Below are 57671 nucleotides of genomic sequence, written 5' to 3'. Positions count from 1 at the left end.
GGTGGCCGGCCATCTCCTCGAGTTCGGCGTGACCGACCCGGCGCTGGTCGAGGACGCGGTCAAGTTGTTCCTGGCGGTGGGGATGTCGAAGGCGGCGCAGTCGCTGCAAGGCCGGGTCGAGTCGCCGGAGGCGCAAGCTCGGCTGGTGGCGACGGCGGCCGACCAGGCGGTCCTCCATCCCGAGCGGAACGCCGGGGCGCTCCCCGAGATCAAGGACGGTGCGGCGACGATCCGGGCCGCACTCGAGGCGCTCGAGGCGGGGGACGAGGCGAAGGCCCTGGAGAGGCTCCGGGAGATCTCGCGCAACTCGCCCTTCGCCGATTGGCGTCTCTTCACGCGAGGCCTGGCCGCCTTCTACCGCGAGGATCTCGAAGACGCCCGCGCCAACTGGGGCCGCCTCGACCCCGACCGGGCGGCCGCCCGGATCGCGCGCTGGCTCCAGGGGCCGGCCGCGGCCGAGGCGAAGGACTCGGGGCCCGCCGCCCCGGTCGTGGACGTCGTCGCGGTGGAGCGCCAGGTCTTCGGCGAGCCTGTCCTGAAGCCGCTCCAGACCGTCCGTGACCTGATCGCGGAGGAGCGCTGGCCCGAGGCCGTTCGCGAGCTCGGGCCGATCCGCCACGCCCTCCGCCGCGTCCAGCCCGAGCTCGCCTTGCGCCTCACGCGGATCCTGATCTCCCCGTTGGTGCACCACGTGTCGTCGCTCGACTTACGCACGGCCACGAAACTCATCGAGAGTTTCGTCAGGAACGCCGAGCCTTTGCCGATCGACCCTCGCTGGAACCGATTCCTGGCCCTGGTCTGGGAAGGGCCGCAGGGGGGCACCGAGGAGGCGGAACAGTACTGGTTGGCGTACCTCGAGGATCTGAAGACCCTGCCGACCTTTTCCGTCGAGGAGCGGGGGCTCGCCCAAGGGCTGGTCTGGTATCACATCGCCGAGGTCTATCGGGACGATGCGCTCTACCTCGAAGGCGAGAAGGGATATGAAGATTTCGACCCCGACGACTTCGACTTCTGCAAGGAACGGGCGATGGAGGGCCTCGAGCAGAGCATCACGCTCGCCCCGAAGTTTTTGGCCGCCCATTTAGCCCTCTACCATGCAAAGAAGGCCTGGGGGTCGCAGAAGCAGGCCGAGGCGGTCGCCCGTCGGCTCCTGGAGGCCTTTCCCGACCACCTCGAGACCATCGTCGAGCTCGCCAATCAGCTCGTGGCCACCGACCGGCCCCATGATGCGATCGAGTTCGCGAAGCGGGCTCGCGTGCTGAAGCCGCTCGACCCGTCGATGGTCACCCTCGAATTTGGCGTCCGCGTCGCGACCGCGCGCGAGCATGCCCTGAAAGGGCGGGTTGCCGAGGGGCGGGCCGAGTTCGAGTTGGCGGCCCAAGTTTCGGCGGAGAAAGCCTCGGACTACACCTTCCAGGTCAAGCGGGCCCTCCTCGAGATGAAGGCGGGCGATCGCGAACGCGGAGAGTCGCTCCTCCGCGAGGCGCAAGGGTCGTTGGCCGATCCGACCCCCCTCTGGCTCGCGATGGTGATCGAATCGCATCGCTTCCAACTCCCTAAGGACGTTGTCCAGCGATACACGGCCCTGTTCGATGAGGGTATGAAGAAGAAGGCCCTGGCCGAGACCGGGGGTAAGTTGGCGGGGCTGCTCCTCAACTATCTGGCGACGAACATCGACTATCCCGGCCGCGCCACGCACGTCGCGAAGGTCCGCGAGTATCTTCGCAAGACGACCCGGCTGAAGTTCCAGAAAGAGAGCCTCCTCCTGGCCTGCTTGTTCCTGGAGGGGTTCACCGAGGAGCTGGAGACGCTCCAGAAGCTCGGTCGCAAGGGGCTGAAGGACTTCTCCGGTACTCCCTATTTCCACCTCCTTGCCGCTGTGAACGAGCTGGCGCTCGGGCCACACAGGGCGAATCTCCAGACGGCCCGCAAGTACGCGGAGAAGGCCCTCGAGGTTGCCCAGGCCTCGGCCGACCGGAAGGACCAGGCCCTCCTGCCGCAGATCAAAATGACTTTGAATAAGATTGTTGAATTGTCGAAAAATCCGTTCGTGAGGTTTGGACGTCGGGGAAGAAGCAGTCCGTTCCGCGACATGATGGCCGATATGTTCGAGGAGAAGGGGATCGACCCCGAGGAATTCTTCCGCGAGGCGTTCGGGGGCAAGGGGGGGCCGGCTCCGATGCCCAAACCGAGATCGAAGAAGAGCTGAGGCAGCCATGAGCGACCCCTATGAGATCCTCGGCGTGCCCAGGCACGCCGACGAGGCGGAGATCCGCCGCCGATACCTCGAGCTGGTGCGCGAGTTCTCGCCGGACCGGGCCCCCGAGCGATTCGTGGAAATCCGCACGGCGTACGACGAGGTGCGCGATCCGGCCAAGCGGCTGGAGATGCAAATCCTCCACGTCGAGTCGACCGACTCGCTCGATGCGCTCGCGACGGACCTTCGCGCCCGACTCCGCAAGGCCCGGGTCCCCTTGAAGACCTTACTGGCGCTGGCGGAGTCGTCATGACAATCCCACCCGACGACGAGACCGTCCTGGCCGAGTTCGGCCGATGGCTGCGCGAGGCCCGGGCCGACGCCGACGATCTCGCGCGCCCAGGCGAAGGGGGAGGACCCCTCCCGGCCGAGGCGGATCTCCCCGAGGTCGGCCTCGAGCGGATCGTCGAGGAGTTCACCGCGCTCCGCCAGGAAGTGAAGCTCCAGACCAAGAGCTCGAGAGGCCTCCAGGACCAGGCCGAGGCGCTCCTGCCGGCGCTCCGTCAGGCGATCGACCACTTCCGCTCGGTAGCGCCGAAGGAGGAACAGGCCGCACAGTCGGCAAGTCGGCCGATGGCCGAGGCCCTGGCCGACCTCGACGAGTCCCTCGAACGAGGCCGCACCGAGATCGAACGGGCCCGGCGTCGGATCGACGTCGAGGCGCAGGCGGCGAATCAGGCCACCCTCGACGGCCTCCAGGCCCTGTTCGCCGGCCAGGGCTGGTATCGACGCTTCCGGACGCGATCGTTCTACGAGCAAACCTTGGCCGTCGTCCGCGAACACGACCGGAGGCCGGGCGTCGCGATCTTCGACGCCTTGCTCGAAGGCTATGGCCTGGTCCAGGGCCGGCTCGCCCGTACCCTGAAGGCCGAGCAGATCCGGCGCATCGAGAGCCTCGGCCGGCCCGCCGACCCGGGCCTCATGACCGTGGTCGAAGTGGTCGATGATCCCACCAATCCGTCCGGCACGGTGATCGACGAGATCCGGAGGGGGTATACCTGGCAGGGCCGGATCCTCCGTTTCGCCGAAGTCCGCGTGGCGCGTTCGCCCGTCGTCGAGAGGCGGGACGAAGCCCTCGGAGAAGACGTAGACGACGAGCCTGGGCTGCCCGAAGATGACTTCGGGCCGGCGGCCGAGCGGAACGGTGAACAGTCCGATTCGGAGTTTGACGAATAATACTATGGATATCATTCTTGGGATCGACCTCGGGACGACCAACAGCGAGGTCGCGATCGTACGCGACGGCCAGCCTGTCGTGCTCGAAGAGGACGGCCAGGCGATCGTCCCCTCGGTGGTCGGCCTCGACGCCGAAGGGCGTCTCCTCGTCGGCAAGGCGGCGCGGAACCAGTTCGTGCTCGCCCCGGAGCGGACCGTCCGCTCGATCAAGCGGTTGATGGGCCAGGAGGTGACCGTCTCGCTCGGCGACCGGAAGTACTCGCCCCAGGAGATCTCCGCGATCATCCTGCGGACCCTCAAGGAACGCGCCGAGAAGGTCCTGGGCGAGCCGGTCTCGAAGGCGGTGATCACGGTCCCGGCCTTCTTCAATGAGGTCCAGCGACAGGCGACGCGCGAGGCGGGGGAGCTCGCGGGGCTTGAGGTGGTCCGGATCATCAACGAGCCGACCGCCGCGGTCCTGACCTACGACCCGCACCCTCCCGAGATGGAGCGTCTGCTCGTCTACGACCTCGGCGGCGGCACGTTCGACGTCTCGATCGCGCAGGTCGAGGGGGGCGTCGTCGAGATCCTCGCGAGCCACGGCGATACCCACCTCGGCGGCGACGACTTCGACCAGTTGCTGCTCGACCACGTCTGCGACCGATTCAAGAAACGCCACGGGATCGACCTCAGGCAAGACCTCGCCTCGCGGTCGCGCGTCCTCCGCGCCGTGGAGGACGCGAAGATCGAACTCTCCAACGAGGCCGTCGCCCGGGTCGAGGCGGAGTTCATCGCCGAGAAGGACGGCGTGCCGCTCCACCTCGCCATGGAGATCGAGCGGCACGAGTACGAGACGCTGATCGGACCGCTCCTGGACAAGACGCTCGCGTGCGTCGACCGGTCCCTCTCCGACGCCAAGATCCAGGCGCATCAGGTCCACAAGGTGTTGCTGGTTGGCGGGGCGACCCGGACGCCGGTCATCCACCGACTGCTCGAGGAACGGCTGGGGAGGCCGGTCCACAGCGAGATCGAGCCCGACCTGGCCGTCGCCCTCGGGGCGGCCGTGCAGGGCGGCCTGATCGCCGGTGTCGAGGTCGGCGCCGTGCTCGTGGACATCACCCCGCACACGCTCGGGATCGAGGCGCTCGGCGAGATCGACGGGCATCGCTCGAAGTACACGTTCTCGCCGATCATCCATCGCAACACCCCCCTGCCCGCCAGCCGGACCGAGATCTTCTCGACGGTCGTCGACGGCCAGAAGTCGGCCCAGATCCGCGTCTTCCAGGGGGAAGACGACGACACCCGCTACAACGAGCTCGTCGGCGAATTCACGATCGACGGCCTGGCCGACCTCTCCGCGGGGAACCAACTCCTGGTGCGGTTGGACCTCGACCTCGACGGGATCCTCAAGGTGACCGCGACCGAGCGGGCGACCGGCTTGGCCCGCCACGTGACGATCGAGAGCGCGATCGAGCGGTTCCGCACGAGGCAGCGGGCCGACGCCGTCGGCCGCCTCGAAGAGGTCTTCGGCAACGCCGCCAGGGCCCTACCGTCTCCGGGAAGCCTCGAAGCCTCGGACGAGCCGGCCATGGCCCCGGGTCTCCGGCAGGCCATCGAGGTCGCCGAAGGCCTGGTCGCCAAGGCCGAGGGCGTCATGAGCAAGGCGAACGCCGAAGATGCCGCCGAGCTCAAGGCCATGCTCGTCGACCTCCGCTCGGCCGTCGATCGCCGCGAGGAGGACGACGTGCGGAAGATCTCGGCCGAGGTCGAAGACCTCGTCTTCTACCTGGAAGATGCATGATCCGGACCCATCGGGACCCGCGGCGGGCGGGGTTTCCTCGCCCGACGCGGGATGTCGCTCCTGGGCGGAATCCCGCCTCTCGAGCCGGCGGGCTTGACTTGCGTCCGGAATCTTGAGGAAACACCGTCCCATGGGCCAACCCGAGCCGGAGACCTTCCGCTGCCCGACGTGCCGGGCCTCGCAGGAATGGTCCGACACCTGCCGACGCTGCAAGAGCGACCTGCGCCTGCTGCGTGAAGTGGCCCAATCGTATCGCGAGAACCGACGCCAGGCGCTGCTCGCGCTCCGCGATGGGAACGCGGGCGAGCTGCTGCTTCGGGCCCGATCCTGTGCCCGCTTGCGCGATGATGAAGAGTCCCGACGACTCCTCGCGCTCGGGACGCTCCTCTCCGGAGACTGGTCCGCCGCCGTCGCACTCGCCGAAGGGCTGATCGAGGGCGGCACTCCTCCTCCCCCTCCGGCGTCGTCGAACGTCGCCTCGCCGTGGGGCCAACCCTCCTGAGGGTGGGGATCGTACGTCGATGGGTTCTCGAAAAGGGCGTCCCAGGGCGGGGGAATTCGGCGACTTCCAGACCCCGCACGTGCTGGCCGAGGCCGTCTGCCGGCGGACCTCGGACCTCGGCCTGGCCCCGGCCTCGATCGTCGAGCCGACCTGCGGCGTCGGGAACATCCTCCTCGCGGCCCTCGACCGGTTCCCGATGGCAACGGTCGCGCTCGGGGCCGAGATCAACCCGATCTATCTCGATCAACTCGCCGATACGCTCCGCGCCCATCCCCGGCCGGCCGACGTGCGCCTGATCCGCGAAAGCTTCTTCCAGATCGACTGGTCCGCTGCGCTGGGCAGCCTGCCGGATCCCCTGCTCGTCATCGGCAACCCCCCTTGGGTCACCAACGCCCATCTCGGGACGCTCGGCAGCGCGAACCTGCCCGAGAAGTCGAATTACCAGGAACACCATGGCCTGGACGCGATCACGGGCAAGAGCAACTTCGACATCTCCGAATGGATGCTCACCCACCTGATCGAGCGACTCGGAGGGCGTCGGGCGACCCTGGCCATGCTCTGCAAGTCGGCCGTCGCACGCCGGGCCCTGGACCACGCATGGAGGAACGACCTCGGCGTGGCGGACGCCGAGGTCCGACCGATCGACGCGGGCAAGCATTTTGAAGCATCGGTTGATGCATGCCTGCTGATTTGCACGTTCCGGCCCGGCGTCGTCGGGCGCGAGTGCCGAGTCTATCGGCGCTGGGACGACGCGGACCCTTCGGGGGCGTTCGGCCACCATGGGGGACGGCTGCTGGCCGACGTGGCGGCCTACGGACGCTGGAAGCACCTCGAGGGAGAGTCCGTCCCCCGCTGGCGGTCCGGCGTCAAGCACGACTGCGCGAAGGTGATGGAGTTGTCGAAGGAGGGCCCCCTCTACCGCAACGGCCTCGGAGAGGTCGTGGATCTGGAAATCGACTATGTTTATCCGATGCTGAAGAGCTCGGAGCTGGCAGGGGGCCGGACGTCGGAGCCGACGCGCCGGATGCTCGTCACGCAGACGTCGACCGGCGAAGGCACCGGTGCGATCCGCACGCGGGCGCCGAAGACCTGGGGATATCTCGAGTCCCACGGCGAGGCGCTCGATCGCCGTGCGAGCGCAATCTATCGGCAACGCCCACGCTTCGCGATGTTCGGGGTCGGTGACTACACGTTTTCCCCGTGGAAGGTCGCGATCTCGGGCTTCTACAAGCACCTGCGCTTCGTGGCCGTGGGGCCATTCGAGGGGAAGCCGGTGGTCCTCGACGATACGGCGTATTTCCTCCCCTGCGCGACCGAGGCGGACGCGACCTGCGTCGCTTCGCTGCTCAACTCCGACGTCGCCCGCGAGTTCTACTCGGCCTTCCTCTTCTGGGACGCCAAGCGCCCGATCCGCGTCGACCTGCTCAATCGGCTCGACCTCCGGGCCCTGGCCCGGGAGCTCGGCCAGGAGCTTCCTCTCTCCCGCCTCGTCAACGAGGACGGGCTGGCCCGAGGCCATCGCCAGGTCTCTCCCACCTCGGCGCTCGAGCGTGAGTCCTCGACAGTCGGGGCGTCTTGGTCTATGGTTGACGACCCAAAAGGTCCCCCCCTCGTCCCGTCGCAAGGAGATCCCATGAGCCTCGACGCAACTCCGGACCGGATCCTCCAGCTCGGCCTCGGATTCTGGGGCTCGAAGACTCTCCTCAGCGCGATCGAGCTGGGCCTCTTCACCGAGCTGGCCCGCTCGGCGGCCGACCTCGCCACCCTCTCCGCCAGGCTCGGCCTCCACCCCCGCGCCGCCCGCGACTTCCTCGACGCCCTCGTCGCCCTGGGCATGCTCGAGCGGACCGACGGCGTTTACGCCAACACGCCCGAGTCGGCGACCTTCCTTGATCGCGATAAGCCATCATATGTCGGCGGGATGCTGGAGATGGCGAACTCTCGCCTCTACGGCTTCTGGGGGAACCTGACCGAGGCCCTACGCACCGGCGAACCCCAAAATGAGTCGAAGACGAGCCCAGGCGCCGGCCTGTTCGAGTCGCTCTACGGCGACCCGGCGCAGTTGCGGCTTTTCTTGCAGGGGATGACGGGGATCAGCCTCGGGGCGGCGATCGCCATCGCGCATCGGTTCCCCTGGGCGGACTACAAGACGTTCATCGACATCGGCGGGGCCCAGGGGGCCCTCTCCGTGCAGGTGGCCCTGGCACACTCTCATCTGACCGGCGGCAACTTCGACCTCCCCGTCGTCGGCCCGATCTTCGACGAATACGCCGCGTCCTTCGGCCTCCGCGATCGCCTCCGGTTCTACCCCGGTAGCTTCTTCACCGACCCCCTGCCCTCCGCCGACGTCCTGGTGATGGGGCACATCCTCCACGACTGGTCCCTGGACGAAAAGCGCATGCTCATCGCCAAGGCCTACGACGCCCTCCCCCCCGGCGGTGCCCTTCTGGTCTACGAAGCCCTGATCGACGACGATCGCCGCCACAACGCCTTCGGCCTGCTGATGAGCCTGAACATGCTCGTCGAGACCTCCGGCGGCTTCGACTACACCGGCGCCGATTGCTCCGGCTGGATGAAGGACGCCGGCTTCCGAGAGGCCCGCGTCGAACACCTACTCGGGCCTGATTCGATGGTTGTGGGCATCAAGTAGGTTTGGATTTTAGGTGGGTGTCGGAGCTGGGCTCACCACCTCGAATCCGACCGATGTCCAGGGCGAGGACGCGGAGGGAGACGGTCGCCATCGGTGGTCGGCCCGTCCTTTACCAGATCGGTGGGGATCAGCGAGCAGTCTCACCTTGTTGGTTGCCCATGACGACGTCATGGCTTTGGCCAACCCAATTCATTCAATGGAAAGATTCTCAATAAGACGGGTGAGAAATCGTCATACGGTTGTCAATCGGCGACCCTGCCGGGTAAGGGCCTTCGGGCTGCTCGATCGGGGCGGGCCAGAGGTAGACTTCGGGGGGACGGCCGGGGCTTTCGGCGTAGGTCATCAGGGTGGAACCGTCGGGGGAGAAGCGGATTTGGCGGACCATGGCCGTATGGCCTTCGAGCGTGAGCAGGTGGTGGCCGGTGGCGACGTTCCAGAGCCTGACGGTCTTGTCCACGCCCCCCGAGGCGAGGATCTTGCCGTCGGGGGAGAAGGCCAGGGCGTCGACGAACCCACTGTGGTCGAGCAGGTCGGCCTGGCATTTCATCGTTTCCGTATCCCAGAGCTTGACCGATCCATCGTCCCCGCTCGATGCGAGGGACTTGCCGTCGGGGGAGAGGGCCACGGCGAGCGCGTGCAAGCCACCCCGATGGCCCGGTTCGTTGGGCTTCCGGATCTTGCCCGTCCCCGGCTCCCATAGGATGGGACAGTCGAAGTCGGTCGAGGCGATGACGTCTCCGGATGAGGAGAAGGTCGCGATGTACGCCTTGATCGGCGCGGAGCGTCGGCGGTTGCCCCCCCCGGGGTCGACGAGGAGGATGTCCTTGTTATCCTCGACGATCGCGACAGAACGGCCACCCGGGAGGAGGGTGATGCGTCCCCCCGCGGCGATCATCCCGCCCGTGCGGCCGACGTCGGGCTTCGTCCCGGACGAACCTTGGCTCATGACTTTGAGATGGTTCTCGTCGTCGATGGTGCAGACGGTGATGGTCCCTTGCATGTCGAGGGTGGCGAGCGTCTTGCCGTCCGAAGCGAATTCGGCGAACGGGGCCCGCGCGATCCCCGCGATCTTCTCGGCATGGACCTGCGATCCGTCGGCGACCTTGAAGGTCGAGACCACGCCGTCGCGCCCGCAGATCCTGAGGAGGTCGCCCCGTTGAGAGAAGCCGATCGCCGAGGCGATCATCGGCTTGATCAGCAGGATCTCGCGGTGGCCTCGGACCGATCGGTCCCAGATCTTGATCGAGGCGTCGCGCCCGGCCGAGGCCAGGCGGTGGCCGTCGGCCGAGAAGGCGATGGACCAGACCCGTCTCTCGTGGCTACGGTAGACCTCGAGCGGGGCGCCCGTGGAGCAGTCCCAGAGCCGGACCGTCCCATCGTCGCCGCACGATGCGAGCGTCTGCCCGTCGGGAGCGAACGCGATCCCCTGGACGATCCCCTGGTGGGCCGGGAACGTGGTACGGGCCTGGCCGGATTGGACGTCCCAGAGGCGAATCTGGTTGTCTTCACTCCCCGAGGCGAGGGTCTTGCCGTCAGGGCTGAAGGCGACCGCGTGGACCTGGACGCCGGGGTTCGGGAGCCGCCGCTCTTCTTTGCGGGCGTCGAGGTCCCAGAGCGTCACGCCCTCCCAAGCTGCCGAGGCCAGGGTCTTGCCATCGGGCGAGATCGCCAGGCCGTCGATTCGCCCCGAGCGCTCATGGAAGGTGTCCTGGAGCTTGCTCGTCTCGGCGTCCCAGACTCGGACCAGTCCATCTCGGCTGCCGCTGTAGAGGTGACGGCCGTCTCTCGAGTATCGAAGGGCCAGGACCCAGTTGAGATGGTTTTCGAAGGTCGACTTCGGGGACCCGGTCGCGAATTCCCAGGTCTTGACCAGTCCGTCGTCCCCCGCCGTCGCCAGGGTCTTCCCGTCGGGCGAGAAGACCACGGTGTTGACCTCGCCTTGATGGGCATGGATGCTCCTCAAGAGGTCCCCGGTGGCGAGGTCCCAGATCTTGACCATGCCGTCCAGGCCACACGAGGCGAAGCTCCGCCCGTCCGGCGAACACTCGACGTGATAGGCCTCGCCCTGGTGGGCGTCGATGGTCTTGGCGAGGGCCTGCGCGTGGCAGACCCGCCAGAGGTAGTTCCAGGGGAAGCCTCGAGGGTCCTTGTGGCCGCCGTCGACCTTCTCGTGGCGGGCGAGGACGTTGCGGGCCTGGCCGAGCCCGTTCTGCTGGATGAGTCGGGCCGCTTGCCGGAGATCTTCTTCGTAATGGCTGATCTGCAGCCTGTCTTCGATTTCGAAGGTGTACTTCTGGTAGACGAGGATCAGGGCGGTCGTCAAAGTCCCGACCAACGCCAGGGCCACGGCCGACAGCACCGCGATGCGGCGCCGATGGACCCAGCGCTCGGTCCTGCGGAACAGGTTCGGGCGCTTGGCGAGGATCGATCTCCCTTCGAGGAATCGTTTCAGGTCCTCGGCCATCTCGCCCGCCGACGCGTAGCGGTCGCGGGACTCCCTGGCCATCGCCTTGCGGACGATCGTCTCGAGGTCGATCGGGATCGACGGGTCGATCCAACGCGGGTGCATCGGCTCGCCGCCGGCCACCTGGCGGAGTAATTCCTCGCTGTCCCTGGCGTCGTAGACGGGCTGGAGCGTCAAGAGCTCGTGGAGCGTGGCCCCCAGCGAATAGACGTCGCCTCGGACGTCGTCGCCGGAGCTCCGGCCCATGACCCGCTCGGGGCACATGTAGCGCAAGGTCCCGGGCAGCTCATTCGTCCGGGTCAGCTCGACCCCTTCCTTGAGCCGAGCGAGCCCGAAGTCGGTGACCCAGAGGTCGCCCTCGGCATCGATCAGGAGGTTGGCCGGCTTGATGTCCCGGTGCAACACCCCGAGGCTGTGCGAGTGCTCGAGCGCGATCGCGGCCTGGTATCCGAACCGTGCGGCCTTGAGGAAGAACTCTCGGCTCGACGGCACGCCCAGGGCCGACGAGCCCTCCGGGTCGACGGGGAGCGCGAGGACCGAGTCGTCCCTGCTGATCACCGTCGAGGGGGGGGATCGGTCCGGCCCTCGGAGCGACGCGATGAGCTGCGCGAGGGTCTGACCCTCGATGAACTGCATCGCATAATAATGAATGCCCCGCTCGGAGCCGAAGGCGAAGACGGGGACGATGTGCGCGTGGTGGAGTTGGGCCGCGGCCCTGGCCTCGACCTGGAACCTTTGGAGGTGCGCGGGGTCGAGCGCCGAGGCGAGCGGGAGGATCTTGAGGGCGACCCGGCGCCCGAGCGAGACCTGCTCGGCTTCATAGACGACCCCCATCCCCCCCCGACCGATCGCGCGGAGGATCCGGAAGTCGCCGACTCGGAGAGAAGGGACCGGCCCTTCGACCGCGCCTGCGGCGGCCATGTGCTCCGACATGTCGAGGATCTCGAGGAAGACCCGCAGCCGGCTGGCCAACGTCGGGTTCTCGGCCAGGAGCGTGTTGGGATCCGGCCCCTGACCCGCCTCGACCGCCGCGAGATAGGCGTCGAAGATCTGGGCCAGCCTCGAGTCGTCGCCCGCCCCGGCCTCGTTGCGAGAGGATCCGGGGGTGGGGGTCGGTTCCATCGCTCAACCTCGCAGACTTGCTTCGAGACCGCGCAGACCGAATCGGGCGTTCGCAATGTCGAAACCGGGGAGGTCACCCCAATCGGAATGGGCGACATTGCTTCGGTCGATTCTATCCTACACGAAAAATAAGAAAAGCACCTCCGATCGTTAGTGGGTTGCAATGACCCGCCTCCCGGGGGCCCGAGGGGGTCGTCGTCAACGGCCTTCAGGGGCGGGGACGGGGGTGGAGAGGGGACCGACGAAGTGGCTCCCGGCCTCAACTCTGGCCCTGGACTTGAACAGCCAGACGAGGACGAGGACGAGTCCCGCCACGCCGAGGCCGATCGAAAGCCCGATCCAGAGGCCGTGGACGCCGAACCCCGCATGGAAGGCGAGCAGGTAGCCGACGGGGAGCCCGAGGGCCCAGTAGGCCAACAAGTTCACGACCATCGGGGTGTGGGTGTCGCCTCGCCCCCTGAGGGCGCCGGCGGTCACGCCCTGGAGGCCGTCGAAGAGCTGGAAGCCGGCGGCGATGCGGAGCAGACCCAGCCCGGTGGCGATCACCCCCGCCTCGTCGGTGAACGCGCCGAGGATGGACCTCGGGATCAGGAGGAAGGTCAGTCCCGCGAGGATCATGAACCCGGCGCCGAGCGCGATCGCCATCCACCCCGCCCGGGAGGCGGCCGCGGGCTCGCCTCGGCCGAGGGCACGGCCGACCCGGACCGCGGCCGATGAGGACAGGCCCAGCGGGATCATGAACGTCACGCTCGCCACGCTCAGCACGACCTGGTGCGCCGCCAAGGAGATCGGGTCGAGCTTCCCCGCCAGGGTCGTCGCGAAGGCGAAGACTCCGACTTCCAGCGTCACGTGGACGGCCGCCGGGAACCCCAGGCCCACCAGATGTCGTAAGAGTCCAAAGTTGGGCCGAAGGGCGGCCAGGCGCCGCTTCGGGTCGAGCCGGCGGTCGTCCCAGAGGATGGTGGCGACCAGGACCAGGGCCATGTAGCCCCGGGCCACGGCGGTCGCCCAGCCCGAGCCGCGGACCCCAAGCTCCGGCGCCCCCCAGTTTCCGAAGACGAGGATCCAGTTGGCCAGGACGTTGATCAGGTTCGCGCTGACGAGGGCGAAGACGATCGGCGCGACCCGGCCGATGGCCTGGAGGTAGCGCCGGCAGGCCGCGTAGATCAGGAGGGGGCCCAGGCTCCAGGCGGTGGCCCCGATGTAGGGGACCGCCAGCCGGACCACCGTCGGGTTCACCCCGGCTAGGCCGAGGACCGGCGCCGCCGCGAAGACGACGGCCATCAACGGCACGGTCAGGACGAGGCCAAGGTAGATCCCCTGCCCCAAGGCGCTCCGGCAATCCTCGATCCGCCCGGCCCCGAAGGCCTGCGAGATCAGCGTGTCGAGACCGAGCAGCATCCCCATGCCGAAGACGGCGATGGTGAAGAAGAAGACGCCGCCGACGCTGACGGCCCCGATCGCCTCGGGGCCGAGGCGGCCGACGATGATCGTATCGACGACCCCCATCCCCATCCAGCCGAGCTCGGCCAGGATCACCGGGCCGGCCAGGGCGAGCGTCGGCCGGAGCTCCCCGAAGAAACCCGGGGCGGTCGATGGTGTCGTTCTCGGGCTACCCTCTTGCGTTCGGAACGATTCCAGGCTAAATCTCCTTTTTATCTCCGCGGTGCACGAACCTCGTCGCCCGCGGCCAAGGCCCCGATCGGCCCGGGGCCTACTCCCTGTCGCCAAGGTCCTCGCGAACCCTTCGATTCGGAAGGGACCGCGGAGACTTTGCCCCGACCGCCCTGATCCCACGCTTCGACCGGGAACTTCCCCCTCTCTCCCGGGCATGGCCGCCCAGAGATGGCACCATATTTGCCTTTAAAGAGCGGGTTGGGCAAGGGGAAATCGAAAGAGCAAGTTTTTATCCTTGATAAGGATAACCGATAAGTCGAAGTCCGAACGAACGTCTGGGCGTTTCCGCCCAATTTGGGGAGGGCCGGGGGTTCCGGCCCGGCCAGGATCGCCGGAAGGGACATTCAAGGTGCAGGTTTTTCCCTCGACCACTAACACGATAGCCCGGGTCTCCATCCTCGGGGCGGTGTTCTCCGCCCTGGGGGGAGTGGGCTTGATTTACCAGATGTGGCAATCGCCGTACGTGACGCAGGTCAGCGTCGTGCGGGAGCAGCCGATCCCCTTCAGTCACGAGCATCACACCACGGGACTGGGGATCGACTGCCGGTATTGCCACACCTCGGTGGAGACTTCGAAGTTCGCCGGGATTCCCCCAACTGAGACTTGCATGTCGTGCCATTCCCAGATTTGGGTAGACAGCCCCATGCTCGAGCCGGTTCGGGCGAGCATGCGGAACAATACCCCGATCCAATGGGCGCGGGTCCACGAGCTGCCCGACTACGCGTACTTCAACCATTCGATCCACGTCAACAAGGGGGTCGGCTGCGCCAGTTGCCACGGCCGTGTGGACAAGATGTCCCTGACGATGAAGACGGAGCCCATGACGATGGCGTGGTGCTTGAATTGTCACCGCGAGCCGGAACGCCACCTCCGCCCGCAGAAGGAAATCTTCAACCTGGCCTGGGCGGCGGAGGATCAGAAGACATTGGGGAAGGATCTGGTCAAGAAGAACCATATCCCGGTCGACCGACTCACCAACTGCTACGTGTGCCACCGATGACAATTCAATCGAGCAAGACCGACGGAATCGACCTCGCCGACATCCGCGCCCGCCTGGCCGGACAGAGCGGCCCGCGCTACTGGCGGAGCCTCGAGGAGCTCGCCGACACGGCGGAGTTCCGCGAGTTCGTCGGCCGGGAATTCCCGACCGGGGCCGAAGAACTCGCCGACCCGGCGAGCCGGCGCACGTTCCTGAAGCTGATGGGGGCCTCGCTCGCCCTGGCGGGCGTGAGCGGCTGCACCCAGCGGCCGGCCGACAAGATCGTGCCCTACGTCCGGCTCCCGGAGCAGATCATCCCCGGCAAGCCGCTCTACTTCGCCACCGCCATCACGCGGGGCGGGTATCCCATCGGCGTCGTCGTCGAGAGCCACACCGGCCGCCCGACGATGCTCGAAGGGAACGAGAAACACCCCGACAGCCTCGGCGGCGTCGACATCTTCACCCAGGCGGCGACGCTCGGCCTGTACGACCCCGACCGCTCGCAGGTCGTCACCAGCAAGGTCGAGGGCCAGGACCGGATCTCCACCTGGGATAAGTTCCTCCTCCAGGCGATCGTCGCCATCGACGCCCTCCGCCCGGCCAAGGGCAAGGGGCTGCGGATCCTGACCGAGACGGTGACCTCGCCGAGCCTCGCCCGTCAGATCCAGGCCCTCCTCGAGGAGCTCCCCGAGGCGAAATGGCACCAGTACGAGCCGGTCGGCCGCGACTCCGCCCGCGCCGGGGCGAAGCTCGCCTTCGGCCAGGACGTCGCGACCCAGTATCAGCTCGAGAAGGCCGACGTCATCCTCTCGCTCGGCGCCGACTTCCTCGGCAACGGGCCCGGCCACCTCCGGCTCGCCCGCGAGTTCGCCAAGCGTCGCGAAACCCTCGACGCGATGAATCGGCTCTACCTCGTCGAGACCACGCCGTCGATCAGCGGCACCATGGCCGACCATCGCCTCCCGGTCTCAGCCCAGCAGCTCCCGGTGTTCGCCCAGTTCGTGGCGCAGGAAGTCGGCGTCAAGCTGCCGGGCGCCGCGCCCGTCACGCTCCCCGAGGACCAGGCCAAGTGGGCCAAGGCGCTCGGCCGCGACCTCGCCAAGAACAAGGGGAAGAGCGTCGTCATCGCCGGCGAAGAACAGCCGGCCATCGTCCACGCCCTGGCCCACGCGATCAACCAGGCCCTCGAGAACGTCGGCAAGACCGTCGTCTACACCGACCCGACCGAGGCCCGGCCCGAAGACCACGCCGAGTCGATCCGGACGCTCGCCAAGGACATCGACTCCGGCTCCGTCGAGGCCCTCTTCATCCTCGGCGGCAACCCCGCCTTCAACGCCCCCGCCGAGCTCGACTTCGCCGCGAAGCTCGAGAAGGTCAAGTTCAGCGCCCACCTCGGCCTGTACGCCGACGAGACCGCCGCCCGTTGCCAGTGGCACGTCAACGAGGCGCACGAGCTCGAGACCTGGGGCGACGTCCGGGCCTCCGACGGCACCGTGACCATCCAGCAGCCGCTGATCGCCCCCCTCTACGGCGGGCACTCGGCCATGGAGCTGGTCGCGTCGCTGTTGCGGCACCCCGACCGCTCGGGCTACGACATCGTCCGCCAGACGCTCAAGGACAAGTCGACCACCAAGGACTTCGAATCCTCCTGGCGGACGGCCGTCCAGGACGGCGTCGTCGAGGGGACCAAGTTCCCCGCGATCAAGGTCACCCTCAAGGAAGACCTGGCCGTCCCGCCGGCCCCCAAGGCCGCGGAAGGGCTCGAGATCGTCTTCCGCCCCGACTCCACGATCTGGGACGGCCGCTACGCCAACCTCGGCTGGCTCCAGGAGCTCCCCAAGCCGCTCACCAAGCTGACGTGGGACAACGTCGCCTTCATCAGCCCGGCCGCGGCCGAGAAGCTCCAGGTCGCCACCGGCGACGTGGTCGAGCTGACCTACAAGGACAAGAAGGTCGAGGCCCCCGCCTGGATCCTCCCCGGCCAGGCCGAGAACGCCATCACCGTCTCGCTCGGCTACGGCCGGACCCGCAGCGGCCGGGTCGGCAACGAGATCGGGTACAACGCCTACCCCTTGCGGACCTCCGACGCCCCCTGGGGCGGCGCGGGGCTCGAGCTCAAGAAGACGGGCAAGGTCTTCGACCTCGCGACCACCGACTCGCACCGGTACATCTCGACGCGAGCCAAGGCGAACATCGAGCCGAGCGAAGCGGCCCAGGAACGTCACCTGATCCGCGTGGCCACGATCTCCGAGTACAACAAGAACAAGAACTTCGCCCGAGAGCTCGAAGAGACTCCCCCGACCGACGACACCCTGTTCACCGAGATGCCCGGTTCGATCAACCGGATCGAACGCGAGCAGGCGGGCCGTCCCGAGCCCGAAGAGCCGGGGCACGCCTGGGGGATGGCGATCAACCTCAACACCTGCATCGGCTGCAGCGCCTGCGTCGTCGCCTGCCAGGCGGAGAACAACATCGCCCTTGTCGGCAAGGACCAGGTCTCCCGCGGCCGCGAGATGCAGTGGATCGACATCGACCGCTACTACTCGGTCGACGGGGGCCTCGACAACCCCCAGACCTTCCACCAGCCTCGTATGTGCATGCACTGCGAGGATGCCCCGTGTGAGCCGGTCTGCCCCGTCGGGGCCACCGTGCACGACAACGAGGGCATCAACACGATGGTCTACAACCGTTGCGTCGGCACGCGGTACTGCGGCAACAACTGCCCCTACAAGGTCCGGCACTTCAACTACTACAACTACAACAAAGACACCCCGCTGAGCCTCGCGATCCTGAACAACCCCGACGTCACCGTCCGGAACCGAGGGGTGATGGAGAAGTGCACGTACTGCGTCCAGCGGATCAACGCGGCGCGGTATCCGGCCGAGATCGCTGGACACGAGAGGATCGAAGACGGCAAGGTCGTCACCGCCTGCCAGGCGGCCTGCCCGACCCGAGCGATCGTCTTCGGCGACATCAACGACCCCAACAGCCAGGTTTCACGGATCAAGGCCGACTCGCGGAACTACGGGATGCTCACCGAGCTGAACACCCGCCCGCGCACGAGCTACGTGGCCCGGTTGCGAAACCCGAACCCCGAGCTCGAGACGGAGCGGCACGATGGCGTCTGAGTCTCTGAATAGGGCCGATGCGGACGAGCTCGTCCTCGCGCCCGGCCACACGATGGCCTCCGTCACCGACGCGATCAACGGGGTCGTGCTCCGGCACCCGATCCCGAAGAAGTGGAGCGTCGGGTTCGTGGCATCCTTCGGCCTCTTCAATCTCCTCGCGGTCTCGATCGTCTGGATCCTCTATCGAGGCGTCGGGGTCTGGGGTATCCGAAGGCCCAACATGTGGGGCTTCGATATCGTCAACTTCGTCTGGTGGATCGGCATCGGCCACGCCGGGACGCTGATCTCGGCGGTCTTGCTGCTGTTGAAGCAGCAATGGCGGACGTCGATCAACCGGTTCGCCGAGGCGATGACCCTGTTCGCCGTGGCGTGCGCCGGGCTCTTCCCGCTGCTCCACATGGGCCGGCCCTGGTACTTCTACTGGCTGATGCCGTATCCGAACACGATGGCGCTGTGGCCCCAGTGGCGCAGCCCGCTCGTCTGGGACGTCTTCGCCGTCTCGACGTACGGGACCGTCTCGCTCCTGTTCTGGTACGTCGGGCTGATCCCCGACCTGGCGACGCTCCGCGACTCGGCCAAGCACCGGTTCGCCCGCGTCGCCTACGGCGTCGCCGCCCTCGGCTGGCGCGGGTCGGCGATCCACTGGCACCGCTACAAGACGGCCTACCTGCTCCTCGCGGGCATGTCGACGCCGCTGGTCGTCTCGGTCCACTCGGTCGTCAGCTTCGACTTCGCGGCCGGCGTGATCCCCGGGTGGCACACCACGATCTTCCCCCCCTACTTCGTCGCGGGTGCCATCTTCTCCGGCTTCGCGATGGTGCTCACGCTGATGATCCCCTTGCGGTCGTTCTACAACCTCAAGGACTTCATCACCAACAAGCACCTCGACAACATGGGCAAGGTCCTCCTGGCCACCGGCATGATCGTGACCTACGGGTACGCGATGGAAGCGTTCATGGCCTGGTACAGCGCCAATCAATACGAAACGTTCATGATGTGGAACCGGATGACCGGGCCCTACGCGCACACCTATGTGCTGCTGATCCTGTGCAATTGCACGTCGATCCAGGTCCTCTGGTTCAAGAGCGCCCGGACGAGCGTCCCGCTCCTGTTCGTGCTCTCGATCATCATCAACATCGGGATGTGGCTCGAGCGGTACGTGATCATCGTGACCAGCCTCCACCGCGACTTCGTGCCGGGGGCGTGGGGCATGTATCACGGGTCGTTCTGGGACTACACCACCTACTATGGCACGATCGGGATGTTCCTCACGCTGATCCTCCTGTTCATCCGCGTCCTGCCCTCGATCTCGGTCGCCGAGATGCGAGAGCTGGTCGAGGAGACCCGGGGACACGGCGGCGAGGCACGGGGCCCGTCGCACGATATGGCCTCCGCCTGAGGATCGAGCGATGACGACGTTGACCACGACCACGACGACGACGACGAAGACCGCGGCACCGCCGATTTTCGGCCTGATGGCCGAGTACACCGAGGCCGAGGACGTGATCGCGGCGGCCAGCCGGGCCTATGCCGCGGGATACCGGAAGCTCGACGCCTACGCCCCCTACCCCGTGGAAGGGCTGGCGGAGGCGATCGGGTTCACCAAGAACCGGGTCCCGCTCCTGGTCCTGCTCGGCGGCCTCTCCGGCGCCGCGCTCGCCGTGAGCATGATCTGGTTCTCGGCGACGATCCACTACCCGATCAACGTCGGCGGCCGGGCGCTCTTTAGCTGGCCGTCGTTCGTCCCGATCACCTTCGAGCTCACGATCTTGCTTGGCTCGTTCTCGGCGGTCGTCGGGATGCTCGTCCTCAACGGCTTGCCGATGCCCTACCACCCGGTCTTCAACGTCCCGAGCTTCGCCCAGGCGTCGCGCGACCGGTTCTTCCTCTGCATCCAGTCGGACGACCCGAAGTTCGACCTCGAGGAGACGAGACGGTTCCTCGAGGCCTCGAAGCCGGTCGAGGTATCCGAAGTCGCGTCTTGATTGGACTCCAACTCCGTCTTGTCTTGTCGGGTGGGCCCGGCCCCCCGAAGGCCCTTGAATACTCGGGAACCACCGGCGGACGACGCCCACCCTACGGAAGTCTCATGAGAGAACAGAGGATGCGAGCCTGGCCCTTCAAGTTGACCCCCGGCGCCCCCGCCGCGAGGCTGCGGCCGAGGTCGCGGTGGCTGGCGGCCGCCGGACTGGCGCTGTTCGCCGGCTGCGCCGAGAACGAGATGGACAAGCAGCCGAAGTACGCCAAGGTGTACCAGGCGAGCCAGTTCTTCGCGGACGGCCAGTCGGCGCGACCGCTCGTCGCCGGGACCGTCGCCCGGGGCCAAGCCCGGACCGACCAGGCCTATTTCGCCGCGAAGTCGGGCGACCAGATCATCGACGAGATCCCGATGAAGGTCGACCGCGCCGTCCTCGAGCGCGGCCAGCAGCGATATAACATCTACTGCCTCCCCTGCCACAGCCCCACGGGCGACGGCCAGGGGATGATCGTCAAGCGCGGGTTCTCGCCGCCCCCTTCGTTCCACCTGCAACGCCTCCGCGACGCCCCCACCGGGCACATCTATAACGTGATCACCAACGGCTACGGCGCCATGTACTCTTACGCCTCGCGTATCCAGGTCGACGATCGCTGGGCGATCGCCGCCTACGTCCGAGCGCTCCAGTTCAGCCAGGACGCCCGAATCGCGGACGTCCCCGCCGAGGAACGCACGAAACTGGAGGCCGCCGCGCGATGAACGCCCTCGCTCAGACCGCCCTGCCCCCGGAGTTCGACCGGGCGCGGCATGTCGCCCAGCGGGCGCTCATGCTCGGTGGCATCCTCTGCCTCGTGGCCCTGGCGACCGACTATAGCCGGTTCTTCCAGAGCTACCTGGTGGGCTACCTCTACTGGATCAGCATCTCGCTGGGATGCCTCGGGGCATTGCTGCTTCACCACCTCGTCGGCGGCATCTGGGGATTCGTCCTCCGACGCCCTGCCGAGGCCGGCGTCTCGACGCTCCCCCTGATGGCGCTCCTCTTCCTGCCGATCGCGATCGGCATGAAATGGATCTATCCCTGGTTTGACCCGCCTGCGGGTTCGCATGTCCTGGCGAAGGCTTCGTATCTCAATCCGGTAGCCTTCCTCATCCGAACGGCCATCTACTTCGGCTTCTGGATCGCGGTTTCCGCCGTCCTGAGGCGCGGGATGCGGGCGCAGGATCAGACGACCAGCCCCGCCCCCACGCGAGGACTCCAGACGGTCAGCGGCCCCGGCATCGCGTTCTACTTCCTGACCGTGACGTTCGCGTTCATGGACTGGGGGATGACGCTCGAGCCGATGTGGTTCTCGACGATCTACGGCCCGATGCTCCTCGTCGGGGCGGTCCTCGCGACCCTGTCGTTGCTGGTCATCGTCGCGTCCCGGCTCGCCCCGTTCGAGCCGTTCGCGAAGATCGCGATCCCCCGAGGGTTTCACGACGTCGGCAACCTGATGCTGGCGTTCACGATGCTCTGGGCCTACATCTCATTCTCGCAGTATTTGATCACGTATAGCGGCAACCTCGCGGAAGAGATCCCCTGGTATCTCCACCGGTCGGTGGGGATCTGGCGGCCGACCGCGGCGATCCTGATGCTCTTCCAGTTCTTCGTGCCGTTCTTCCTGCTGCTGGGTCGCGACCGGAAGCGGAACGCCCAGTCACTCGCGAAGGTGGCCGTCTGGATCCTGGTGATGCGGCTCATCGACCTCACCTGGATCGTGATGCCCGCCTACGGCTGGCCGCTCGGCCATGAGGCGGCCGCCCACGGGGCTCATGCGGCCCATGCCGCGGCGCCGGTGGCTACGGAGGGCTTCATGACGATCATCTCGTCGATCGCCGGGGTCCTCGGTTCGTTCGCGCTGGTCGGCGGACTCTGGGGGACGTTCTTCCTCCGCCGCCTCGACGCCCTCCCCGCGCTGCCGAGCGAGAGCAACCCGCTCTTCGCGGACGTCCTCGCCCACCTACACCACGGGCATGACCACAGCCACGGGCATGCCCAACCGAACCTCGAGCACGGGGGAGGACACTGACCATGGAACACGCCGGACACGGAACCCCCCACCCGCACGGGGGGCCGGGATACGAGACCACCGACGCGAGCATTCGCGGAATCGTGATCTTCGGGATCCTGCTGATCGTCTTCACGGCCATCACCCTGTTCGCGATGAAGGGCCTCTACGCGTTCTTCGTCGAGCACGGCGAGCCCGTGGCGACCAAGCCCGAGTCGCCGCCGATGCCGACCGTCTACGCCGACCTCGCCAAGGTCCGTGCGACATCGGCCGAAACCCTCTCGACCTACGGCTGGGTCGACCGCAAAGGCGGGGTCGTCCGGATCCCGATCGAACGTGCCCTCGACCTGGTGGTTCAACGTGGCGTCCCCAAGGGCAAGGGGCCGCAGACCGAGGTCGAGATCAACGCCCGGAACTCGTCCGCTCCGGCCTCGGTCTTGGCACCTGCCCCGGCCCCGGCCCCGGCTCCGGAACCTGCACCAGCCCCGGTCCCCAAGTGATCTTGGTCACCGTCCTCCGCCCTCACAGCCTCGAGATGCAATGAACACCGCCTTCCGCCTCACAATCCTGGCCTTGCTCCTCGTCGCGGCCCCCGCCGCGATCGCGGAGACGCAGGTCCAGGCCCCGGCGCAGGACTCGATGACGGGGATGCTCCGCCGGATCGGGTTCGACCAGAACCTCGGTGCCCAGGTCCCGCTCGACCTGGAGCTCCGCGACGAGGCGGGCCGCAAGGTCCGCTTCCAGGATCTCCTCGGCAACAAGCCGGCGATCCTGAACCTGGTCTATTACGAGTGCCCGATGCTCTGCAACGAGGTGCTCAACTCGCTCCTGCGGAGCCTGAACGCGTTGTCGTTCGACGTCGGCAAGGAGTTCGACGTCATCACCGTGAGCATCGACCCGAAGGAGACCCCCCGGCTCGCCTCTCGGAAGAAGTCCGCCTACCTCGCGCGTTACGGCCGAAAGGACGCCGCCAAAGGTTGGCACTTCCTCACCGGCGAGGCGGCACCGGTCGCGCTCCTGGCGAAGACCGTCGGATTTCGGTACGAGTACGACGCGAAGAGCCAGCAGTACGCCCACCCGGCCGGGATCATGATCCTGACGCCGCAAGGCAAGGTTTCGCGGTACCTCTACGGGATCAGCTACCCGGCGCGGGACCTCCGGCTCGGCCTGATGGATGCGTCGATGCGGAAGATCGGCTCGCCGATCGACCAACTCCTACTGCTCTGCTTCCACTACGACCCGAGGACCGGGAAGTATAACTTTGCGGTGATGAACATGATCCGAGTGCTCGGGGTCGCGACCATCGGGAGCCTCGGGACGTTCATGGGCGTGATGCTCTTGCGGGATCGCCGGAAGGTCGCCCGCGCGGACGAGTGAGCCAAAGCCCCTCCGGATCGCGACGGGGCGGACACGTTATTTGAGGGTTCGAAAGGCCCTCGCCGGGGCGAAGGCCCTGCCCTCCCGAACCCCACGCCGAGCGCCGGGGGGAGGGCGGATCCGGCGGCGAAGATCGCAAGAACTGGGACCTCCTTAGGAACTTGTCGAGATATGTGGGATTTTCCTCTTTTCCCCGAAAGCGCGACCGATATCGCCAATCGAGTCGACTTGGTCTACTTCGGCGAGCTCGGGGTCTGCGTCTTCTTCACCCTCTTGATCGGCGTGCTGATCCTCTTCTGCGCGATCAAGTATCGCAAAGGCTCGTCGGCCAACCGCGAGGGGGCCGTCTCCCACTACTTGCCGATCGAAGTGCTCTGGGTCGCGATCCCGCTGGTGATCTCGATGGGCATCTTCGCCGCGGCGACGGTGGTCTTCTTCGAGATGTACCGGGCGCCCGCGAATGCGTCCGAGGTCTACGTGGTGGGCCGGCAGTGGATGTGGCAGCTCTACCACCCGAACGGGAAGCGTGAGATCAACGAGCTGCACATCCCGCTCGGCCAGCCGGTCAAGCTGATGATGACCTCGCAGGACGTGATCCACGACTTCTACGTGCCCGCGTTCCGGGTCAAGCAGGACGTCGTCCCGGGCCGGTACAGCTCGATGTGGTTCCAGCCGACGAAGACCGGCAAGTTCCACCTGTTCTGCGCCGAGTATTGCGGCACGAGTCACTCGGGGATGATCGGCTCGGTCATCGTCATGGAGCCGGCCGACTACGAGAAATGGCTCTCGAGCGGGACGACGCAGACGACGCTGGCCACGTCGGGCGCAGCCCTCTTCAAATCGTACGGCTGCTCCGGCTGCCACGGCCTGAACGGGACCGTGCGGGCGCCGCTGCTCGACGGGGTGTACGGCCACGCGGTCCCGCTCGAAGGGGGCCAGGTCATCACCGCCGACGAGAAATACATCCGCGACTCGATCCTGCTGCCGCTCTCGCAGGTCGTGGCCAGCTACAAGCCGGTCATGCCCACATACCAAGGGCGGATCAACGAGGATGAGCTGCTGAAGATCATCGCCTACATCAAGGCGCTGGGCAAGAATGGGAGATCCGAGCAATGAGCACTCCGGCGAACGGACCAGTAGCCCAGCCGAATTACCTGAACGCCAGCCACACCCTGAAGTCGTGGCTGCTGACGACCGATCACAAGCGGATCGGCCTCCTGTACATGATCTCGATCACGCTCTTCTTCATCGTGGGAGGGGCGGCGGCGACCATCGTCCGGCTCGAGCTGATGACCCCGCGCGGGGACATCATCCAGCCGGATACCTATAACAAGATGTTCACCGCGCACGGCGTGGTGATGGTCTTCTTCTTCCTGATCCCGTCGATCCCGGCGGTCCTCGGCAACTTCCTCGTGCCGATGATGATCGGGGCGAAGGACCTGGCCTTCCCGAAGATCAATCTCGCGAGCTGGTACATCTACATCCTCGGCGGTGTGTTCACGCTCTACGCGATGGTCACCGGAGGGGTCGACACCGGCTGGACGTTCTACACGCCGTTCAGCAGTATGTTCTCGAACACGCAGGTGATGGCCGCCGCGCTCGGGGTGTTCATCGTCGGGTTTTCCTCGATCTTCACCGGGCTGAACTTCATCGTCACGATCCACAAGATGCGTGCGCCGGGAATGACCTGGCGGAAGATGCCCCTGTTCATCTGGGCGATGTACGCCACGAGCCTGATCCAGATCCTCGGGACCCCCGTGCTGGCCGTCACGGTCGGCCTCGTCGGCCTCGAGCGTATGTTCCACGTCGGGATCTTCGACCCGGCGCTGGGCGGCGACCCGATCCTCTTCCAGCACCTCTTCTGGTTCTACTCGCACCCCGCCGTCTACATCATGCTGCTCCCCTCGTTCGGGGTGATCAACGAGATCGTCCCGTGCTTCTCGAGGCGCCCGATCTTCGGCTACAACGCCATGGCCGTCGCCATGATGGGCATCGCGATCCTGGGCTTCCTGGTCTGGGGTCACCACATGTTCGTCAGCGGCCAGTCGATGTACGGCGGGATGGTCTTCTCGATCATCAGCTACCTCGTCGCGATTCCCTCGGGCGTCAAGGTGTTCAACTGGACGGCGACCCTCTACAAGGGCTCGGTCTCCGGCGACACCCCGATGCTCTACGCCCTGGGCTTCATCGGCCTGTTCACGATCGGCGGCCTGACGGGCCTGATCCTGGCCTCGCTCGCGGTCGACGTGCACGTGCACGACACCTACTTCGTCGTCGCCCACTTCCACTACATCATGGTCGGTGGTGCGGTGATGGGCTACATGGGCGGCCTCCACTTCTGGTGGCCGAAGATCACCGGGCGTATGTACCCCGAGATCTGGGGCAAGCTCGCGGCGTTGACGATCTTCATCGGCTTCAACCTGACCTTCTTCCCCCAGTTCATCCTCGGCTACCTCGGGATGCCCCGGCGCTACTACGAGTACCCGGCCGAATTCCAGGTGCTGAACGTGATGTCCACCGCGGGTGCGTCGATCCTCGCGGTCGGCTACGTCCTGCCCCTCGTTTACCTGTTGCTCTCCCTCTACAACGGCCCGATCGCGGGCAAGAACCCGTGGGGTGCCGAGGGCCTCGAGTGGCAGTCGCCGTCGCCCCCGCCGACCTTCAACTTCGACGAGCCGCCGGTCGTGCCGGAACGGCCTTACGATTATGCACCCGGTGAGCATGCCGGTGCCCTGGAGCAGGAGCACGCCAGTGTCCATGGTTGAACATGCCGCCGATCATCACCATTCGCCCCTGCTGGCCCACCACTTCGAGGACATGGGCCAGCAGCACGAGAGCGCCGCGCTGGGGATGTGGACCTTCCTGGCGACCGAGGTCATGTTCTTCGGTGGGCTGTTCGGGGCGTTCTGCGTCTACCGGTTCACCGACTCCCACTCGTTCTCGCTCGCGAGCCGCCAACTCGACATCCTCTGGGGGACGATCAACACGTTCGTCCTCCTGACGAGCAGCCTGACGATGGCCTTCGCGGTCCGCGCCGGGCAGACCGCCGACCAGAAGGGCCAGGTCCGGTTCCTGATCGCCACCATGATCCTGGCGTCGATGTTCCTCGGGATCAAGGCGAGCGAATACTACGAGGACTACGAGAAGCACCTGATCCCCGGCGCGTCGTTCAACGCGGAAGAGCTGAAGATCCCCGAAGGCTCGCCCCCCAGCGTGGCACAGCACGGGCAGCTCTTCTTCGTGTTCTACTTCTTCATGACCGGCCTCCACGCCTTCCACATGGTCATCGGCATCGGGGTCATGGCGTGGATGGTGGCGCTCGCCAGGAAGGGCAAGTTCACGGCGGAGTATTTCACTCCACTTGAGATGACCGGGCTCTACTGGCACTTCGTCGACATGGTCTGGGTGTTCCTGTTCCCACTCCTCTATCTCATCGACCTCCACAAATGACCGAACATACGACCGCACACGTCCTGCCCAAGTCGACCTATTACGCCGTCTACGCCGCGCTGATGGTCCTGCTGCTGGTGACGGTGGGGGCGGCGTACGTCGACATGGGCATGTTCAACTTCACGGTCTCGCTCGGGATCGCCGTGATCAAGGCGGTCATGATCGGCCTGATCTTCATGCACGTCCGCTACAGCGAACGTCTGATCTGGGTCTTCGCCGGCGCCTCGTTCCTGTGGCTGGCGATCATGATCGTCTTCACCTTCAACGACTACTTCACCCGAGGATTGCTCAACATCCCCGGCAAGTAACGTCACCGACGCGGGCGTCCGTTGCTGTTCGTCACGAACGCCGTCTCCTCGAGTGGGGCGGACTTCGCAGCTCAAAGGGGGATGGAGCATGGCTCCATCCCCCTTCTTGTTTTCGAAGGTTCATCCGGGCGGTCCAACTCCACCGGTCTTCAACTGGTCCGCCCTTCTCATGACTCGGGAGGGTTTTCTTGGGACGACAGCACGTCTTGCCTGCGACGGAGTCTCACATTGATCTTGGCGGCAGGTAATCCCTCGAGTTCGGGAACGAGGTGTTGGGCTTTTGGTCCGAAAGACTGGAGCACTGCGGCGAGCGTCCCCTTGAAATCATAGTAGCCCGCCGGAGCTTGCTTCTCGGGAGCCGTCGCCTTCCAGGCGGTTGCGACGGCCGCGATGACACGATCCTCGTCGGCAGTCCCTCGGGCGATCTGGGCGAGGGCCTTGGCCAGGAGGTCGCGATTCTCGAGACTTTGCTTCGGGGCCTCGAAGATCGCGAGGAGCTGTGGCAGGGCTGTCGCGGCCTTGGGCCCGATGATCCCAAGAGACCCGGCCGCCGCGAGCTGAGCCGCCTGGTTCGGGCGTTTCAGGACTTCGCAGAGGACATCCACGGCCTCCGGCGGTGGCTCGGTGTCGGGGCAGATCTCCCCGACCGCTCCCGCCGCCCTCTCCGTGATATCCTCGACGAACATCGGGCTCACGCCTTTGACGGGTCCGGGTTGAGGTGCGTCGATCTCTTTGCGCAGAAGAGTAAGAACCGCCGGGAGTGCCGGGCTCCCGGCGGTCCCCATGTTGCCGATGGCGGTAACGGCGATGTAGCGGACATTCGGGTTCTCGCTGGACAACCCTTCGATCAGGGCCGGCAGCATCGAAGGCTTGGGATCGACACCGCCAAGATTGCTAGCGATCGACGTGGCGACCAAGGGACTTTCGGTGGGGATGCGTCGCAACGCCACGGGGAGAAGCGCCTCGGGGCCCTGGCGGTATGTGGATAGGGCTTGGCTCGCGGCGATCCGGACTGTCTCGGCTTCGTCATCGACAGCCGCGACGAGTTGGGGGGGCGGGACGTCGAAATCGCCGATCCTCGCGATCGAGGTGAGCGAATTCGCCACGCTCGTACGAACGGCCGGGGACGAGTCGTCCAGACGGGCCAGCACCACGTCCTGGGCCTTGCGGCAGAGCTGGACGATCGCCGGTTCTCGCTTCTTCTGGAGCATCAAACCCCTCGATCCGAACTGGAGGATCCACTGGCCGACGAAAGTGACCGCCGCCTCCCGAACGACCTCCGACTCGTTATCCATCTGATGGACGAGATAGGGGAGGATCTCGAGGAATTCCGTCGGCGTCGTCAACTGGAGGTGGAGCTCTCGGATCGCCGTGCTACTCTGGATCTCGTCGCCGTGCTCGATCTGCCAGAGGGTGGCGGCGATGGCCTGCTTTTTCTTCTCCCGGTTCTGGAGATAGATCGCCGCGCCCGCCGCCGCGAAGACCGCGACCGCGACCAGGGCGAGCCGGCCCTTTCCGAGTCCCTTTCCCCCTTGGGGCGCGTCTGTCATCGCTCGGTCTCCAGTGTCAGGCGTCGCAAGTTTCACCGTGGGTCTTTCGTTCGACGGCCCTTCATACAAAATCATGAGGGCTTGGATGTGATCGAAATGTGGATTCTACCCCGGTTTCGTGTGGTGGCGAGAGACTGTCACGGCCCATCGTCCGGATTTTGTAGGGTGAGCATTTTCCACCCGGCAAGGGGCTCGAATCGAAGGAGAGGCTGACGATGCTTCGACGATCGCCGACGATTGCTTGGACCCTGGCCGCGCTGCTCAACGGCTTGGGATCACCATCCGAGGCGCCGGCCGGTACGTTCGTCTTCCATCGTGAGGAGGTGATGGGGACGTCGCTGGAGCTCCGGGTCGAGGCCGACTCTCCCGAGGCGGCGAGCCGGGCCGAGGGGCGGGTGCTCGGCGAGATCGACCGGCTCTCGGCGATCTTCAGCGGCTATGATCCTTCGAGCGAGTTCCGCCGGTGGCTGGGCTTCCCGAAGGCTCCTACGGAGGTTGCCCCCGAGCTTTTCGAGGTCCTCGGGGCGAGCGAGCGTTGGGGCGAGGCGAGCGGCGGTGCCTTCGACCCGAGGGTGGAGGCGTTGTCGAGGCTCTGGTCGATGTGCGCTCGGGAGGACCGTCGGCCGACCGCCGATGAGATCGGCGCGGCGAGGAGGCTCATGGATCCTCCTGCGTGGCGTCTCGACATGGCGAAGCGTACGGCCGAGCGACTCTCGCCGTGTCCGCTCAGCCTCGACGCGATCGCAAAAGGCTATATCGTCGAGCGGGCCTGCAACCTCGCGATCGACCGAGACGGCGAAGTCGGTAGTGCGTTGCTGAACGTCGGCGGCGACATGCGAGTTTCCGGAGCGGCCGCCCAGACGATCGGCATCGCTCGCCCGAAGGGCGATTCCGAGACGACCGAACCGCTGACCTACGTCTCGGTCCGGGATCGCTCAGTCGCCACCAGTGGGAACTCCCAGCGCGGCTTTCGGATCGGAGGCCGCTGGTATTCTCACATCCTCGACCCGAAGTCTGGCCTCCCCGTCGAGCGGACCGTGGCCGCGACGGTCATCGCCGAGCGCGGTGCCGACGCCGACGCGCTCGCGACGATCTTCAACGTCCTGCCCGTCGAAGCGAGCCTGCGTCTGGCGGCCTCGCTCCCGGACGTTGAGTGCTCCATCGTCGGCCAGGACGGGAGGGTCTCGCGGAGTGCGGGTTGGGACCGCTATGAGACGGCACCCCCGTCGCCCGCATCTGTCGCCCCGGGCCCCCTGCTCGCTCGCGCGACGTCGGACGGGACGTCCAAGGATCGAGCGAAAGACGAGGCTGAAAAGGCTTCGGTGTGGGATGAACTCGAACTCCTCGTCCGCTTCGAGATCAACCGCCCTGAGGGCAAGATCCGGCACTACAACCGCCCGTACCTCGCCGTCTGGGTTGAGGACAAGCAGGGGTTCCCGGTCCGGACGCTGACGTTGTGGGTCCTGGGGACAGAACACGGCTCCCGATGGATCCCCGAGCTGAGGCGCTGGCATCGCGGCGACCAGGCCCGTCGACGCGTCGACGAGACCAAGCTTACCGCCACGATCGCCCGTCCGACGCGACCACCCGGGAAGTACGAGGTCATCTGGGACGGGAAGGACGACCGTGGGAAGCGTCTCCCCGGCGGCGAATACACGGTCTACCTCGAAGCCGCCCGCGAGCACGGCACGTATCAAAATTTGAGCAAGAAAATCGTCGTCGCCGACAAGCCGTTCGTCGAGGAGCTCAAGGGGAATATCGAAATCAAATCCGCAACCCTCGATTATCGCCGGAAGCCTCCGGCGAAGTCGCACCAATGACCTGGCATCTGGCTGAGAAAGGGAGAGGGAAGACGATCCGCAGATGGTACAGATCGGCGTAGATAAAATAGAATGATCACTATTTTTGTTCGCGACAACCTGTGCATATGTAAATAAATCCCCCTTTTCTTGTCCACGTTCCAACCGTGGCTGTTTCTAGCCCGATATGGAGTCGTTGATCATCAACCGGGGACCCGATCGGGACGCTTGACGAAGCTATACAGAACGTCGAATGCGGGGCTTCTACAATCGCTCGCGGGGTCGAGATCCGTGGTCGAGGCGCACTCGGGCGGGTCTCCGAACCGAAGGAGGGTCATTCGATGGGTGTTCACTTCTCTCGATCGCGCCGCCATTGCCTGGGCACTCTCACGACCACCGCGGCGTTCTTCACCACCCGCGGGCTCTTCGCCGAACAACTCGCGTTGACGCCGGAGCGAACGGAGGGGCCGTTCTACCTGGATCACCTCCCGCTGGACACCGACAACGACCTGATCATCATCCGAGACTCCACGACCCCGGCCGTCGGCGAGATCACCCATCTGAGCGGCCGGATCCTCGACTCGAGCGGCCGCCCGATCCGAGATGCCACGATCGAGATCTGGCAGTGCGACGCGAACGCGGTCTACCTCCACTCGGCCGACAGCGAAGGGAAGAAGGACCAGCAGGACAGCCACTTCCAGGGCTTCGGCCGGTTCACGACGGCGTCGACGGGCGAGTACCGCTTCCGCACGATCAAGCCGGTCCCCTACCCGGGCCGCCCTGCCCCGCACATCCACGTCAAGGTGAAGAAGGGGGACCGGGAGCTGCTCACCACCCAGATCAACATCGCCGGGCACCCGGGTAACGAGATCGACGGGGTCGTGCGCGGGGGCATCAGCGTCTTCGACCGAGAGCTGCTCATGACCGACTTCACGCCCATCAAAGACTCGAAGATCGGCGAGTTGGCCGCCCGCTTCGACATCATCCTCGGGCGAACTCCGGACGAACGCTCCTTCGGGTCGAGGCGAGACGCCCGCTGAGAGTCAGACTCTACCGACCGGATTCGATCGACCAACGTCCAAACACATCGGGAGGGTTCATGCGGACGATATCGGGGATCGTTTTGACATGCGGGATCTTGTCCGTCGCCGCGATCGCGCAGGCCCAGCCGCCTGGCGCGAAGCCTGACGGAGACCTCGTGACGAGGATGATGGAGTTCGACGCCGACAAGAGCGGGACGCTGACCAAGGCCGAGATCACCGACGACCGCCTCATCCGCCTCTTCGGCCGGGCCGACACCAACAAGGACGGGACTGTCACGAAAGCGGAACTCGCCGCCCTCGAGGCCAAGGAAGAGTCGAACGACGAAGACGGCCCTCCCGGGTTCGGCCCTCCGGGAGGCCCCGGCGGCCCCGGCGGCCCTCCGAGAGGTCCCGGTGGTCCCGGCGGATTCATGGGAGGCATGCCCCGCCCCGGCGAGGTCTTGCCACCGATGTTGCAGCAGGCCCTGAGGCTCGACGCCGACCAGAAGGCCAAGCTCGCCGACCTCCAGAAAGAGGTCGACGCGAAGCTCGACTCGATCCTGAACGACGAGCAAAAGCAGCGCCTCAAGCAGATGCGTGACCGAGGCCCCGGCGGCTTCGGTCCCCCTGGTGGCGGCCCTCCCGGCGGTGGTCGTCGCCGCGGTGGCCCTGGAGGAGGTCCCGGTGGTCCGCATCCCCCCGACCGCCCTTGATCGGGCGATGCCCGAATCCGTAGGGGGTTCGATACTGGCGCCTTCGCGGGATCGCCCGTCGTAAACGGGGGTGTGGCGACGACCCCTCGAAGGATCGTCGTGGGATGAGACGAGGGTGGCCAGGTCGGAACGGAGCGACGCATCGGCCACCCCGGCTTCACCCCTTGCATTCCAACTGGCAAGCGCCAGGAATCATTGGAAACCGTTCCAGACGCGTTCGAGCCCGGGCATCAATGGGCGATCGTGCCAGGCCGAATGCCCCCATCAAGGTCGAAGCCCGACCCGACCGCGCCGACCACACAGGCCCGTCGATCCAGGCCCAAGCGATCCCGGAGGATGTGCACGGCCTCGATACCCGTGCAGTGGGCGCCCAGCAGGTGACGGAGCCCCATTCCCCGAAGCTTGCCGGCGGTCCAGTCGAGGGTGACGCCGTCGGCGTCGAACAGGTGCAGGCCGCCCACGACGGCGACGATCGGGGCCTTGCGGATCTTCTCTTCGGCGAATTCTAATGTATTGATCACGCCGGAATGGCCGCAGCCGGTCACCACGACGAGCCCTTGTTCGGTGTCGAGGACCAACGACATATCCTCCGGGATCGTGTCCTCGACCAGTCCCTCGGGGGTCTGGACCCGGCCACGGCCGCTCCAGTTCCGCTCCGGGTGCTTGCGGGGGACCGGCCCCGTCAGCCAGATCCCGGGGCCGATCTCCGTCGGCTCGCTCACTGTTGCGAAACTCCCGCCGGTCGCCTCGTAGGGCGCCTTCATGGTCAGGGTCTCGTTCGTATCTCCGCCGCCTTCCCTGGGACGGGGGAGGAAGATGCCGCGGCCCACGTAGCTGCGCGAGAGCGCCCGAGGATGGTCCTTCATCCAGGCACGTCGGAGGGTCAGCAGGCCCCCGGTATGATCGCGATGGTGGTGGCTGAGGATGACTTCGGTCACCTCGGAGAGGTCGACGCCGAGCTCGCGAGCGTTGGTCAGGACGGTGTCGGGGCGGGCGCCGGTGTCGAACAGCAACCGACGGCCATCGGCCTCGACCAGGGCGGCGAAGCCCCATTCGCCCAGGCCCTTGGTGTCGGCCAGCATCGTGGAGAGGATCGTAACTCGCGCCGAATGGACCTTCGGCGTCTGGCCCTCGACGCGGGGCGCGTCTCCCTGACCGGACGCGGAGGCGGCCGGCAAGAGAAGGCCCGCACAGAACAGGAACAGGACACCGCGTCGTAGGACGCCCCTGCGATCGACGGGATGCCTCATCGACGTGCTCCGGCAGGCCACACAACGGTGATCGGGCTGAAGTGCGTGATCCCCAGAGTCGGGTGGCGACGCACATCAAGCCCGATCACCGATTGGCATCGGTTAGGGAAGACAACCGACCTCGATCAGGCTTTCCCGACCAGGTCGAAGCGATCGAGATTCATCACCTTGGTCCATGCGGACACGAAGTCGCCCAGGAACGCCGGCAGTGAATCTCCGCAGGCGTAAACTTCGGCGACGGCCCGGAGCACGGAGTTCGAGCCGAAGACGAGGTCGACGGTGGTGCCGGTCCACTTGACCTGGCCCGTCCGGCGGTCGCGACCTTCGTAGAAGTGCTCGCAGACGGGCGACTTCCGCCACTCCGTGCCCATGTCGAGCAGGTTCACGAAGACGTCGTTGGTCAGGGTCCCGGGGCGGTTGGTGAGGACGCCGAGCGCCGATTGCCCGAAGTTCGCATTCAAGGCACGCAGGCCGCCGACCAGTACCGTCATCTCGGGAGCGCTCAGCGTCAGTTGGCGCGCCCGATCCAGCAGGAGGTCGGGCGCCGGGCGCTCGTCGCCCTTGCGCTGGTAGTTGCGGAACCCATCGGCCGTCGGTTCGAGGACGGCGAAGGACTCCACATCGGTCAACTCCTGCGACGCGTCGGTACGACCCGGCGTGAAGGGGACCTCGATATCGTGACCGGCCTTCTTCGCGGCGGCCTCGATGGCCGCACCGCCGCCCAGAACGATCAGGTCCGCGAGCGAGACCTTCTTGTTGCCGGACTGGGCGTCGTTGAAACCCTTCTGGATGGACTCGAGGGTCTGCAAGACTTTCGCGAGCTCGGCCGGCTGGTTGACCTCCCAATCCTTCTGGGGGGCCAGGCGAATCCGGGCCCCGTTGGCCCCGCCTCGCTTGTCGCTGCCCCGGAAGGTCGACGCGGACGCCCAGGCGGTCGACACGAGTTGCGGGATGGTCAAGCCGGAGGCGAGGATCTTGGCCTTGAGCTGGGCGATGTCCTCCGCACCGACCAACTCGTGATCGACGTCGGGGATCGGGTCTTGCCAGAGCTGAGCCGGGGGGACGTGCGGGCCGAGGAGTCGTGAGACCGGGCCCATGTCGCGGTGCGTGAGCTTGTACCAGGCCTTGGCGAAGGCCTCGGCGAACTGGTCGGGGTTCTCGTGGAAGCGCTTGGAGATCGGTGCGTAGATGGGGTCCATCCGCAGGGCGAGGTCGGTCGTGAACATGATGGGGGCGTGTCGCTTCGCCGGGTCGTGCGCGTCGGGCACGGTCCCCTGCGCCGACGCCTCCTTGGGCGTCCACTGGAACGCACCCGCGGGGCTCTTCGTCAGCTCCCAGTCGTAGCCGAAGAGGTTCTCGAAGAACCCGTTGTCCCACTTCACCGGGTTGTTGGTCCAGGCGCCTTCCAGGCCGCTGGTGATCGCGTCACCGCCCTTCCCGGTCCCGAAGCTGTTCGCCCAGCCGAGCCCTTGCTCCTCGAGTCCGGCCCCCTCGGGCTCGGGGCCGCAGTACTTGGCGGCGTTGGCGGCGCCGTGGGCCTTGCCGAAGGTGTGGCCGCCGGCGATCAGGGCCAGCGTTTCCTCGTCGTCCATGGCCATCCGGCCGAAGGTCTCGCGAATATCCTTCGCGGCGGCGACCGGGTCGGGCTTGCCGTCGGGCCCTTCGGGGTTCACGTAGATGAGGCCCATCTGGACGGCGCCGTAGGGCTTCTGGAGCTGCCGATCGCCCTCGTAACGCTCGGCCCCGAGCCACTCCATCTCCCCGCCCCAGTTGATGTCCGCTTCCGGCTCCCAGACGTCCTCGCGACCGCCGGCGAACCCGAACAGCGTGAGGCCCATCGACTCCAGGGCCACGTTCCCGGCGAAGACCATCAGGTCGGCCCACGAGAGCGAGCGTCCATACTTCTGCTTGATCGGCCAGAGCAGCCGCCGGGCCTTGTCGAGGCTCGCATTGTCGGGCCAACTGTTGAGCGGCGCGAAGCGCTGGGTGCCGGAGGCAGCTCCGCCCCGGCCATCGGAGGTGCGGTACGTGCCGGCGCTGTGCCAGGCCATCCTGATGAAGAGCGGGCCGTAATGGCCGTAGTCGGCCGGCCACCAGTCCTGCGAGGTCGTCATCACCGCCTCGAGGTCCGCCTTCAGGGCGTCGAGGTCGATCTTCTTGAACTCCTCGGCGTAGTTGAACTCCTGACCCATGGGGTTGGCCAGGGGGGAGTTCTGGTGGAGGATCTCCACCCTCAACTGATTCGGCCACCAATCCCGATTCGACCGGGCCCCGGTCGTGCTGTGTCGTTGCGTCCCGTTCATCACCGGGCAACCGTTTTCGTCGGCCATGTTTCCTCCAATGACATCCTTCCCGGATGAACGCTATCCCCTACTTCGGATGGGCTTCCGGAGGAGTAGTCTATGCCTGCCCTTGGCCGAAGGCCAGACCCTTCCCGCGCCGTCGAATCGTCCGCCGGAGTTGTCAGGCTCACGCCCTCGATTCCTCGAGGGCGAGGGGATGACCAAACCCACCTCGAACATCCGGCAACAAGGCACAGGGGCCCACATGATAACTGGCGGACGCACTGTGACGTGATGGCAGGTGTGGAGGGGCGTGCGTCACTGGCCGCGATAATGAACCAGGTTCGTTGGTGGTTATCGCCCTCGGTCCCTCACGTCAATGGACAGAGCCTTCCGGTCGGCATCGCGATCAGGAGATGGTCGGCGTCTCGAATCATTGGTGAAACGTGAGGATCGGATCTCGATATTCAGATAAATTTGGGTTGTGAATAAAAGAACAGGCAAATTCTTTTTAAGAAAGTCGGCGTACACGGGACGCTATACCGAAGGCTGGTATGAGAGGCTTCAGATGCTCCCTGCCCCTTCGGTTGAGATTCGTGTCGTCCTGCTCAAGATTCTTTGCCGCTGCTAGGCAAGGATTCGAGCTGCTCGCCCAGGAGCTCGATGTAGGAGGCTCGCGGCTTCTTTGGGAGCTTGACGCGGTAGACGGGCGCTCCACCCGGCCCGAGGGGACCCCTCAGTTCGGTGATGCGGCCAACCTGTCCGGCGAAATCCTTGATCCGGACGTAGTCGCCGAGTTTGAAGGAAGTGGTTGCTTTGGTATTGGGCGTCTTTGCCCTATCCGCCCCCATCCTACGGTTTCCACGGGCGTTTGTTGAAACATCCAAGCAACTCATTGTACATCACCCCGTCAAGCGAGGTCGCCAGGCCTTCGCAAGAATTCCTCCAGGCTTGGATCGTCGCCAGGTCCGGGATCCCTCCCGAAGGGACATTCCCGTGATGTGCGGCCACATTTCTGAGTTGGTTCAAGCTTGAAAGGTGAGTGATTCTTCGAGGATTGTTGCCGGGGTCGGCCCTCGGGAGGTCGAGGGTGAAGCCGAATCGCTCGAAGTCCTTCCTGATGTTTCCCAGATTCGGGTCGCCCTGATCGAGTTTGCGGTTTGCGGTGAACTGTTCCTGGAACAAGCTCCTTATGGAAGGGTTCCTGATCCTTGCGGAGAGAATCATGGTGCATTCCGTGCAGAGATCGCGGCAGAATCCTTGGAAGTGGGCGGAAAGGAGGATGATCAGACCGCGAAGGTTCTCGTCCTCAAGCCTGGGGTTTGGAGGGACCGGCGCCGTGGTCGTCGTGCACTGCTTCTCGAGCTCGGCAATGCGCGGAAGCCGGTCTGTCAGCCAAATGCGGAGAGACGCGGATGGCGTTCGCCACTCCTGGACCATTTGGGCTACTCGCCCGCAAATTGATCCGCGGGACCAGGCGAGCCACTCTATCGGCCCCGAATCGAGCCAACAAGGGCTTCAAGAGCTCGACTTGGAGGATCGAGTCATGGACACCGAAGCAGCCGTCTTGGGCGATACCATAGCGGCCAATCGTCTTTCCTTCGAGATATCTCGCCAGAGGCTCGACCTCTTCTCGAAGTCGATGTGTCCAGGCATCCTGCAGCCGGCGACCCTCACGTTTCATCCTCAGCCTGTCGATACAATCCATAGAAACGGTGCGACGTGACCTGTTGGAATTGCCATGCGCCTCGTCTGGATAATCTTCGTCGCGAGTCTGGCCTGCGCGACCGGGTGCATGAACGGGCGCCTGCGTCAGAGGACGATCAACCAAGCGTCGACGCTGCCGGATCTGCAATATCAGCAGGTGCTCGACAACCTGGCGCAATTCACGGTCAATCCGGCGACGCTCCCCTGGCACGTCAATCTCAAGGAGGGGACGTCGCAGATCACCGACTCGCTCTCGGGCGGGGCCTTGGTGGATCTCGGGCCGCCGGTGTCGACGCAGCCGCAGCTCTTTGGGTCCAGGACGGTCGTCGCCCAGTGGGGGATGGAGCCGGTGATCGATGCCGCCGAGCTCCGGCTGCTCCGCATCGCCTATCGCCGTGCCCAAGGCGCGGCCGACATGCCCGACCCGGAGTTCCTCGAAGAGCTGGCGCACGACCTCAAGGCGCAAATCGCCTCCAACGCCGACCTCCGCGACGAGTCGGACCTCTTCTTCGAGTACGAATCACGCGCGAGCCGCAATGTCCGAGAGCTCGACAGCCGGGTGGTCACGACGAACGATGATGGGTTCTACGTCCCGACGAATGCGGACCGATCGCCATTGACGAGGAATGTCCAGCGCAAGCTCGAGATGATCCGGCGCGACCTCGCAAAGATCCCCGCCGGTTGGTTCCACACGGGTCGTAAGAGGGACGTGCCGAAGGACGCCTGCTACGTCGGCCGGTCCGGGGACCTCTACGCCTGGGTCTGCCCCGAGGGTCGGGAGGCCCTGACCGAGTTCACGCTCACCGTCCTCAAGTTCTCGTCATTGATCAAGGAAACGCAGACGCTCATCAACCCCGGCTCGGTGAAGTTCTCGCCGGGCGATCGCGGAGGGTAAACGAGGGGGCGGTTTACTCCGCGTCGTGGAAGATGATGCCGAGGGTGACTCGGTGGCCGGAGCGGATGCGGCTCACGCCGTGGCGGACATTGACCTTGGAGGTGCGACTGGCCTTGAAGACGGGCCGCTCGCGAGTGGTGAAGATCACCGCCTCACCCTGGCCGATCGCGATGGCCTCGCCGCGGGACTGGGCGCGCGGGCGTTGCTCGACGAGCAGGAACTCGCCCCCGGTGAAGTCGTCGCCGGGGCGGCTCAGGAGGAAGACCGCCTGGAGCGGGAAGGCGATGGCGCCGTAGAGGTCCTGGTGCAAGCAGTTGAAGCCGCCGGCCTCGTAGCGGAGCATCAACGGAGTCGCCCGGCTCTGCCCGTGCTCCCGGCATCGCGCGAGGAACTCGCCGAGCGTGGCGGGATACGTGTCCTCTCGGCCCAGGGCCTCGGCCCAGCGGTTCGCGACCCGGGCCAAGGGAGAATAGAGGCCGTCGCGAAGGTCCGCGACGATCCCCGGTAGCGGGTGGTCGAAGTACTGGTAGTCGCCCTCGCCGTACCCGTGCCGGGCCATCTCGACCTTCTTCCGGAACGGTCCGCCGTCGTAGAGGGCCGCGAGCGACTCGCATTCCTGGGCGGTCAGGACGCGAGGAGTCTGGGCGTAGCCGCGTTCGTCCAGGTCGCGACCAAGACTTTCCCAGTCGAGCCCGCCGAGGCGCTCGAGGACGGTCATCGCGTGACCCCCGCCGCGACGCGGCCCGAGGGGATCACGGCCGAGAAGCCGGGGAGTGCCGTTCGGCCGAGGTGGGTGTCCCGCTCGTGCTCGAGCAGCCAACGCTTGCGTTCGAGGCCGCCGGCGAATCCGGTGAGGTTGCCCGACGAGCCGACGACGCGGTGGCAAGGGACGATGATCGAGACGGGATTCCGCCCCACCGAGGCGCCGACGGCTCGGACGGCTCGAGGGGCCCCGATGCGTCGGGCGATCTCCATGAAGGTCGTCGTCTCGCCGTACGGGATCGACAGGAGGGCCTCCCAGACCTTCCGCTGGAATTCGGTCCCTCGGAGCGACAACGGGAAGTCGAAGCGTCGGCAATCGCCCGCGAAGTAGGCCGAGAGGGCCTCGGCAATCGGCCTCAAGGCCTCGTCGTCGCGTTGCCAGGAAGCTTCGATGGCGGGGCCGCCCTTGTGCAACTCCATGTAAAGCCCGGTGAGTGCATCACCGTTGGATGTGAGCATGAGATCGCCGATCGGGCTCTCGGAGATCGTGTAGAGGGTCGATGCCTGCGACGTCATCTTCAGGACTCCTTGGGGATGGGAGGGGCCTCGAGCCCGTTCCAGATGTGCATGACCGCGTAGGACCGCCAGGGGCGCCAGGGCTCGGCGATCGCCCGCAACTTCGAGGGGGATGTTTCGCCCAGGCCCCGGAGGAGGCCGAGGTCGCCGTGGGGGAAGGCGTCGGGCCAGCCAAGGGACCGCATGGCGATCGCCTGGGCCGTCCATTCGCCGATCCCGGAGATGCTCATGAGCCGATCGTTCGTCGCCTCGGGATCGGCGCCGGGTTCGAGGCGGATCTGGCCGTCGGCGACGGCCCCGGCCAATGCCTTGATGGTCCGGGCACGGTCTTGGGTCATCCCGAGTCGGGCGAGGTCCTCCATCTCGACCTCGGCGATCCGCTCGGGGGTCGGGGCCAGGCGCGTCAGCTCCGGGAATGGGGTCTCCATCGGCTCGCCGAACTCGGTCGCGAGGCGCCTGGCGACCGTCGTCGCCGAGAAGACGGAGATCCGTTGATTCAGGATCGCCCGCCAGGCGAAGTCGAAGCCGCTGAAGGCCCCCGGCACGCGCAGGCCGGGGCATCGGCCGACCGCGAGTCCGATCCTCTCGTCGCCGCCCAGGTGCATCGCGATCACGTCGGGCCTTGCGTTGAGGTCGAAGAGGTGGCGGACCCGGGCGAGCATTGGTGCCAACACCGGTGCGAGCGCGGGGGCGAATTCGACCAAGAGCGTGTTCGGGGCGCGGCCGGGCGTCACCCTCAGCCATCCCTTATGGGAACCATAGGCGACCGTCCGGGCATAGCTATCGTCAGAGACCCATTCCGCCCCGGTGATCGCGCGGCGGGAGAGGAATTGGAGCAGGGTTCCCCAGGCCAACGGAGGGCGGTAGGCCACCTGGAGCCGGAGCGGTTCCTCGTCGGGGGTTGCCTCGAGTGACTTTCGGAATCGGCTCGGAGGCATTCGGTAATGGTTCTGGAAGACGGCATTGAATCGACGGAGGCTGTCGAAACCGCTGGCGAACGCGACCCGGATGATCGGCAAGCGGGTCTCGGTCAGGAGCTGCTTGGCCAGCAGGAGGCGGTGCGTCTGGGCGAGCTGGACGGGGCTAACTCCCAGCTCCTGCTTCAAGACCCGGCGCAACTGCCGGGAGCTGAGCCCGAACTCATCCGCGAGGTCCTCCAGCGACCTGTCGCCGTTCAAGGCCCCTGCCTCGATCCTCGACGACGCGGCACGGGCTACGCGGCCCACGGCGTCGACCGACGCCCTCCCCGGCGCGAGCTCCGGCCGACATCGCAAACAGGGGCGGAACCCCTCCTGCTCGGCCGCCGCCGCCCCGGGGAAGAAACGGCAGCGCTCGCTCCGAGGAGTCCTTGCCGGGCAGACGGGACGGCAGTAGATCCCCGTCGTCGTCACGCCCACGAAGAAGATCCCGTCGAACCTCGCGTCGCGAGTCGACAGGGCCCGATAGCAGTTCTCGTGGTTCGGTTCCATGCCCGAATTGTAACGCCCAACGGCGTGCGATCTCGCCGTTTTCGGACATGGCAACGAAGCCGTTCGGAATCGGCTCCGAGGGCGACAATCGGCCTCCAACTCTTCAGACGACTGGTGAGGGTGGGGCCTCGAGCCAGCCTCCGGTGAACCCCGCGCGGCGGAGGCCGGCGACGATGGGAGGGGAGCGCTTCATCAGGTCCCAGATCAGGCCGTTGCGGTAGTTCTGGATCATCAGGGCCATGGGCCCCTGGTCGAGGCCGAAGCGGTAGGGGGAGACCCAGCCGCAGTCGGCGCCGTCGATGGGGAAGGTCCGGTTGAAGCTCGAGCGGAAGCCGTAGTCTTCGGTCATCCCGCAGTTGGTGTGCTCGAAGTATGCGATGGCCTTCCCCACGATCTCGGGTGCGAACGGGAGTGAGGCGACCACCGCCCAGGGGGCGATCGTGCCGTCGTCGGGGCCGTAGGGGGCGCCGCGGGCCTGGTAGTCGAAGAAGTGGCGCTCGACGCCCTTCAACTTCCTCGTGAGCCAGCCCGGGCCGTCGCAGGCGGTGATCCCCCAGCAGTTCCGGCCGTAGCCTTCGAACTGGAGCGGGTTGCTGATCGCGTAGGCCTGGTGGATATAGGTTGAGCGCCGACTGTTTTCGAAATAGTCGATCGCGTGATCGCGCATGAACGCGTCCTGGATCCCTCGGAAATCGATCCAGATGTGGGAGAGTTGATGCGTGAAAAGCGGGCCCGAGTAGAGGACCTCCTGGTCGTAGAGCTGCTTCCAGTGGTATGTCGAGGTATAGGCGGCGTAGCTCTCGTCGGGCAACGGGTGCGTCGGCGAGCCGAGGGCGAGGATCTCCAGCAGAAGCGACTCGTCGTAGCCGGTCCATCGATAGGGGAGGAACCCACTCTCGGGCTTCCAGCCGTGCGAGAGCGTCGGCCCTCCGTCGGCGGCCCAGGCCCAGTCGGCGCGTCGGTAGATCGCATCGGCCAAGGCGCGGATCTCGGCCTCGGCTTCGGTCTCGCGATCGAAGTAGGCGGCGGAGGTCAGCATCCCGGCCAGCAGGAAGGCCGAGTCGATCGTCGAGAGCTCGCACTGCCAGACGCGGCGGCCGGTCTGCATATCAAGGAAGTGGTAGTAGAACCCCTGATAGCCGGTCGCGTCGGGCTCGGGCCCCTGGGGGCTCTCGTGGAAGAACCGGAGCTTGATCAGCACGCGTCGCACCACCTCCTCGCGGGGGAGGAAGCCCCGCTCGACCACGAGCGGCGCCGTCGCCAAGGCCATCCCGACGGCGGCGATGCTCGAAGGAGATCCCGCCATCGATTTGTCCGCGATCAGTCCGTTCGCGTGGTTGGTCTGGCGCAGGTAGTACTCGAGGGAGACCCACTGGAGCGCGTCCCAGCGGTCGTCCGAGACGTCCGAAGGGTTCGAGCCAGACTGTGCCGCTCGCGACATGGATGGAGACCTCCGCGGCCATTCGGAACCATTCGGAGGTAGTTTACTCGAAACGACGACCCGGCCGAGAGTCGGTATGGGGGCACGGATCGTGACGGTTTCGCCGCCGCCCGCTGGTCGAAGTGTCCCGTATCTCGGGGTCCGGTAGGGGGATCGAGCCGATATCGGAGATGGCGTCGACTGGCCGGAGATCGTCGAGGAGATCGCGAGGGCTCGGATGCGCACGGTCAAGGCTCGGTGGCTCGTCGCCGCGGTGCTGGGCTTCGGGGTGATCTCGTCGTGGACGACCCCACTCAAAGCGGAGACGAATTATTATTTGATGATTTTCGGGTCGCAGTCGCGCCCGAAACAGCTGCGGTACACGCACACCTGGGCGACATTCATCAAGGCGGAAGGCGAGGGAGTCGACCCGTCGTCCCGGGCCCTCGAGTTCCAGACCATCAGTTGGCTCCCCGCGAGCCTCGACGTCCGCACGTGGAGCCCCTTCCCGGAGCAGGGGGTCAACCTCGACCTCTACGGGACGCTCGACGCCGTGCTCAAGGACGGCGAACACGTGACGATGTGGGGGCCCTTCATCGTGGCCCGACCAATCTACGAGCGTTCCCTCAAGGTCGCCCAGATCCTCGACAGCGGTGCCGCGAAGTATCGGGCGATCAGCACGCCGAGCAACCTGCTCGTCAGCGACTGCATCCACGCCGTGGCCGCCGTCGATCCGATCTTCGGCCGCGGCCACTATCCCCTGATCCGCGTCGGGAAGCCGGCCAGTCGCTACATCGCCCGAGAGGTCATGAGCCGCAGCATCTTCGACCAGAATCTCTACGACAACTCGTGGTTAGTCCCTCGCCTCGGCCTCGATCGTTATCCCGTCGAGGTGATTTCGCCGCAGAATATTCCGAAGCGTCGATGCTTCCTCTGTCGCTGTCCCGACTGAGCCTGGTCCCTCTCGCCGGTCTCGGCTCCTCCCGGTGAGGAGGGCTCGGGTCGATCGCGAGGCCGGGAAGCGAGAACGCTCCCCGCCGGGGAAGGGCCCCGGGAGGGAGCGAGTTGGGTGAGGGTCGTCGCCTGCTTCAGGAGGGGTGGTCGTCGAGGTGGGCCGAGGTCAGGCGCTCGCCGCGTTGGCCTGGGTGTCGAGGTGCTTCTTGCCGGCGCTCGAGATCAGGTAATGGTATGTACCTTTTTCCTTGTTCTTCGCTCCCCGCTTGATGAGCTTGCGTTCCTGGAGGGCTTCGATGGTCCGGAGCTCGGCCTTCTTCTCGCTGAGGTAGCCGGGGGCCTCGACGCCGCCGATCTTCTTGAGCATCTCGGTCTGGCTGGCCGAGAGCTTGATCGGCGCCGGGGCGGCCTTCTTGACCGCGGCCTTCTTGGTGGCCGCCGGCTTCGCGGCAGCCGGGGCCGGCGTGGGGGCGGCCGGCTTCGCGGGTGCGGCGGCCTTCGCCGGAGCGGTGGCCTTCGCGGGGGCGGCCGCCTTGGGGGCGGCGGCCTTGGGTGATGCCGCCTTCTTCGCCGTGCTCTTGACCTCGGGCTTCGGCTTGGAGGTCGACCCTTCCTGGGTTTTCTTCGAACCCGCAGCTTTTTTCACGGCCATGTTTCGGACCCTCTTCCAAAAAGGAAACCTCGACGATCGGCACGCGAAAGCCGATCTTGCGGAGTATCATTGGTCAATATATCAGACCAAGGGGTGCGGGAAAGAGACATCTTCGCGCGATTTCGTGCAAACGCACGCGAGGTGCCCGCACCTTCGTCACGAGGGGCCGGCGAAAGGTCAAAATTCGCGTGGAGTTTCTTCGGGAGAACATGAAAACATTTTGTCGAGACGAGGGTTTCGTCCCGCGAGCCCCGGGAGCCTTCCGTGGTGCTGACCGGGGCGATTGGGGTGGATTTGCGGGGATTTCCGCGGCTTTTCGCAGCGCCAGCCGACTCGCACGAGGACCTTCGGGGCCTGAGTTCGGCGCGTGACGCACCAGCCCTTCGTGCGAGGTCACGCCCCGTCGCGGGGTTCGAGGGCGGAGGCGGAGGGGAATGACGGCGGGCGCCGGACGCCGTTGCTCGAGGGTGTCGGGGGCGATACACTCGGACCCGCGAGGCCCGGCTCGGGGCATCCCGATCATCGTCGGCGAAGCCCAGGCCCAAGGATCCTATCGATGAACATCAAGGCAATTCGTGCACTCCGGCGCAAGCTCTTCTCCGACGAGCCCGCGTATGGGCTCTGGGTGACGCTCGAGTCGCCGAGCGTCGCGGAGGCCGCCGTGGCGCTCGGGCTCGACTGGATCGTGGTCGACGCCGAGCACGGGCACCTCGACTGGCGCGACATCGTCGGCCACATCCGGGCGACCGTCCGGAGCCGGACGGTCGTGCTCGTCCGCCTGGCCGAGACCAACGGGGCGCTGATCAAGCGGGCCCTCGACGTCGGCGCCGACGGCGTGGTGCTCCCCTGGATCGAGTCGGCCGACCAGTTGCGCCGGGCCGTGGCGCACGCGAGGTATCCGACCGCGGGGACCCGAGGCATCGGCGCCGAGCGCGCGACGGCCTGGGGACGAGGCCTGGTGCAACACACGCTCGAGGCCGACGACCACGTCCTCGTCGTCCCGATCATCGAGACCGTCGAGGCCGGGCGAAACATCGAGGCGATCTGCGAGGTGCCCGGCGTCGAGATCCTCCAGATCGGGCCGGCCGACTACTCCGCGAGTGCCGGCTTTCCCGGCCATTGGGAAGGGCCCGGCGTGGCCGAGTCGTTGCTCGCGATCAAGGACACGATCCGACGGCACGGCAAGTCCTGCGGCGTCGTCGCGACCAGCCCCGACGACCTGGCCCTGAGGCGCGACCAGGGGTTCCGCCTGCTCGGCCTCGGCATGGACATGGGCCTCCTGATCCGCGGCCTTGCCGACTCGCTCACGCGCGTCGGCAAGGCCGCGGCGATCGGCCCAGACCTCGCGCCTCCGCCCCCCGAACCCGGGCCTCACGACCGGGTCGAGGCGATCCGGCGCGTCGGGGATTCGGCCCCCGAATCGCCCTGGCCGGGCGTCGAGATCCGTCCGCTCGTCGGTGCGGACAATCGGGCGCGCGACCTCTTCACGGGGCTCGTCACGATCGCGCCGGGAGGCGAGTGGCCCTATCGCACGCGCCCTTGCGGCGAGGCCGTCACGGTGCTGTCGGGCGAGGCCTTCGTCGACGTCGAAGGTCGGCGCTATCGACTCCGTGCGCTCGATAATCTCTTCATCCCGAGGGGCCTATCTCGTCGCGTCGTCAATTCGTCGGACCGTGATCCGATCACGCTCCACGTCGCCCTGAACGACGAGGTTCCGGTGGAGCGCGCCTCGCTCGGGATCTTCCCGGCATCGGTCATGCCTGATGAGTCGAAAGGGGTCGATGGCGCCGAGCGCGTCCGTCGCAATGCGCGGGAGGACCAGTTCGAGCTGAACTCGGGGGCGCTCTTCCAGGACTACTTCAACGCGACGCTCGGGGCGCGGGGGATCTGCGGCGGCTACGGCCGGTTCCAGCCCGGGTCGCGGCTCCCTTGCCATCGCCACGACTTCGACGAGTCGATCACGATCATCGAGGGGACCGCCACCTGCGTCGTCGAGGGGAGGCGTCACGAGCTTTCGGGCAACGACACGGCGCTGGTGCCTCGGGGCCGCTGCCACTATTTCATCAACGAATCCAATGGGCCGATGGCGATGATCTGGGTTTATGCGGGGGACATGCCCGACCGGATCGTCATGGACGAATCGCGTTGTCAAGCGACCCCGGGGAGCACGAACCCATGAGCGCCGACGTCACTCCGAGGCGGTTTCGCGTCGCGTTGACCGCCGACTTCTACGGCCCCGACGGGACCCCTCGCTACAAGGACCTCGGCCTCGGCGCCTTCGAGGGGGACCCTCGCATCGAGACGTCCGCCTTCGCCGAGCATCGTCCGGAGATCGCGCCGGAGCAACTCGCGGATGTGCGGGGGGTCATCGTCCTGACCCCGGCCGTGACCGCGAGGACGGTGTCCGACGCAACGAGCCTGCTGGCGGTCGGCCGGTTCGGCGTCGGCTATGACGCGGTGGATGTCGCCGCGTGTACCGAGGCCGACGTCGTGGCCTTCATCACGGCGGGCGCGGTGGACCACTCCGTCGCCGAGGCGACGGTCGCCTGGATGCTCGCCCTGACACACCAGGTGCGCGCGAAGGACCGGCTCGTCCGGGAAGGACGCTGGAACGACCGTTCGCAGCTCATGGGGACCGAGCTTCGAGACCGCACCCTCGGCGTGGTCGGGCTCGGGGGGATCGGCCGCAAGCTCGTCACGCACCTCGACGGCTTCGGCATGAAACCCCCATTGGCGTTCGACCCGTACGTCGACGCGAAGGTCGCCCGAGAGACGGGCGTCCGCCTCGTCCCCCTCGACGAGCTGCTGGGCGCGTCCGACTTCGTCTCGATCAACTGCCCGCTGACCGACCGGACGCGGAACCTGATCGGTTCGCGCGAGCTCGCGTTGATGAAACCAGGCGCCTATCTGATCAATACCGCGAGGGGCGGGATCGTCGACGAGGATGCGCTCTTCGAAGCCTTGAGCGAACGCCGGATCGCGGGCGCGGCGATCGACGTGTTCGCCGAGGAGCCGGTCGTCCAGCCTCATCGGTTCGGCACCCTGGACAACGTCCTCCTCGCCCCCCACTGCATCGCCTGGACCGAGGAGCTCTTCCGCGACATCGGCCACGCGGCCTGTCAGGGGATGCTCGACCTCGCGCAAGGCCGCCGCCCTCGAGGCGTCCTCAACCCCGAGGTCTTCGACCGGCCCGGCTTCCGCGCCAAGTGGGAGCGGCTCTGCCTGGAGAAGTTCCAGGATTATTGAAGACGCCCGGGCCGGCCGGGGCTCGAGAACGCAGGCGTCCGTCAACCATTCACGACTTCGTGCGCGATGCGATTCTGCTCCTCGATGACGCGTGGGAGGTCTAGGGTCGTGATCCTCCCCCGATCGACGATGACTCGCCCGTTGATCACCGTGTAGTCGGCCCGGGCGGGGGCGCAGAAGACCGTGGCGGCGACGGGATCGTGGAGGGCGCCGGCGTACTCGATGCGGTCGAGCTTGATCGCGAAGAAGTCGGCGCACTTGCCGGGTTCGAGCGACCCGATGTCGTCGCGGCCGAGGACGGCGGCCCCTCCTCGCGTGGCCATCTCGAGGACGTCGCGGGCCGTCATCCAGTAGGGCTTCTCGGCGGGAGGGCCGCCGGGGTTCTGGCTCAGCAGCGTCCTGGCCAGCAGCATGGCCATGCGTGCCTCGGCGAGCATATGCGAGCTGTCGTTGCTGGCCGACCCGTCCACGCCGAGGCCCGTCCGCACGCCGGCCTTGCGGTACTTCCAGACCGGGGCGATGCCCGAGGCGAGGCGCATGTTCGAGGACGGGCAATGGGCCACGCCGCAGCCGGTCCGGGCGAAGGCGCCGATCTCGTCGTCGTCGATGTGGACGGCGTGGGCGAACCAGACGTCGTCGCCGACCCAGCCGAGCTTCTCCATCAACCCGACCGGCCTCACCCCGAAGTTCTTGCTGGTGTAGCGCTCCTCGTCGAGCGACTCGGCCAGGTGCGTGTGCAGGTGGACCTTGTACGCACGGGCCAACTTGGCCGACTCCTTCATGAGGTCGGGCGTCACCGAGAATGGCGAGCAAGGGGCCAGGACGATCCGGGTCATCGCGCCCGGCTTGGGGTCGTGATAGGTCTCGATCACGCGTCGGCAATCCTTGAGGATCGCGCCTTCGTCCTCGACGCAGCTATCGGGCGGCAGCCCCCCCTTGGACTTGCCCAGCGACATGCTCCCGCGCGACACGTGGAATCGCACGCCCATCTCCCGGGCCACCGGGATCTGGTCGTCGACCCGGCAGCCGTTCGGGAAGACATACGAGTGGTCGAAGACTGTTGTGCAGCCGGTGAGCACCAGCTCGGCCAGGCCCGTCTGGGTCGCCACCCTCAAGGCTTGGGGGGTCAACCTGGCCCACATCGTGTAGAGGGTCGTGAGCCAGTTGAAGACGTTGCCGTCCTCGGCGGCGGGCACGACGCGGTAGAGCGTCTGGTAGAGGTGATGGTGCGTATTAACGAGCCCGGGCAGGACGACATGTCCGGCCAGATCGAGGACCTCGTCGGCCTCCTTGGGGAGCCCCGAGGTCGGACCGACGCGCTCGATCTTGCCGCCGCGGAGGAAGAGGCCGCCGTCTCGGATCTCGCGCCGCTGCTCGTCCATCGTGGCGAGGACCGTCGCGTTCTTGACGAGCATCGTACGCGGCCCGGTGGCCTGGGCGCGGGCCTCTTGCGCCGCCTCTCCCGTGGCCGCGCCGGCCGTCGCGAGGGCGAGCGCGCCGGCCGCGAGCGAACCGCCCGTGTCCAGGAATCGTCGACGGGTCACTTCCATCGAGCGGAGCTCATCCGAGCGGCCTTCGTCGGACGCGTCCACGGGGTCGTTCATCGGCTCTCTCCTCGAATTAGACTGGGGCAAGGGCACACCCGCGATCGCCGCCTGGACGGCGGTTCGTATTGATAATTTTATGCGATGTGAGTGGGGATTCAACTCAGAATAACATGATCGCGCGGAGGGTGAGGGCGAAGGCGTCCGGGATGCCGGGATGTCGCGCCGGGTTCGGGATGTAGGTCAGGTTCGGCTGGAAGAACGTGGTACCGAACATCTTCATTTGATAGTACCACGTCAGGATCATCTCGTCCTTCCCGAGTGCCGAGGAGCGGAGGCTGGATTTCTCGGGCAAGGTGAAGAAGGCCGAGCCCGCCTTGGGGTCGCTGTCCATGATGCCGTAGGCGAGGCCGAAGCCGAGCGAGTCGTCGCTACGACCCGGGATCGGGCCGAAATAGGTCAGGCCTGTGCCGAAATATCGATGCGTGAAGACGATGTCCGAGTTGGTCGCACCGAACTGGAAGAACGCGGTCAGGCCGTCGTGGGTCCGACCGGGGTTCTCCCAGTAGAGTCGTTGCGAGGCGAAGAAGTACACTCCGTTGGCCCCGTCGACGGTCGAGCCGTCGAAGGCCTTCAGCTTCCCGGTCTGCCACCAGCCTCCTACCCCGAACTTGCCAGGCTTTTTGTCTTGGCCGATCGTCCAGTTGAGGCCGGCTTCGGCGAGATGGAGCCAGTAGCCGTTGAAATGCGGCCCTTCCAGGCCGAGCTGTCGGCCTCGCGCGAGGTTGCCGTCGAAGAAGCCGTACTGTGCGTAGAACTTCTCGCTCGGCTCGTACGATGCGACGAGCCCGGTCGCCGAGTTGTAATAGCCGGGCATCACGCCGAGCATCGTCGGATTGACGAAGATCGGCGTGTAAAGGACGCTCGAGATCGACGGGATGGCCGCCGTCCGGTCCTGCATCGGGACGGCCCGGAGGACGTTGTTGAAGTCATACGTCGGCACCGACTTGCCGATCCGGAAGATGAACTTCTTGTCGAAGAATTCCTGGCGAAACCAGAGCTGATACAACTCCGACCGACTGAACGGCGGGACGGTGACCAGCGAGTTGAACCCCATCACGCTGCCGGCGAGCGCATTGGGATCGTTCTTCCCTTGCTCGAGGCCCGCGACCTCGTAGCCGGGCGAGCCCGAGGTGAAATAGAGGAACTGGGCACCGATCGTCCCGCCTTCCCAGCCGGCGAATTCCTTGGTGTCTACCGAGACGTCGGCGATTGTGAGGCTGTTGCCGCCCCACTTCCCGGGCCCGAGGCCGCCGGAGAGGATCCCGTTGGAGTCGGTGATGTTGAGGCCACCGACGCGGAGGCCATTGCGGTTGACGCCGAGGACCTCGCCGAGCTTGCCGGTCCCCGTGATGATGTTCACGGCCGCCGGGTTGCCGCTGATCGCCCTCCCGGCCATCGTACCCGTTGGTTCGCGACCTCCTCCACCACGCCCTGGTTCTCCCCCGGTGTTGGAATTCGGGGCGAGGGGGCCGTCGTCAGGCCTCCCGGTCGATCGAGCGTCCGCCGCATTGCCCGGGGGGGCTCGACCGGGGTCGAGCGTGCTCACGGGGATGTCGAGGTAGGCCTGCTGGGCGACCTCGGGGTCGACCTGGGGCACGCTCCAATCCCCTGATCGATCGGCGATCGAGGCCCGGGTCACGGGCACGCGACCCAATCCCTCGTCGTCCGCTCGGTGCGGAGCAGCACCCGCCTCAAGGTTGTCTTCGGCGACGAGGGGCGGCGCGAGGGATTTGGCCGTCGTCCCGAGCGTCGAACAACCCGAGACGAAGATCAGAAGCGCCCCCCAGGGTAGGATTCTCGGTCCCGGCAGCACCCCTGCTCCTGGTCTGATGATAATCAGGTTTGTAAGGGATCATCGGCCCTCGCTGAACACATCATGAGACAAAGCTCGTCCGCCTCGGAAACCGTCCTTGCGGCGAACCGGTCGTCGTCCGGTAGAATCGACAAAGGCTCGCCGGAGGCTCGCCCCTCCCTTCGGCGGATCGATTGCCTTCGAGTTCATTCAAAGGAGCGGTCATTGCGTCAATCGCGTGTCTATCGGGCCGTCTCCGGCATCCTGGGAAGCGCGGCGGGGTTCGGCGCGGGGGTGCTCATGGTCGGAGGGGCTGTCGGCCTGTCGGACGGGAGTGGGCCGCCGCTGCTCTTCCTGTGTGGCCTCGCCCTCGCGGTCGTCGCCTTTGCGGTGAGCCTGCGCCGACGCTCCTGGACTGGGGCGGATCCGAGTGCCGACGAGCCGGCCTCGGGCGAGGATGCCACCGGTCGATTCCGCTTCAGCTTGAAGAAGATGATGGCCCTCGTGCTCGCCGTGGGCGTCGGCTTCGGGCTCGTCATGCGCGAGATCGACCGGCGTCGGCGCGAGACACGGACGTGGATCGAGATCGGCCAGCAACGCGAGGCCACCTTCCTGGTCCTCAACTCACCCGACCCGGTCGTCCGGCAACACATCCCCGCCCTCCCGTTGGAATGGGGAGGTGGGAACTTCGCCTCGGGCCTGGACTGGGTCGACTCGAAGAAGGCCTGGCTCACCGACCAGGGCCGTCGTCGCGACGTCATCAACCTCCGCGTCACCGGAGGCATGACCGACGACCCCGGTCTCAGGCCAATCCGGATCGAAGACCGCGGCGGCGAGCTCAACGACCACTTTGTTGGCCGATTGACCGAGCTGTATCGGTCCCGGAAATGGAAGTATCGGGTCGTTACTGAAAGAGCAGACTCCGGGGAGGGTGTTCACCACGAAGGCACGAAGACGCAAAGAAATTAAAAATAAAGACATCTATTGATTTTTAAATTTGCCTCTTTGTGTCTTCGTGCCTTCGTGGTGAATACTTCCCCAGTCCCTCTGCACTGTTCCGCTAGCGAAATTTTTAATAAAATGTTGAACGTGATGGCTGTCGCGTGAAGTCGGGGATGCCGGGAGGCTCTTGGGATGAGGACCGCGCTGGTTTTCGCGGCCGTGTGGGGCCTTGGCGTGGGGTCGTCGACGATGATGTCGACGGCGTTCGCGGGGCCGGTGTCGCCCGGCGACGCGGAGTTCTTCGAGCGGAAGGTCCGACCGGTGCTGGTCGAGAACTGCGTCTCGTGCCACGGGCCGAAGATGCAGAAGGCCGGGCTGAGGCTCGACACCTCGAAGGGCCTGCTCAAAGGGTCGGACAGCGGCCCGGTGGTCACGCCCGGCAACCCGGACGACAGCCCCCTGATCGAGGCGGTCCGACACATCGGCTCGGTCAAGATGCCGCCGAGGAAGCCGCTGGCCCCCTCGGCGGTCGACGACCTCTCGACCTGGGTCAAGATGGGGATCCCCTGGCCCGACTCGGGCGTGGCGGCCCCTTCGGAGAAGAACCAAGGGGACTGGGAGCGTCACTGGTCGTTCCAACCCGTCGCGAATCCCCCGGCCCCGGCGGTCGTGGATAAGGACTGGTCCCGGACGTCGATCGACCCGTTCGTGCTCGCGAAGCTCGAGGCCAAAGGGCTGTCTCCGTCGCCCGCCGCCGACCGCAGGACCCTGATCCGTCGCGCGACGTTCGACCTCACCGGGTTGCCGCCGAGTCCGCAGGAGGTCGATGACTTCGAGGATGACACCGCGCCGACGCACGACGCCTTCGCCCGGGTCGTCGACCGGCTCCTCGCCTCGCCCCACTATGGCGAGCGCTGGGGACGCTACTGGCTCGACGTGGCGCGGTTCGCCGACACGAAGGGATATGTCTTCTTCGAGGACGCCAACTTCGCATGGCCCTGGACCTACCGCGACTATGTCATCCGGGCGTTCAACTCCGACCTGCCTTATGACCGGTTCGTCCTCGAACAGGTTGCTGCCGACCGTTTGCCGACCGGCGATGACCGGCACCCCCTCGCGGCGCTCGGGTTCCTCTCGCTGGGGGGGCGATTCATCAACAACACCCACGACATCATCGACGACCGAATCGACGTCGTGACGCGTGGGCTCCTCGGCCTGACGGTCTCGTGCGCCCGGTGTCACGACCACAAGTTCGACCCGATCCCGACGAAGGATTACTACGCGCTGTATGGCGTCTTCGCCAGCTCCTACGAGCCGATCGTCCCCCCCTTGATCGATGACCCGCCGAAGACGAAGGCCTATGAAGAGTTCGACCGCGAGCTCCGCAAGCGAGAGCAGGCACTCGCCGAGTTCGTCCAGGCGAAGCATGGTGAGCTCGTTCGTTCGGCCCGGACCCGCGCCGGGGAGTACATGCTCGCGGCCAACGCGAGACGGGACCAGCCGAACACCGAGGAGTTCATGCTCCTCGCCGACGGCGGAGACCTGAATCCTGCGATGCTTCATCGCTGGGAGGTCTACCTCGAGCGGACGCGCAAGCCCCATCATCGGGTCTTCGCCCCTTGGCACGCCCTTGCCGAGTTGCCCGAGGCCGACTTCGAGGCCAGGGCGTCGGTCGTCTGCGCCCAGCTCCTGGCCGAAGGGCCGACGGGGATCAACGCCGTCATCGCCCGGGCGCTCGCGAACGAGCCCCCGAAGTCGCTGGCCGACGTGGCGCGGATCTACACGCGAGAGCTGAACGGGGCCCATGCGCTCGGCCAGGACTCGGCGGCCCGGTCGGCCCTGAATGGCGAGGAGCCCCCTCCCCTGCCCGTCCCCGCGCTCGAAGAGCTGCGTCAGGTCTTCCAAGGGCCCGACAGCCCGCCGAACGTGCAGACGTCCCCGACCGGCGACCTCTCATTGCTGCCCGACCGTCCCTCGCAGGCGGAGCTCCAGGCCCGGGTCAAGGCCGTCGAGACCTGGCGGATCACCGGCCCGGCCGCCCCTCCTCGGGCGATGGTGCTCCTCGACGCCCCCTCGCCCGTCGAGCCCCGGGTCTTCGTCCGAGGCAACCCAAGCAACCTCGGCGACGCGACACCTCGCAGGTTCCTCGGGGCCTTATCGGGCGAGTCCCGCCAGCCCTTCAAGGACGGCAGCGGACGCCTCGACCTGGCCAGGGCCATCGTCGACCGGAAGAACCCGCTGACCGCACGGGTCCTCGTCAACCGGGTCTGGATGTACCACGTCGGGACCCCCTTGGTCGGCACCCCCGGCGACTTCGGCCTGCGGAGCGACCTGCCGACCCACCCCGAGCTCCTCGACCACCTCGCCTCGACGTTCATGGACGGCGGCTGGTCGATCAAGTCGCTGCATCGCCGGATCATGCTCTCGAGTACCTATCAACAAACGAGCGACGATCGCCCCGAGGCGAGCCGGGTCGACCCCGAGAACTCGTTGCTCTGGAAGATGAACCGCCGCCGCCTCGACTTCGAAGCCCTGCGCGACGCCATCCTCGCCGTCTCCGGGCGGCTCGACCCGCACGTCGGGGGACCCTCGGTCCAGGGCGTCACGACCGCGGCGTCCCCCCGGCGGACCCTGTACGGCTTCATCGACCGCCTGAACCTGCCCGGACTGTACCGGACGTTCGACTTCCCCGACCCCAACGCGACGAGCCCAAAACGCGACCAGACGACCGTCGCGCCCCAGGCCCTCTACCTGATGAACCACCCGTTCCTCATCGAGTCGGCCCGCGCCGTCGCCGGGCTCTCGGAGTTCGCCGCGGAGCCCTCCTTAACGAACCGCATCCGCCTCGTGTACCATCGACTCTTCGGGCGAGCCCCGACCTGCGCCGAGGAGGCGCTCGGCCAGGAGTTCCTCGGGCCGCCCGACGCGGCGAATCTGCCCTGGGAGCCGTACGTCCAGTCGTTGCTCTTGACAAATGAGTTTTCCAGCATCGATTGAAGTTGCGGGGCCGCGTCCTCGAAGGATTCAATGACCCTCCTTCGGGGTATGTAGAGAGGTGAAATTTTAGATTGCGCCCGAGGCTTACATGTGGCCATTTGGAGCAAGTAGTTTGGTTGGTTTCTTAGCCACGGATTGAACACGGATAATGGCAAATTGGGAACTTTTTGATTTCCATGAAAGATGATTTTCTTTGATTTTATCTGTGGAAATCTGTGCCATCTGTTGAAAATTCGTCTTCTCTGATCCGTGTTCCATCCGTGTTCCATCCGTGTTTCATCCGTGGCTAAGTAAACAACAACTTGACCTCGGGGCAAAATGCGGCGGATGACAGCCCGATGTCGGGCTGCTGAATAGATTCGAGGGGGGCTCGACCGTGTCCGGAAATCAACCCAACCCCGAGGACCTTTCGATCTCGCGTCGCGACCTGCTCCGGCGCGGGGGGATGGGCTTCGGGATGATCGGCCTGGCCGGAGTCCTGGGTGTCGAGGGGGGCACGACCCCTTCGGCACGCGCGGCCTCGACCGACCTCCGGCCGCTGGCTCCCAAGAGGCCCCAGTTCCCGGCGAAGGCAAAACGGGTCGTCCACTTGTTTATGAATGGTGGGCCGTCGCACGTCGATACGTTCGACCCCAAGCCGCTGCTCGACCGATACCACGGCAAGCCGCTCCCGAGCCCCAACCTCCGCACCGAGCGCAAGACGGGCGCGGCGATGCGGTCTCCGTTCGCGTTCAGGAAGTATGGGGAGAGCGGGATCGAGGTCAGCGACCTCTTCGCGAGGACGGCCGGGCACATCGACGACATCTGCGTGATCCGGTCGATGCACGCCGACGTCCCCAACCATGAGCCTTCGCTGATGCTCATGAACTGTGGCGACGGGAGGCAGACCCGGCCGAGCATGGGGTCGTGGGTCACGTATGGCCTGGGCTCGGAGAACCAGGACCTGCCGGGTTTCATCGCGATGTGCCCGGGAGGATACCCGATCGTCGCCACCCAGAACTGGCGCTCGGCTTTCTTGCCCGGGGCGTACCAGGGGACGTACATCGACAGCCAGCACACCGACATCCGGAAGCTGATCGAGAACATCCGCAACGAGTCCTCCACCCCCGCGCAACAGCGCAAGCAGCTCGACCTGGTGCGTCGATTGAACGAGATGCACCTGGAGCAGCATCAGCGCGACGCCCGGCTCGAGGCCCGGATCCAGTCATTCGAGCTCGCTTATCGGATGCAGGCCGAAGCTTCCGACGCCTTCGACAGCGAGAAGGAGCCCGCGGCGATCCGCGAGATGTACGGCCCCGGCACGCCCGCCCGGCAACTGCTGATTGCGCGCCGGCTCCTCGAGCGCGGCGTGCGCTTCGTCCAGCTCTGGAGCGGCGCGGGCCAACCCTGGGACAACCACGCCGGGCTCGAGGCCGACCACCGCAAGCTCGCCGGGGAATGGGACCGGCCGATCGCGGCGTTCCTCCAGGATCTGAAGCAGCGCGGGATGCTCGACAGCACGCTCGTGATCTGGGGCGGCGAGTTCGGCCGGACCCCCGTGGCCGAGCTCCCCACGCTCAACGGCCGCGACCACAACCACTACGGCTTCAGCATGTGGATGGCCGGCGGCGGCGTCAAAGGGGGCTACGTCCACGGCGCCACCGACGACTGCGGCTTCGCCGCGGTCCAGGACAAGGTCCACGTCCACGACCTCCACGCGACGATCCTCCGCCTCCTCGGCTTCGACCACGAGAAGCTCACCTACCGCTACGCCGGCCGCGACTTCCGCCTGACCGACGTCCACGGCCAGGTCGTCGAAGAGATGCTCGCCTGACGTGACTGCGACGGGTTCGACCGGCACCCCATTCATTCGTCGAGCCCGTCGCCACCCCGATTCTTTCCTCCTCGTTCGGACATCAACGACACCTTCGCCCTCGCGAGACTTCCGCTCTGTCCCAGGGCTTCCCCAGAGCACCAGCCTGGGATAGGATCGAACGAGAGGGCCCAGGACAGATGTCGATGGGGCTGTCCGTGCGAGAGCAGGAGCTCCCCGTGTCTCGAACGATGATTTGCAAATGCGGCCATTGCTTCGGCGTCTCGGAAGGTGACTGGGGACGTCGCGTCTCGTGCCCGAACTGCGGGTATGAATCGACCCTGCCCGAGTCCGCGCCGAGTCCGGGGCCGGGGCCGCTGGTCCTGCCGTCCGGTACTGCGGAGCCGGCGAGCCTCAGTGTGATCGCGGTCTTGAGCACCTTGCTCGGCGTCCTGGTCGTCTTCACCTGTTTCAGCGGCATCCCGGCCATCATCCTCGGCCGTCGGGCGCTGCGCGAGATCCGTTCCAGCGACGGGCTCCTGCGCGGCCGTTGGTTGGCGATCATCGGGATCGCGCTGGGATGTCTCAGTTGCCTCCTTCCCATAGGGATCATCCTGAGCGTGCCCTTCTTGGGGCCGGGTGAGGCAACCCGGCGAGTGCTGTGCGGTAACAATCTCAAGCAAATCGCCCTCGCCATGCACCAGTACGAGGAGAACCATGGCACGTTGCCGCCTGCGGCGATCATCGACGGGGCGGGCCGGCCCCTCCTGAGCTGGCGGGTCGCGATCCTTCCCTACTTGGAATTGGGATCTCTTTACTCGAAGTTCGATCTCGACGAGCCCTGGGACAGCCCTCACAATCGCTCTCTTATCGACCTGATGCCGAATGTTTATCGGTGTCCGAGCGATTCGGAATGGACATCGGGGATGGCCAATTACCAGGTGGTGGTCGGTCCCCGGACGGCCTTTCCTCCTGATTTTAAAGGCATGACGATTCCGGATTTCACCGATGGAACGAATGGGACGATCCTCGTCAGCGAAACGCTCCACGGTGTCCCCTGGACCAAGCCCGACGACTTGTCTTTCGTCACAATGCTTCCATCGGGCGGGCTCGGTAGTGATCACGGGAGTCGCGATCACGGCGGGTTTCAGGCTGCGTTTGTTGACGGCTCGGTTCGATTCCTCAAGTCGTCGATTCCCTCCGAGGTTCTCCGCTCGCTCCTCACCCGCAACGGAGGCGAGAGGATCGCACCCGATCGTTATTGATCGGTGAGGCTTCTTCTCCGGCAAGGATTGAGGGTTTCCCTAGCGCCAGCCAGATTGGTGCGCTTTCTTGGGCAGAAGAAATTGGGGGGCGGGGTCGGAGCGCCGCGACGCCCCGGACCGCGGGTCGTCGACGAATCTGGGGCGTC

The 57671-nt window shown here is 66.2% G+C and carries 43 protein-coding genes (1 of these 43 running past the window's edge); 29 read left to right on the top strand and 14 right to left on the bottom strand.

Features of this window, described 5'->3' with window-relative positions; all coding sequences use genetic code 11:
• From ACYOEI_RS31890 to ACYOEI_RS31865, 6 genes are all read left to right on the top strand, one after another.
• Positions 1–2209, top strand: the 3' portion of a protein-coding gene (locus ACYOEI_RS31890; protein ID WP_462853901.1) for a tetratricopeptide repeat protein. Its footprint begins 230 nt before the window's first position; the window shows 2209 of its 2439 coding nt (coding positions 231–2439); its start codon lies beyond the left edge, outside the window; the stop codon is at positions 2207–2209.
• 7 nt (positions 2210–2216) lie between these two features.
• Positions 2217–2510 carry a DnaJ domain-containing protein gene (locus tag ACYOEI_RS31885; protein WP_462853900.1) on the top strand — a complete coding sequence of 98 codons (294 nt, stop codon included), beginning with the start codon at positions 2217–2219 and terminating at the stop codon, positions 2508–2510.
• The gene (locus ACYOEI_RS31880) at positions 2507–3433 is read left to right on the top strand and encodes a nucleotide exchange factor GrpE (protein ID WP_462853899.1); all 927 of its coding nucleotides are present in this window, start codon (positions 2507–2509) and stop codon (positions 3431–3433) included. Before ACYOEI_RS31885 ends, ACYOEI_RS31880 begins: the two co-directional genes overlap by 4 nt.
• A gap of 4 nt (positions 3434–3437) precedes the next feature.
• Positions 3438–5213, top strand: a complete 1776-nt coding sequence (locus tag ACYOEI_RS31875) for an Hsp70 family protein (protein ID WP_462853898.1) — start codon at positions 3438–3440, stop codon at positions 5211–5213.
• A gap of 130 nt (positions 5214–5343) precedes the next feature.
• On the top strand, positions 5344–5715 hold the full coding sequence (locus tag ACYOEI_RS31870) for a hypothetical protein (protein WP_462853896.1): 372 nt from the start codon (positions 5344–5346) through the stop codon (positions 5713–5715).
• Between the two features lie 1633 nt (positions 5716–7348).
• Positions 7349–8365 (top strand): methyltransferase, encoded by a 1017-nt coding sequence (locus ACYOEI_RS31865; RefSeq protein ID WP_462853988.1) that lies wholly within the window; start codon positions 7349–7351, stop codon positions 8363–8365.
• Between the two features lie 208 nt (positions 8366–8573).
• Here the strand turns inward: ACYOEI_RS31865 and ACYOEI_RS31860 are convergent, their stop codons facing one another.
• Both ACYOEI_RS31860 and ACYOEI_RS31855 read right to left on the bottom strand, forming a co-directional pair.
• Positions 8574–11951, bottom strand: coding sequence for a WD40 domain-containing protein (locus tag ACYOEI_RS31860; RefSeq protein ID WP_462853895.1), 3378 nt, complete (start codon positions 11949–11951; stop codon positions 8574–8576).
• 198 nt (positions 11952–12149) lie between these two features.
• Positions 12150–13490, bottom strand: a complete 1341-nt coding sequence (locus ACYOEI_RS31855) for an MATE family efflux transporter (protein ID WP_462853894.1) — start codon at positions 13488–13490, stop codon at positions 12150–12152.
• A 487-nt stretch (positions 13491–13977) separates the two neighbouring features.
• Between ACYOEI_RS31855 and ACYOEI_RS31850 the strand changes: the two genes are divergently transcribed.
• From ACYOEI_RS31850 to ACYOEI_RS31795, 12 genes are all read left to right on the top strand, one after another.
• Positions 13978–14628 carry a cytochrome c3 family protein gene (locus ACYOEI_RS31850; protein WP_462853892.1) on the top strand — a complete coding sequence of 217 codons (651 nt, stop codon included), beginning with the start codon at positions 13978–13980 and terminating at the stop codon, positions 14626–14628.
• The gene (locus ACYOEI_RS31845; protein ID WP_462853890.1) at positions 14625–17735 is read left to right on the top strand and encodes a TAT-variant-translocated molybdopterin oxidoreductase; all 3111 of its coding nucleotides are present in this window, start codon (positions 14625–14627) and stop codon (positions 17733–17735) included. Before ACYOEI_RS31850 ends, ACYOEI_RS31845 begins: the two co-directional genes overlap by 4 nt.
• Complete coding sequence (nrfD, locus tag ACYOEI_RS31840; RefSeq protein WP_462853888.1) at positions 17725–19134, top strand: NrfD/PsrC family molybdoenzyme membrane anchor subunit; 1410 nt, start codon at positions 17725–17727, stop codon at positions 19132–19134. Before ACYOEI_RS31845 ends, nrfD begins: the two co-directional genes overlap by 11 nt.
• A 10-nt stretch (positions 19135–19144) precedes the next feature.
• The gene (locus tag ACYOEI_RS31835) at positions 19145–19720 is read left to right on the top strand and encodes a DUF3341 domain-containing protein (protein ID WP_462853886.1); all 576 of its coding nucleotides are present in this window, start codon (positions 19145–19147) and stop codon (positions 19718–19720) included.
• A gap of 119 nt (positions 19721–19839) precedes the next feature.
• The gene (locus ACYOEI_RS31830; protein WP_462853884.1) at positions 19840–20469 is read left to right on the top strand and encodes a c-type cytochrome; all 630 of its coding nucleotides are present in this window, start codon (positions 19840–19842) and stop codon (positions 20467–20469) included.
• The gene (locus ACYOEI_RS31825) at positions 20466–21779 is read left to right on the top strand and encodes a hypothetical protein (RefSeq protein ID WP_462853883.1); all 1314 of its coding nucleotides are present in this window, start codon (positions 20466–20468) and stop codon (positions 21777–21779) included. The genes ACYOEI_RS31830 and ACYOEI_RS31825 overlap by 4 nt, the downstream gene beginning before the upstream one ends.
• A 2-nt stretch (positions 21780–21781) precedes the next feature.
• Complete coding sequence (locus ACYOEI_RS31820; RefSeq protein ID WP_462853882.1) at positions 21782–22258, top strand: hypothetical protein; 477 nt, start codon at positions 21782–21784, stop codon at positions 22256–22258.
• 40 nt (positions 22259–22298) lie between these two features.
• A complete protein-coding gene (locus tag ACYOEI_RS31815) occupies positions 22299–23135 on the top strand; it encodes an SCO family protein (protein WP_462853880.1) in 837 nt (278 codons plus the stop codon).
• A 171-nt stretch (positions 23136–23306) separates the two neighbouring features.
• Positions 23307–24251: a cytochrome c oxidase subunit II gene (coxB, locus tag ACYOEI_RS31810; RefSeq protein ID WP_462853878.1), complete on the top strand. Its 945-nt coding sequence runs from the start codon at positions 23307–23309 to the stop codon at positions 24249–24251.
• On the top strand, positions 24248–25900 hold the full coding sequence (gene ctaD / locus ACYOEI_RS31805; RefSeq protein ID WP_462853877.1) for a cytochrome c oxidase subunit I: 1653 nt from the start codon (positions 24248–24250) through the stop codon (positions 25898–25900). The genes coxB and ctaD overlap by 4 nt, the downstream gene beginning before the upstream one ends.
• Entirely contained in the window at positions 25893–26585 is a 693-nt protein-coding gene (locus ACYOEI_RS31800; protein WP_462853987.1) for a cytochrome c oxidase subunit 3 family protein, read from the top strand. The genes ctaD and ACYOEI_RS31800 overlap by 8 nt, the downstream gene beginning before the upstream one ends.
• Positions 26582–26893, top strand: a complete 312-nt coding sequence (locus ACYOEI_RS31795) for a cytochrome C oxidase subunit IV family protein (RefSeq protein ID WP_462853876.1) — start codon at positions 26582–26584, stop codon at positions 26891–26893. Before ACYOEI_RS31800 ends, ACYOEI_RS31795 begins: the two co-directional genes overlap by 4 nt.
• Positions 26894–27060: 167 nt before the next feature.
• On the opposite strand, the gene ACYOEI_RS31790 is transcribed toward ACYOEI_RS31795, so the two are convergent.
• Positions 27061–28443 carry a HEAT repeat domain-containing protein gene (locus ACYOEI_RS31790; RefSeq protein WP_462853874.1) on the bottom strand — a complete coding sequence of 461 codons (1383 nt, stop codon included), beginning with the start codon at positions 28441–28443 and terminating at the stop codon, positions 27061–27063.
• 215 nt (positions 28444–28658) lie between these two features.
• Between ACYOEI_RS31790 and ACYOEI_RS31785 the strand changes: the two genes are divergently transcribed.
• The 3 genes from ACYOEI_RS31785 (at position 28659) to ACYOEI_RS31775 (ending at position 31977) form a co-directional block, all read left to right on the top strand.
• Positions 28659–30263: a DUF2271 domain-containing protein gene (locus ACYOEI_RS31785; RefSeq protein WP_462853872.1), complete on the top strand. Its 1605-nt coding sequence runs from the start codon at positions 28659–28661 to the stop codon at positions 30261–30263.
• Positions 30264–30583: 320 nt separating this feature from the next.
• Positions 30584–31282 carry a dioxygenase family protein gene (locus ACYOEI_RS31780; protein ID WP_462853870.1) on the top strand — a complete coding sequence of 233 codons (699 nt, stop codon included), beginning with the start codon at positions 30584–30586 and terminating at the stop codon, positions 31280–31282.
• A gap of 59 nt (positions 31283–31341) precedes the next feature.
• Complete coding sequence (locus ACYOEI_RS31775) at positions 31342–31977, top strand: EF-hand domain-containing protein (protein WP_462853868.1); 636 nt, start codon at positions 31342–31344, stop codon at positions 31975–31977.
• A 230-nt stretch (positions 31978–32207) separates the two neighbouring features.
• Here ACYOEI_RS31775 and ACYOEI_RS31770 read toward each other — a convergent pair whose 3' ends face one another.
• The 4 genes from ACYOEI_RS31770 to ACYOEI_RS31755 form a co-directional block, all read right to left on the bottom strand.
• Positions 32208–33227: an MBL fold metallo-hydrolase gene (locus ACYOEI_RS31770; protein WP_462853866.1), complete on the bottom strand. Its 1020-nt coding sequence runs from the start codon at positions 33225–33227 to the stop codon at positions 32208–32210.
• A gap of 125 nt (positions 33228–33352) precedes the next feature.
• Positions 33353–35557, bottom strand: coding sequence for a catalase/peroxidase HPI (gene katG, locus ACYOEI_RS31765; RefSeq protein ID WP_462853864.1), 2205 nt, complete (start codon positions 35555–35557; stop codon positions 33353–33355).
• A gap of 560 nt (positions 35558–36117) precedes the next feature.
• Entirely contained in the window at positions 36118–36360 is a 243-nt protein-coding gene (locus tag ACYOEI_RS31760; protein WP_462853863.1) for a hypothetical protein, read from the bottom strand.
• 1 nt (position 36361) lies between these two features.
• Positions 36362–36949: a HEPN domain-containing protein gene (locus ACYOEI_RS31755; RefSeq protein WP_462853862.1), complete on the bottom strand. Its 588-nt coding sequence runs from the start codon at positions 36947–36949 to the stop codon at positions 36362–36364.
• Between the two features lie 355 nt (positions 36950–37304).
• Between ACYOEI_RS31755 and ACYOEI_RS31750 the strand changes: the two genes are divergently transcribed.
• Complete coding sequence (locus ACYOEI_RS31750) at positions 37305–38111, top strand: hypothetical protein (protein WP_462853860.1); 807 nt, start codon at positions 37305–37307, stop codon at positions 38109–38111.
• A gap of 13 nt (positions 38112–38124) precedes the next feature.
• Here ACYOEI_RS31750 and ACYOEI_RS31745 read toward each other — a convergent pair whose 3' ends face one another.
• The 4 genes from ACYOEI_RS31745 to ACYOEI_RS31730 form a co-directional block, all read right to left on the bottom strand.
• Positions 38125–38829, bottom strand: a complete 705-nt coding sequence (locus ACYOEI_RS31745; protein ID WP_462853858.1) for a 2OG-Fe(II) oxygenase — start codon at positions 38827–38829, stop codon at positions 38125–38127.
• Complete coding sequence (locus ACYOEI_RS31740) at positions 38826–39389, bottom strand: methylated-DNA--[protein]-cysteine S-methyltransferase (protein WP_462853857.1); 564 nt, start codon at positions 39387–39389, stop codon at positions 38826–38828. Before ACYOEI_RS31740 ends, ACYOEI_RS31745 begins: the two co-directional genes overlap by 4 nt.
• A gap of 2 nt (positions 39390–39391) precedes the next feature.
• Entirely contained in the window at positions 39392–40858 is a 1467-nt protein-coding gene (locus tag ACYOEI_RS31735) for an AlkA N-terminal domain-containing protein (RefSeq protein ID WP_462853855.1), read from the bottom strand.
• A gap of 103 nt (positions 40859–40961) precedes the next feature.
• Positions 40962–42299 carry a glucoamylase family protein gene (locus ACYOEI_RS31730; RefSeq protein ID WP_462853853.1) on the bottom strand — a complete coding sequence of 446 codons (1338 nt, stop codon included), beginning with the start codon at positions 42297–42299 and terminating at the stop codon, positions 40962–40964.
• Positions 42300–42516: 217 nt separating this feature from the next.
• On the opposite strand from ACYOEI_RS31730, the gene ACYOEI_RS31725 reads away from it, so the two are divergent.
• Positions 42517–43230 carry a hypothetical protein gene (locus ACYOEI_RS31725; RefSeq protein ID WP_462853851.1) on the top strand — a complete coding sequence of 238 codons (714 nt, stop codon included), beginning with the start codon at positions 42517–42519 and terminating at the stop codon, positions 43228–43230.
• 168 nt (positions 43231–43398) lie between these two features.
• Here ACYOEI_RS31725 and ACYOEI_RS31720 read toward each other — a convergent pair whose 3' ends face one another.
• Positions 43399–43884 carry a hypothetical protein gene (locus ACYOEI_RS31720; protein WP_462853850.1) on the bottom strand — a complete coding sequence of 162 codons (486 nt, stop codon included), beginning with the start codon at positions 43882–43884 and terminating at the stop codon, positions 43399–43401.
• 556 nt (positions 43885–44440) lie between these two features.
• Between ACYOEI_RS31720 and ACYOEI_RS31715 the strand changes: the two genes are divergently transcribed.
• Together ACYOEI_RS31715 and ACYOEI_RS31710 are read left to right on the top strand one after the other, a co-directional pair.
• Complete coding sequence (locus ACYOEI_RS31715; protein ID WP_462853849.1) at positions 44441–46063, top strand: aldolase/citrate lyase family protein; 1623 nt, start codon at positions 44441–44443, stop codon at positions 46061–46063.
• Positions 46060–47130, top strand: coding sequence for an NAD(P)-dependent oxidoreductase (locus ACYOEI_RS31710; RefSeq protein WP_462853848.1), 1071 nt, complete (start codon positions 46060–46062; stop codon positions 47128–47130). Before ACYOEI_RS31715 ends, ACYOEI_RS31710 begins: the two co-directional genes overlap by 4 nt.
• Before the next feature lie 41 nt (positions 47131–47171).
• Here ACYOEI_RS31710 and ACYOEI_RS31705 read toward each other — a convergent pair whose 3' ends face one another.
• Positions 47172–48545, bottom strand: a complete 1374-nt coding sequence (locus tag ACYOEI_RS31705) for an 8-oxoguanine deaminase (RefSeq protein WP_462853985.1) — start codon at positions 48543–48545, stop codon at positions 47172–47174.
• 292 nt (positions 48546–48837) lie between these two features.
• Positions 48838–50550, bottom strand: coding sequence for a carbohydrate porin (locus ACYOEI_RS31700; protein ID WP_462853847.1), 1713 nt, complete (start codon positions 50548–50550; stop codon positions 48838–48840).
• Positions 50551–50754: 204 nt separating this feature from the next.
• Here ACYOEI_RS31700 and ACYOEI_RS31695 point away from each other — a divergent pair, with 204 nt between their 5' ends.
• From ACYOEI_RS31695 to ACYOEI_RS31680, 4 genes are all read left to right on the top strand, one after another.
• Positions 50755–51498, top strand: a complete 744-nt coding sequence (locus ACYOEI_RS31695) for a hypothetical protein (protein ID WP_462853846.1) — start codon at positions 50755–50757, stop codon at positions 51496–51498.
• A gap of 165 nt (positions 51499–51663) precedes the next feature.
• Entirely contained in the window at positions 51664–54468 is a 2805-nt protein-coding gene (locus ACYOEI_RS31690; RefSeq protein ID WP_462853844.1) for a PSD1 and planctomycete cytochrome C domain-containing protein, read from the top strand.
• 457 nt (positions 54469–54925) lie between these two features.
• Positions 54926–56281 (top strand): DUF1501 domain-containing protein, encoded by a 1356-nt coding sequence (locus tag ACYOEI_RS31685; RefSeq protein ID WP_462853983.1) that lies wholly within the window; start codon positions 54926–54928, stop codon positions 56279–56281.
• Positions 56282–56499: 218 nt separating this feature from the next.
• Positions 56500–57525 (top strand): DUF1559 family PulG-like putative transporter, encoded by a 1026-nt coding sequence (locus ACYOEI_RS31680; RefSeq protein WP_462853843.1) that lies wholly within the window; start codon positions 56500–56502, stop codon positions 57523–57525.
• The last annotated feature ends 146 nt before the right edge of the window (positions 57526–57671 follow it).

This window comes from Singulisphaera rosea, assembly GCF_054877945.1.
This window is presented reverse-complemented; position numbering and strand designations above follow the sequence as displayed.

What these genes read in the sequence shown, in the direction of transcription:
- ACYOEI_RS31715 (WP_462853849.1), top strand. Translation starts at nt 44,441, where the DNA reads ATGAACATCAAGGCAATTCGTGCACTCCGGCGCAAGCTCTTCTCCGAC.
- ACYOEI_RS31870 (WP_462853896.1), top strand. Translation starts at nt 5,344, where the DNA reads ATGGGCCAACCCGAGCCGGAGACCTTCCGCTGCCCGACGTGCCGGGCC.
- ACYOEI_RS31735 (WP_462853855.1), bottom strand. Translation starts at nt 40,858, where the DNA reads ATGGAACCGAACCACGAGAACTGCTATCGGGCCCTGTCGACTCGCGAC.
- ACYOEI_RS31775 (WP_462853868.1), top strand. Translation starts at nt 31,342, where the DNA reads ATGCGGACGATATCGGGGATCGTTTTGACATGCGGGATCTTGTCCGTC.
- katG (WP_462853864.1), bottom strand. Translation starts at nt 35,557, where the DNA reads ATGGCCGACGAAAACGGTTGCCCGGTGATGAACGGGACGCAACGACAC.
- ACYOEI_RS31820 (WP_462853882.1), top strand. Translation starts at nt 21,782, where the DNA reads ATGGAACACGCCGGACACGGAACCCCCCACCCGCACGGGGGGCCGGGA.
- ACYOEI_RS31725 (WP_462853851.1), top strand. Translation starts at nt 42,517, where the DNA reads ATGCGCACGGTCAAGGCTCGGTGGCTCGTCGCCGCGGTGCTGGGCTTC.
- ACYOEI_RS31720 (WP_462853850.1), bottom strand. Translation starts at nt 43,884, where the DNA reads ATGGCCGTGAAAAAAGCTGCGGGTTCGAAGAAAACCCAGGAAGGGTCG.
- ACYOEI_RS31880 (WP_462853899.1), top strand. Translation starts at nt 2,507, where the DNA reads ATGACAATCCCACCCGACGACGAGACCGTCCTGGCCGAGTTCGGCCGA.
- ACYOEI_RS31860 (WP_462853895.1), bottom strand. Translation starts at nt 11,951, where the DNA reads ATGGAACCGACCCCCACCCCCGGATCCTCTCGCAACGAGGCCGGGGCG.
- ACYOEI_RS31875 (WP_462853898.1), top strand. Translation starts at nt 3,438, where the DNA reads ATGGATATCATTCTTGGGATCGACCTCGGGACGACCAACAGCGAGGTC.
- ACYOEI_RS31815 (WP_462853880.1), top strand. Translation starts at nt 22,299, where the DNA reads ATGAACACCGCCTTCCGCCTCACAATCCTGGCCTTGCTCCTCGTCGCG.
- nrfD (WP_462853888.1), top strand. Translation starts at nt 17,725, where the DNA reads ATGGCGTCTGAGTCTCTGAATAGGGCCGATGCGGACGAGCTCGTCCTC.
- ACYOEI_RS31830 (WP_462853884.1), top strand. Translation starts at nt 19,840, where the DNA reads ATGCGAGCCTGGCCCTTCAAGTTGACCCCCGGCGCCCCCGCCGCGAGG.
- ACYOEI_RS31825 (WP_462853883.1), top strand. Translation starts at nt 20,466, where the DNA reads ATGAACGCCCTCGCTCAGACCGCCCTGCCCCCGGAGTTCGACCGGGCG.
- ACYOEI_RS31760 (WP_462853863.1), bottom strand. Translation starts at nt 36,360, where the DNA reads ATGGGGGCGGATAGGGCAAAGACGCCCAATACCAAAGCAACCACTTCC.
- ACYOEI_RS31835 (WP_462853886.1), top strand. Translation starts at nt 19,145, where the DNA reads ATGACGACGTTGACCACGACCACGACGACGACGACGAAGACCGCGGCA.
- ACYOEI_RS31865 (WP_462853988.1), top strand. Translation starts at nt 7,349, where the DNA reads ATGAGCCTCGACGCAACTCCGGACCGGATCCTCCAGCTCGGCCTCGGA.
- ACYOEI_RS31800 (WP_462853987.1), top strand. Translation starts at nt 25,893, where the DNA reads ATGGTTGAACATGCCGCCGATCATCACCATTCGCCCCTGCTGGCCCAC.
- ACYOEI_RS31770 (WP_462853866.1), bottom strand. Translation starts at nt 33,227, where the DNA reads ATGAGGCATCCCGTCGATCGCAGGGGCGTCCTACGACGCGGTGTCCTG.
- ACYOEI_RS31780 (WP_462853870.1), top strand. Translation starts at nt 30,584, where the DNA reads ATGGGTGTTCACTTCTCTCGATCGCGCCGCCATTGCCTGGGCACTCTC.
- ACYOEI_RS31785 (WP_462853872.1), top strand. Translation starts at nt 28,659, where the DNA reads ATGCTTCGACGATCGCCGACGATTGCTTGGACCCTGGCCGCGCTGCTC.
- ACYOEI_RS31790 (WP_462853874.1), bottom strand. Translation starts at nt 28,443, where the DNA reads ATGACAGACGCGCCCCAAGGGGGAAAGGGACTCGGAAAGGGCCGGCTC.
- ACYOEI_RS31795 (WP_462853876.1), top strand. Translation starts at nt 26,582, where the DNA reads ATGACCGAACATACGACCGCACACGTCCTGCCCAAGTCGACCTATTAC.
- ACYOEI_RS31690 (WP_462853844.1), top strand. Translation starts at nt 51,664, where the DNA reads ATGAGGACCGCGCTGGTTTTCGCGGCCGTGTGGGGCCTTGGCGTGGGG.
- ACYOEI_RS31730 (WP_462853853.1), bottom strand. Translation starts at nt 42,299, where the DNA reads ATGTCGCGAGCGGCACAGTCTGGCTCGAACCCTTCGGACGTCTCGGAC.
- ACYOEI_RS31750 (WP_462853860.1), top strand. Translation starts at nt 37,305, where the DNA reads ATGAACGGGCGCCTGCGTCAGAGGACGATCAACCAAGCGTCGACGCTG.
- ACYOEI_RS31885 (WP_462853900.1), top strand. Translation starts at nt 2,217, where the DNA reads ATGAGCGACCCCTATGAGATCCTCGGCGTGCCCAGGCACGCCGACGAG.
- ACYOEI_RS31685 (WP_462853983.1), top strand. Translation starts at nt 54,926, where the DNA reads ATGATCGGCCTGGCCGGAGTCCTGGGTGTCGAGGGGGGCACGACCCCT.
- ACYOEI_RS31745 (WP_462853858.1), bottom strand. Translation starts at nt 38,829, where the DNA reads ATGACCGTCCTCGAGCGCCTCGGCGGGCTCGACTGGGAAAGTCTTGGT.
- ACYOEI_RS31845 (WP_462853890.1), top strand. Translation starts at nt 14,625, where the DNA reads ATGACAATTCAATCGAGCAAGACCGACGGAATCGACCTCGCCGACATC.
- ACYOEI_RS31705 (WP_462853985.1), bottom strand. Translation starts at nt 48,545, where the DNA reads ATGCTCGTCAAGAACGCGACGGTCCTCGCCACGATGGACGAGCAGCGG.
- ACYOEI_RS31710 (WP_462853848.1), top strand. Translation starts at nt 46,060, where the DNA reads ATGAGCGCCGACGTCACTCCGAGGCGGTTTCGCGTCGCGTTGACCGCC.
- ACYOEI_RS31740 (WP_462853857.1), bottom strand. Translation starts at nt 39,389, where the DNA reads ATGACGTCGCAGGCATCGACCCTCTACACGATCTCCGAGAGCCCGATC.
- coxB (WP_462853878.1), top strand. Translation starts at nt 23,307, where the DNA reads ATGTGGGATTTTCCTCTTTTCCCCGAAAGCGCGACCGATATCGCCAAT.
- ACYOEI_RS31755 (WP_462853862.1), bottom strand. Translation starts at nt 36,949, where the DNA reads ATGGTCCAGGAGTGGCGAACGCCATCCGCGTCTCTCCGCATTTGGCTG.
- ctaD (WP_462853877.1), top strand. Translation starts at nt 24,248, where the DNA reads ATGAGCACTCCGGCGAACGGACCAGTAGCCCAGCCGAATTACCTGAAC.